This is a genomic window from Mycobacterium sp. 1245111.1 (genome assembly GCF_001673405.1).
GTDB lineage: Bacteria > Actinomycetota > Actinomycetes > Mycobacteriales > Mycobacteriaceae > Mycobacterium.
On the sequence record NZ_LZLV01000112.1, the window covers coordinates 170,385 to 228,055 of the forward strand.

Consider the following 57,671-nt stretch of genomic DNA (forward strand, 5'->3'; position numbering starts at 1 on the left):
ATCGACTCAGTGCAATGGCCCATCGCTGCCCGCCGCGAATTGTGGGCTGCGCTAGGCGGTTCGAGCAAGCCGCGGCATCTTTCGGACGTCGTCCACGATGTCGCCGTCAAGGATGTGACCGAAGTGCTCGACCAGGTCCGCGCCGGAAAATTCCTCGGCCGCGCAGTGGTTCGTGTCAAGGGCGGCTTCTAATTAACGAAACCCGCTGCGGCGCGGGCGATATACCCAAACACCAGATATCCGGACTCAATATTTTCGGTTACCAACTGTAGGACCGAGACGACGTTTCTCGGTAGAGAAAGGAACGCATCATGGGCCAGCTTTCCCACCGGGTTGACGTCCCGTTCCCACTGTTCGACGCCGACAACCACCTGTACGAGCCCGAAGAAGCACTCACCAAATTCCTGCCGAAGGAATACAAGGACGTCGTCCAGTACGTCCAGGTCAATGGTCGGACCAAAATCGCCTTGCGCGGCCAGATCAGCAACTACATCCCCAACCCGACCTTCTCCGTCGTCGCCAAACCTGGTGCGTGGGAAGAGTATTTCAAATTCGGCAACCCCGACGGCAAGAGCCGCCGTGAGCTGTTCGGCGAACCGATGAAATCAATCCCGGCGTTTTTCGAGCCCGCCCCGCGGCTCGAGCTGATGAATGAGCTAGGCATAGAGCGATCATTGATGTTTCCGACGCTTGCCAGCCTCATCGAAGAACGACTACGCGACGATCCGCTGACAATCCATGTTCTGATCCATGCTCTGAACGAGTGGCTCGACGAAGTGTGGGGATTCAATTACCAGAACCGGATTTTCACCACGCCTGTCATCACACTCCCTATCGTCGAGAAGGCCATCGAAGAACTCGACTGGGCGGTAAGCCGCGGTGCGCGTGCAATTTTGATCCGCCCGGCTCCAGTGCCGGGATTCCGCGGGCCGCGGTCGTTTGCGGTTCCTGAATTCGACCCCTTCTGGCAGCGCTGCGTCGAGCACGACATCCTTGTCACGATGCACTCGAGCGACAGCGGATACGCCCGCTACACGTCCGAGTGGGACGGTGCCGATCAAGAAATGCTGCCGTTCCAAACAAACGCGATGGTGATCCTCAACGAATGGCGGCCTATTCAAGACGCGGTGGCTTCGTGGGTGATTCACGGCGCGCTGTTCCGGTTCCCCGCACTCAAGGTGGCCGTGATCGAGGCGGGATCCAAGTGGCTGTACCCGCTGCTGGACAGCATGGCCGAGGTATACCGCAAAGCACCTGAGGCCTTCCTGGGTGACCCGATCCAGGAGATCACCAACCGCATCCACATCAGTCCTTTCTTCGAAGACAGCATCGATGATTTGATCGATGTCGTCGGAGTCGACCGCATCCTGTACGGCTCGGACTACCCGCATCCGGAAGGGCTGGCAGAGCCGACCCACTACGTCACAGCTCTCGACCACCTACCTCAGGACGATCAGGCAAAGATCATGGGCGGCAATCTATCTCGACTCGTCACTGTTTGATCGCGAGCCGAGTGGACGGCTCCCAGTCAACACCCACGCATCAGCGCGCCACCTACGGCTGTGGTCGCCTTTCAGCCGGTTCTTTCGAAAGGAAACGCGATGATTGATTTCAAGGATCAAGTGGCGGTGGTGACTGGGGCCGGCCGTGGACTAGGTCGGCTATACGCTCTGGACCTGGCGAAGCGCGGAGCTTCGGTCGTAGTAAATGACCTCGGTGGCTCCATGCACGGTGAGGGAGCTGACAGCACGGTTGCCGATGAGGTGGTTGCCGAGATCACCGCCGGCGGTGGTATTGCAGTCGCGTCCCACGAGTCGGTGGACAGTCCCGAGGGCGGCGAGGCGATCGTGCAGACCGCCGTCGAGCGCTTCGGACGCCTCGACGCCGTCATCAGCAACGCGGGCATTTTCAACAGCATCCACTTCGACGAGATGACCCCGGCCACCTGGCGCCAGATGTTGGCCGTTCATCTCGACGGCGGCTTCTATTTGAGTCAACCGGCATTCAAGGTGATGAAGAAGCAGAAATACGGCAGGTTTGTGTTCATTTCCTCCTCTGGAGGCATGTTCGGGCAACACCTCGAGGCGCACTACGCGGCCGCAAAAGCAGGACTGGTCGGACTGAGCAACGTCATCGCTCTTGAGGGCGCCGACCACGGCATTCTCTCCAATACAGTTCTGCCCTTTGGTTTTTCGCGCATGGTTACCGAGACGGTGGATCCAGAGACATTGAAGAATCTGGGCTTGCTGGAGCTCATCGGCCCGGAAAAGGTCGTGCCTATCGTCACCTATTTGGCCAGCCGCGCTTGCGAATCCAGCCATCAGAACTACTCGGCATGTGCCGGCCGATATGCGCGCGTATTCGTTGGTCTAGGCGATGGTTGGCTACCCGACGCTAAGCAGGTGATTTCCGCGGATGACGTAGCCGACAACTTCGACCGCGTGGCGGCCACCGAGCCGTACGCCGTGCCCGGCAACATCTACGAAGAGCTGCTAGCGGTGGTAGGCCGTCTAGGCGGTGCTGGCGCGGGTTTCGATGCACCCGCAACATAGTTCGGTACAGGGCTGGCTCGCCGAGTTCGAGTCGGCGCTCCAGGATTGCGATGCATCCCGTCTCGCTGCACTATTCGTTGAGGACTCGTATCTGCGCGACAGTGGCGCGTTGACTTTCGACTATCGCCAATTTCACGGACGAGACGCGTTGATCGACCGTTTGCGCAAGTCCGCTGACACCGTCCATCCGACGAACGTGCGTTTAGGCGTTGACTGGCCCTCACCTGAAGTCCGCGACGATCCGCCAGTGGTGACTATCTTCTTTACCTTCGAAGTGCGGGCAGGCGAAGCAGTCGGGTTGCTGTACGGCGTCCCCGACCCTTCGTCCCGGTTTGGTTTCCTCGGGCGGTCGCTATACACGCGGCTCGAAAAGGTAAGGGGCACACCGCACACTGAAGTGCATCCCCGCGGCCGCGGCTTCGTCGCAGCCAGAGCGGGCGAGAATTGGCTAGAGGCACGAGAGCGACAGCGGGCGTTCAAAGACACGGACCCGCAGGTGCTTATTGTGGGTGCGGGTCAAGCCGGGACCATGACGGGTGCCTACCTCAAAAAACTAGGCGTGTCGTATCTGATCGTGGACTCCAACGCTAATGCCGGAGATAACTGGCGCAAACGTTACCGTTCGCTGACCCTTCACAACCCGATCGAAATGAATGGGTTCCCCCTGCTGCAGTACCCCGAACACTACCCGCAGTACCTATCTCGGGATCTCGTCGCAGACTGGCTGAAAATCTACAGCAGCTACTTCGACCTGGACATCTGGTTTTCGACCCGGTTTACAGGAGCCGACTACGACGACCGTGCCGGAAAGTGGGTGGCTACGGTCATCACCTCCGCCGATCACCACCGCGAGTTGCGCCCACAGCACATCGTTCTTGCCTCCGGCGGTATCGGTGGCAAGCCGAATATTCCGGATCTACCGGGCCTCGCCACTTTCACGGGACAAACTATGCATTCGTCGGCCTTCACCGACGCTTCGGCGTGGGTCGGCAAGAAAGCCATCGTCGTGGGCATGGGTTCGAGCGGACACGACATCGCACTCGACCTGACATCAAATGGCTGCAAGGTCACCATGATTCAACGCGGACCCATCATGGTCCAAAATGTCGACACGGCAAACCAAGCCTATGCCAGCTACTTCGACGGAACACCGGCTGAACAAGTCGACCTCCACTACGGGGTCGGACTAATCCAGCCGCTTCGCCTAGCTGCGTCGAAGGATTACCACGCTCGAGCGAAGGTGATGGACGCCGATCTGTTAGCCGGCCTCCGCGCGGCAGGTGTGCGCTTGCACGACGGGTATCAGGGAGCAGGGTGGCTTGATCTCTACTTGCGCACCGGAGGTGGTTACTACTTGAACGTCGGTGCCTCAGAGGCGATCATCGACGGCAGGATCTCCGTCGTGCAAGCCGATCGAATCGCCTCCTTCGTGCCGCGCGGGCTTCGTCTAGATGACGAAAGCGTCCTGGGGGCCGATCTCGTGGTGCTAGCGACCGGGTATCAGAACCGGCAGGCCGAGGTCGAGGACTGGTTCGGCGTCGACGTCGCCCGCCGAACCGGGCCGATCGCTCGCCTCGACAGCGAGGGAGAGTGGGCCAACATGTGGGGGCAAACGGCACAGCCGGGGCTGTGGTTCAACGGGGGTGGTCTCAATCAAGTTCGGCCCGGCTCAAAGGTTTTGACCAACCTGATCAAGGCTGACCTTGACGGTCTCATCCCATCCGCTCTGCGGCGAACCTAGGAGCGCTGCTCGGAAGAAGGTCAAGTCGCAGCGATGGTCGAAGCCGGCCAGCTCACGGACAGGGCGGGATGTGCGGGAATTGTTCTTTAGCAACGTTTTCGCCGTTTCGGCTGGGGGTGTTTTAGTGCGGCACGCTGGTGCTAGTGGCCCCGATGCTGTGGAGGGAGCTGACGACGTATTTCGCGAGCAGGTTGTCGCGGCCGGGTGTGGGGTCGCGCAGTGTCGTGAGTAAGGCGTAGAGGCCGAGCAGGAAGAAGACGGCGGAATGAAACGAGTCCACGTCGGGGCGGGTTTCTCCGCGGTTGCGGGCGCGCAGAATTTCTGCCGCGAGGAGCACGATGGTGGGGTGGTCGGTCCATTCATCGCCCTCGGGGCGGGCTGATGAGAAGTACAGGCCCAGTACGTCGCGGAATAGCAGTGGCCCCCAACGGTCTTCGAGGTCGATGACGAGGCGGACGATTTCGTTCAGGACCGCCGGCAGGTCGCGTTCGTTTGTGAGGAAGTGGGCTAGTTCGTCGGCGACGCGGCTTTCCTCACGGCGGATCAGCTCGAGCAGGACGTGTTCGCGGGTGGGGAAATGGAAGTTGAATGTCGAGCGCGCTACCCCGGCGGCGGTGACTACGGCCTGAAGATCGGCGGCGGCTGTGCCTACGCGGGCGAATTCCTCGATGGCTGCGTCGAGTATCCGTTCCCGTGTTTGCTGACGCTGCGCAATGCGCTGGTTTGGTGCACCCCTCATCGCAGACATTCTGGCTCATAGGTGGATTTTACTGAAGACTTTTTCCCAATTGGCAGTTGCGAAACGATCCACCGCGTCGGTCTTCTGCCTCATCAGTAGCCGGAAAGCCCATCTGCTTAAGTCATTTTGGGCCTGGCGAGATGACATAACCACTTTGTCTAACGGTCGTTTCGTTGACAAGCTTCAGCGAAACAGTTACACATGGTGCGTCGCGTTGCGGCGTGAGTGTCATCCGATCCGTGAAGGGCTAGGGCCATGACCGACCAGCAGACGAGACCGGAATCGGCCACCAGCAACCGGACGCGCCGACTCTCCGCGGTCTCGCTGCTGTGGTGGGTGGCCGGCATCGCGGTGCTCGTGTTTGTCGGTGTGCATGCCAAGTTGGGTGCCGATGAGGCCCGTATCGCCAACCCGCAGCCCTCAGAGCAGGCACGTCGCGCGGTCGAGAATCTGCCGAATTGGGCGCCGATGTGCAACACGTGGACGTTGGTGATGATGCTGATCGGCGGCGCCGCGGTCGCCTACGGGTGGCGCAAACACCCGCGACACCCCTATTTGTTGTTGGTGTTGGCGGGGACGGCGCTGCCGTGGCTGGATCCGCAAGCCGACTGGGTGTCGTATTCGGTGTTCAGCCCGGATTTGTGGCACTTCCCGGTGGATTGGCCGTGGGTGTCGGTATCCCCGCTGATCGAACCGTTCGTCTGCATCGCCTACGCGTCGGTGCTCATCGTGCCCGCGTTTGTGGCGATGCCGCTGCTACGTAAGCTGCAGGCCGGTCGGCCGGTCGACAGCTTCATGTGGCGTCATCCGTTGATCACGTTGAGCGCGATCACTCTCGTGATCGGCTTCGCCTTGGACGCGGCGGTCGAGATCTTCTGCGTCAGCAAGCGTGTCTACGCCTACTCCCAGGTGCCCGAGTTCGGATCCATTTTCACCGGCCACTACAACCAGTTCCCGTTGCTGTGGGAAAGCGGTCTGGCCACCTCGATGATGATCGCGGCCTCAGTGATGGTTTACCGCGACGACACCGGGCGCACCCAAGCCGAGAAGCTCGCTCAGCGGCTGCGACTACTTCCCAGCCGCCCGGCGCTGGCGTCATTCCTGGTGATGTTCGCAGCGCTGAGCCTGTCCTATTTCGCGGTGTATGGCGGTGGATTCTTGACCATCCGGGCCGGCAAGCTGGCGACGGTGGTGGCCTGCCCCTGGCCGTTCCCGCAGACGAAAGTCTATGACCCGCAAGGCTTCTATGAGAAGTCCGGCCACCCCGGGCCGTTCTTTGACGGCAAATGGAACACCTGGCTGTCGGGGCAACCCGACGGCCGCCCAACCCTCAGCGGCCCCGTTCCGGCCGGGCGCTGCGGCCCCGGCCACGACTGACGATCGCATCCCGCATACGGCGCTGAATCGCGTTGTGCCCGAAGGAGAATGCGCGCACGCTGACGAAAGTGTCAGCGGGCGGGAGGTTGGAAGTTGATCCTTAGACTAGTCAAGCCTCGAAGGATGAAGGTTGGCTCGTAGGTGTATCGACGGTTGTCGCGCGGACCGTGGACGTCGGCGTCGATGCTGATGTCGCCGAGCCGGTCAAGGAGCCGCTCGATCGAGACCCGTCCTTCGACTCTGGCCAGGGGCGCACCTGGGCATGAATGAACCCCGCGGCTGAAGGCGAGGTGTTCCCGGACGTTTGTGCGGTCCAGGTCGAATTCGTGTGGGTTGTCGAATCTGCGCGGATCGCGATTTACCGCGCCCGGACTGAGCATGACGGTCGAGCCTGCCGGTGCGTCGACGTCACCGACAGTGGTGGACTTGCTCACCATCCGGAAGACGGTTTTGACGGGGCTTTCCATCCGCAAGCATTCTTCGATGAACGCGGGAATTCGGCTGCGGTCCTTACGTAAACGACTCTGCAGGTCGGGGTCATCGCCGAGGAACCGCATGGCAGCGCTCAGCAATTTCGCCGTCGTTTCCTGCCCGGCGGCGAACAAAAACGTCGCGGTGCGCACCACGTCGACGACTTCAGGAACCGAACCGTCTGGGTACGTTGCGGTCGCGATTGACGTCAGGACATCGTCGCGTGGCGAGCGGCGCCGGTCGACGATGTACTCGCTGAATTTTTCGTCGGCCCACTCCAGCGGGTTGCTGACGATGGTCTCGTGGTCGAGCGCGCCGATACGTGAACCGGGTCGTTCAGCACCGAAGGCTTCACGGAACTCTTCATGATCTGTCTCCGGCACCCCGAGCAAATCGGCGACCACCAGCAACGAGAACGGTTTGGCGTAAGCACTGAGAAATTCGCAGCTGCCGTTGGCGATGAATTCATCAATGTGGCGATCGGCGAGCCGCCACATGAAATCTTCGTTCTCCTTGAGCCGCTTCGGTGTTAGCAGGCGGCCAAGGATGGATCGCGCATCGGTGTGCTGCGGCGGATCCATCGTCACCATGTGCTCGAACATCGGGATTTCGGTGCGGTGCGCGTGTATCTGCGCGGTGATGTCATCACCTTCGGGTGTGAAGGGAAGCGGCGTGAACGGGCCCATGACCGAGTTGCATGCTGAAAACGACGCGGTGTCGCGGTACACGGCGTTGGCTTCTTCCCATCCAGTGACCGCGATGACGCCGTGGTGGGGTTCGCGCAGGACTGGGCACTTGTTGCGTAGGTGATCGAAATACGGGTGTGGGTCGGAGACCAGCGCAGGGTCGGTGAAGTAATCGACGTCGTCGAAGTTCGTCATGGGCATACCTTCTGAGTCGGTGTGGCGCGGTGGGGTAGGCGTCGAGCTTGTTCTGCAACGTGGTTCGCGCTCTCGTGCAGTGGGCTCGCGAGTTGATCGCCAGCGCGTCCCAGCGCACGCTGCTTAGGGGTGCGCTGGGTTCATCGAGCTGTGTCAGCAGCCCAGTATTGAGCAGACGCTGACTTATGTCAACGAGTATGTGCCGCACCGGTGCTGCTGTCTTGGCGTGAAGCGTGCGCTGCGACGCACGGGTTCGCTGTCTAGGCGCAGGTGTTCAACGGGGCCGAACAACGCAGCCGTCGTTGCGAAATGGGACCGGCCGTGGAGAATTCATTCGGTGGGTGCGCGCGATATCGTCGTGCTATTCATTGAGTTGCCGCCGACCCTCCGTTGTGGGTTGTGCGTCGAGACCGAAGGGCAGGGCGATGGCCGTCGCTGGTGATGCTATCCCGCGCGCGACTAAGCGGCTGCAAACGAGGGAGCGGCTGCTGGGCGCTGCGATCGCTGAGTTCAAACGTTCAGGGATGGCGGGCGCGGACGTTGGCGCGGTGGTGGCCGCCGCGGGTGTTGCACACGGAACATTCTTCTTCCATTTTCCCACCAAAGAACATGTGCTCTTGGAGCTCGAACGCCGGGAAGAGGAACGGATCGCCAAGCAGTTCCGCACGTTTCTCAAGGCCGATCACGATCTCGGCGAAGTGCTCGACGAGGCCGTCAAACTGATACTCGGACTTGAGCGACGACTCGGCGCGCTTCTGTTCAAAGATTTTCTCGCGCTTCACTTTTCCCAGACGCGTCCACCGCTCGAAGGCGGCGACGACCACCCGGTGATCGTGCTGGTGGCCGACCAGATCGCCCTCGCACGCGACAGAGGGGACGTCGATTCCGATGTCAACCCGATGAACAGCGCCGTCTTCTTTCTGCTCGGGCTCTACGCGCTCCTTGTGACCACACTCGAATGGCCCACTCGTCGCGCGCTGGTGGACGATTTCGTCGCGAAATCACTACGAAGCATGACCACGTCAGAGTCGGTCGATCGGGGCCGCAGGCGGTGAACCTTCGAAGGCCGGGCTAACACCCCCCGGTGCGGCTACCGTCAATCCGAACGCTGACAGCCCTCAGCGGTGTGTCGTCATAACGGGGCCTTCCCTGCACTGACCAACGCTCACCCTGGACCAAAGTCAATGCTCGTCGGCCTCCCCGGCCACCTCGACCGCCGTTGAGAACGGGCTCGTTTCGGTACGGCAAATCCGGCTATCGGTGCCGCCCTGCCAGGGCACACGGGGTTAGGCGCGGTACCCTGCCCTAAGGCAAAGTGATTGACTAAAGTCAGCATTTAGATTACAAAGAAACGGTGCTGTCACCGCATGAGGGCTCTGCGCGAACTCTGGCCCCGCATCGGCCACCGCAGCAGCTCTCGAGGTGGACGGCTAACCAGAGCGAGTCCTCCGCACTAGCCGGCGCCGACGCGACTCGTCCGCGCGGCGGGAGTATGCCGCGCGGTTCGAGCGAGTTCCCGGCAACTCCGCTATGGCGGGCAGCCCGCCGCAGACTGGTGTCTGCCGGACGCAAAGGTCCTCGCCTATCGCGCAATCGACAAGAAGGGGAAATCAGGCATGCTGGCTTGGATTTGGGAAATCGGTCGCTACATCGCGGCGTGGGGCGGAGTCGTGCTCATCATCTGGTTCTGGTACTGGCTCTTCGCCAACATCGGCACCTTCTGATTGGTAGATCCGAGCCAGCGCGGGTGGGAGCCGCCGCAGATGGTTGAGCCAACCGATGGGCAGGCTCTAGCTTTCGAGCGCAGCTGCTCGTTGACCGCTATTGCACTGAGTGATCGCCGGCGCGACGGAGTACGGCTAATCACCGGCAGCGATCGTGGGTTCAGCTTGAGTTCCGCGCTGGACTTCGTCTACGTGCCCTACCCCCAATCCCGTGGTGACTGGACGCGAACCACCGTGACTTGCGGTGTTGCCCTGCAATGTTCGCCGACCAAAGAGCGCGCGCTGGGCTACCGTCTGGACACTCTGTCGGCCCGCGAGCTCTCCGCGCTGAGTGTCATCGAGGGCCGTGCGGCATTGGGCTGGGTCGGCGCGACTTGGCCGGGCCTCATGGCCGAGTTGCAACGCGTCCTAACGGGGTGGGCGCCGTTGCCCGCTGAGCTCAGTGGCGATGAAATTCTTGAACGCGCGATTGCACTGTCGCGGACCAGAGAACCGTTGCAACATCATCCACTCATCGGAACTTTGCCCAGACGTCACACCACACCACAGCATGTCGCCGACAGGCTGCGCCGTTCGCTGGGCAGAATGCCGTGGACGACGAACCAAAAGCGCAAACCTGGCGCCCACACAGTGCCAGCCGGCGGTGATGGCGGCGTGCGTAACCCGAACCTCCCCCCACCGAGTCGCCCGCATGAAAATGACTTGGACGTCACTCCAGAGCACCGCCCAGGTATTCCCTACCCAGAGTGGAATGCCTGGAACGCGGCTTTTCTACCGAATCATGTTGCCGTGATCGAACATTCACGCTCAGCAAAATCTGATACCCGGCTCGTCCCGTCGACCGATCTGCGCAAGTGGTTTCAGCAACACACACATCGCGTCATGACGAACCGCCTTGAAGACGGATCAGATCTCGACGTCGAGCAGTACGTCAACCACTACATCGACATGGTCACCGGTGAGGCAGTAGAACCGAAACTGTTCCGGGAGTTACTGCCCAACAACCGCGATGTCACCACTGCATTGCTACTCGACGGCAGTTCCTCACTTGGCGTTCACGGCGGCAGGATCTTCAAACTGGAACTGGCATGCGCGGATTCGCTGTCGCGCGCGATGACCGCGGCTCATGAGCGCCACGGCATCTTCGTCTTCACCGGAAACACCCGTCACCGGGTGGAGGTCACGTGCCTGAAGGATTTCGCGGATCGACATTGCGTCGCGCCGGGACGTTCGGGCCTGACCACCGGGGGTTACACCCGACTGGGTGCGCCACTGCGTCATCTGACGAGCCGCCTGCTGGCCCAACCCTCGGAACGACGTCTGCTGATCGTCATCGGGGACGGCCTCATCTCCGACGAAGGATATGAGGGCCGCTACGCCTGGGCGGACACTGCGCACGCCGTTGAAGAGGCGAAGGAGGCCGGGGTATCGATGTATTACATCGGCATTGGTCCGACGCGCGTTGATCCTCTGCCAGAAGTTTTCGGTCCCCGCCGTTCTCAACGGATCCGCCGCGTCGAGGAGTTGCCGCGGGTCTTGGCCCATGTTCACCGCGAACTCGTCTGCGTTTGACCGAGGAACAGAGATGACAATGAGCACCGAGACGTATTTCGCCAGCGGCAACGAGGTACAGCTTTTCGAGCAGGCCTTTCGGCAGCACCTACCGGTCATGCTGACCGGGCCGACCGGTTGCGGTAAAACCCGGCTGGTCGAACACATGGGATCACTTCTGGGCCTACCGGTCGTCACTATCAGCTGCCATGACGATCTGACCAGTTCGGACCTAGTCGGCCGGTTCATGGTCACCGGAGGTGATGTGGTGTGGACAGACGGACCCCTGACCCGGGCGGTGAAGCGAGGCGCCATCTGTTATCTCGATGAAGTCGTGGAAGCGCGTCATGATTCGCTTGCGATCTTGCATTCACTGACCGATCACCGTCGAGCCCTCTACCTCGATCGCGCCGGCGAAAGCGTCATCGCCCCGAAGACTTTCATGCTGGTGTGTTCCTACAACCCCGCGTATCGAAGCTCGCTCAAAGAGCTCAAACCATCGTTTCGTCAGCGATTCGTGACACTGCCCATGCGCTATCTACCGGCCGACCGCGAAGCGGAGGTCATCATCGCAGAGACTGGTGTCAGCAATGTCAGCGCGAGACGACTTGTCCACTGCGCCAACGCAATCAGAACGGCCGACTCGGCCTTTCACTTCGAACCACCCTCTACTCGGGTACTGGTGACGGCCGCACAGCTGATTGTGGCAGGTGCAACCGAACTCGAGGCCGCGGAGGCCTGCGTGCTGGCGCCGCTATCGACCGACGGCGCCATCTCCGATGGTTTGCGCGAAGTGGCCATCGCCAGCCTCGGCGCCACGAGCACCACACCCGCCCTGCAGAGAAAGGAATGATCCCCGTGGTCGATCAACGAGAACGCCAGCGCAAGAAGGCGCTCATCATCTTCCAACTCGTCATTTACGGCTACCTGGCCCTGATGTTTGGGATCCAGCTTTACATGTCATTCGCCCGCGGGTGGTGGGACCTGTGAATCTTCCGCTGAGCGAACGACTTTCAAGGTCGAAAGCGACGGCGGCAACCCCGTCTGATTCACGCCAATCACAGAGCCTCGAGGAGCACGACGACGAATCGCGGCGAGCGCAACGGCGCGCCGACAAGTGGATGATCATCGGCGCCGGTCTGATGGGGTGTTGGGCGCCCGGCATTTTCGGCTTTCCCATTTTCATGCGCGGCATCTGGCTACAGCGCCAAGCGGCCCGCGCGGGACTGTCGATGCGGCCCATGATCGTCACCCTGATCGGCTATCTGGTGATGATCGACGGGATGCTCAACACGCTGGGCTGGGGTTTGGACTGGATCGCCAACCACACGCTGATCAACCGGGTGCTGACCGCAGGCTGGGGTTACCTTTTCGACGGCGGATATTACTGGCATTACAACGAGTTGTGGTTGGGTGGTGCCGCCGGGCCGGGTGAGAAGTCGATGGTGTTCGGCTTCATCTTGACCGTGTTTGCGATGCGCGTGTCGGCCGCCATCGGCTTCCTGCAAATGAAACGGTGGGGCCATCAATGGATGATCATCACCTGCTGGATGGGCGTGGTCATTTGGGTCACCTACGTGTTCAACATGACCCTCTACGCCGATGTGCGCTACGCCGGCACCATCTTTCCCGTGGTGGGGTGGTGGGCGTTCGACATCTTCTACATCACGCCGTTCTTGGCGATTCCATACCTGCACACCGTCAACCGTGAAATTTTCTCGGACTAACCAGGTCTCAAGGAGTACCGCAGATGACTAGTTCAACGTCCACCGAGTCCGACGATGCCACCGAGGATCTGCCACCAGGAACGACACCGTATTACGCGCGGATGCACAAGTGGATCAAGCGTGGCGTACTGGTGTGCCTGATTGCCCTGGTCATCGAGGGCGCGTTCACGCTGCCGTTCATGGCCGTCTACTACGGGTATCCGACATTGAGCCTCACCGAGATCTGCAGTGAACTGCTCAAGGTCCGATACTCCGATGACACGCTCGAATGCAAGGTTCCCTACCCGGTGCTTGGACCCCCCGAGGGAGCCGCAGCCAAGCACACGGCACAAGACGTGTGGGGTATCCAACCAGTGCCGAAATACAAGCGCATCGGGTTCCGCGAACTCGTTCGCATCCATCAGGAACGCGAAGCGCGCAAAGCTGCTCACCCACAAAGTGTTCCGGCGCCATGAGCGGCGAGCATCGCAGCGTTGGGCGCCGGTATACCGGACGAAAGAACCCACCCGGCGCGCGGTCCGGGCCGGTGAACACATCCACCTGAGCGCCGTATAGATGACCCTGCGAATCGTGCAGTGGACGACGGGCAACGTCGGCACGAAGTCGGTCCACGCCATCGCCCGCAATCCCCAACTCGAACTGGTCGGCTGCTATGCGTGGTCGAAGGACAAAGTCGGCCAAGACGTCGGGACGTTGTGCGGGATTGAACCGTTGGGAGTTCACGCGACCAACGACATCGAGGCGCTGCTGAAACTCAAGCCCGACTGTGTGGTCTACAACCCGATGTTCGCCGACGTCGACGATCTGGTCCGCATCCTGTCCGCGGGCATCAACGTCGTGACGACGTCGGAATTCATCACCGGCGACGGACTCGACCGCGACCGTGACCGCATCATCGACGCCTGCGAAGACGGTAGTGCGACCATTTTCGGCAGCGGCATCAATCCTGGCTTCATCCAACTCCTCGCAGTCGTGTGCGCCGGACTATCCGACAAGGTCGACCGAATTTCGATTCTCGAGGTCTTCGACACCACCATCTACAACTCGCCGGCAACCGAAATGCCCATGGGCTTCGGCTATCCGATCAATGATCCCAAGTTGCAGGCGGTCACTGCGCACGGCTCGAGGATCTTTCGGGAAGCGGTTCTGCTCGTTGCCGACGCCCTCGGCGTCATCCTGGATGATATTCGCTGTGAAGCCGAGTACGCCGAGACCACCGCCGACCTCGAGTTACCGGGCAATTGGACGATAGCGGCGGGATGCGTCGCGGGTATCGACGTCCGCTGGAAAGGAATTCTCGACGAGCAAGACGTCATCGAGATCCGAGGGATCTGGACCAAGGGACAGACGCTGAAACCGTTATGGGAGCTGCCCGACTTCGGCTACACCGTTACGGTGCAAGGGCGCCCCACCATTAAATCCACGCTGACCTTTGAGCCGCCGAAGGATTTTCAGGCTCAAACGCTCGACGACCTCATCATGCTTGGGCTCACGATCACAGCGATGCCGGCGATCACTGCGATACCGGCAGTCGTCCGCGCCGCGCCGGGAATCGCGACCTACAACAACCTTCCACTGCTGCAACCACGTGGAGTGCTGCTGACAGAACCATTGGACGACTAGCGCCGACAGCATCCTCTTCCGGATGAGTGACTCTTCAGCTCACCTGATCTCCGCTCGATTTAGCCACACAGAAACGGAGCACCGATGACCCAGCACGACCTGCCTCATCTGCATCATGTGGTGTTTGCGGTGGCGGCGGACCGCCAAGCCGCGATGATGCACATGTTCGCCGAACTTGGCTTCGAGCTTCAGACAGCAGAACTCGCCGACCTCGGCGTCACTGTAGCGCTGGACTGGAAGAGGGGTATCGAACTCATCAGCGCCATCCCTGGCTCAACGGCCACTGTCGCCAGCTCGGTTAACAAATTCCTCGATCAGCACGGAGATGGCGTTTACACGGTTGTCGTCAAGGTCGCCGACGCCGCCGCAGCCGAAACCATCACCGACAGCTATGGGTCGATCCCACGCTTCCGGCAGGGCTTTGCCGGCGAAGGCACCTATCTCGACGAGATCGATCTCAGTGTGTTGGGCATCCGCCTGACCCTGCTGGCCACAAACGTACCTTGACCGGCCCAACACACCTTGTGAGCGGCAGCCAGCTCGTGTCAACCGCGACGCCTTCATGTGCTGACAGTCACCGTGGGTGTCACCCCGAAAAATGTTTCGCCCATTCGCATTCCGTCAGTGCAGCTGATAGTCCCCACAGGTGTGCGGCCGTGATCGGGTCGCGCGCTTTCTTGAGCGGCCGTGTGACTCGAGGTTTACCCCACTGCTTGAACGTAGGAGCGAGGTAGGTTCCCGGCTCCAGATCGGCTGTCGCGGCGATGATGCTGGCCCGCGCGGCGTCTTTAGCGCTTTGTGGGAAGTCTTTCAACCACGGCTGATGTGAGGTCCACCGGAGAAAGCCGGTGCTGTATCGGACGATGTTGGTGTCGGCACCGCCCGGGTCGACGACCACCGCGGCGACACCCCGTCGGGCGAGTTCGCTGGTGAACAACATCACCGCGAGCTTGGATTGGGCGTATGCGGACCACTTCGAGTACTGGCGCGTTCGCCAGTTGAGGTCCTCGAGGTGCACGCGGCCCCACATGTGGCTCATGCTGGTCACCGATACGACTCGGCGAGTGATTCGGTCGCTGAGCAGACACGTCAACGCGAAATGCCCCAAATAGTTGATGCCCATGTGCATTTCGAAACCATCAGCGGTCCGGCCCAACGGTAGGCCCAGAACGCCGGCGTTGTTGATCAGCACGTCAACAGCGTCTACTGACTCGGCGAAGGTGCGCACGCTGCTCAGATCAGCGAGATCGAGATGCGCCACTTGCACGGTGCCACCGATAGCAGCGGCGACCTGCTCAGACTTGCCGACGTCGCGGGCGGCGATCACGATGTGGTGGCCTGCGGCCGCCAGCGCTGCGGCGGTCTCTTTGCCTAGGCCACTATTGCCGCCGGTGATGACGATTCGCACGGGCGGTGGGTCCTTCCTTTAAGGGCTGCGGAAATCCCAGCAGAGCGCGACTTAGTCACCAGCGGGTTGGCTCGTCGTGGTGTCGAATTCGATGGGCAGGTGGGTGGGCCCGCTCAGCCCAAGCAGCGGACGCCACGGCGCCGGACCTGCCAGTCGCGGGTTCGGCATCCGACGCGCAATTATCTTGAGCGCTTCGCAGAGCTCGCGTCGAGCAAGGTTCGCGCCTAGGCAGTAATGAGCGCCGCCTCCGAATGTCAGAATTGGCGGCGGATCGGTTCGAGTGATGTCGAACCTGGACGGTTCGTCGTAGATGTCCGGATCCCGGTTTGCGGCGTAGGTATTTACGAGAATGAATGTCCCTGCGGGAAAAGTGAATTCGCCGATAGTGACATCATCGACGACGCTGCGCACCGTGCTGCACATCGAAGGGGAGTGCCGCATCGTCTCTTCGACGGCGCTCATCGCTAACTCGGGGCGATCGTTGAGCAGGGCTAGTTGGTCGGGGTGATCGCACAACACCTGGATCGACGCGGCGAGTTGGGTGCGGGTGGTGTCGGTCCCTGCGATGAGGATGCTGAAGGCCAGCATCTGTAATTCGCCGGTGCTAAGTCTGTCACCGTCGTCGTTGGCTCGAATGAGCTCGGAGAGCAGATCGTCGGTCAGCTCGGCGCGGCGTGCGACGATCATGTCGTCGATATAGCTGTCGAATTCGTCCCAGGCCTTTAGGACTGCGGGTTGCTCGTCGACGAGGTTGGTGTCGAAGCTGACAATCTTGAAGATGTCTTCGGCCCAGATCGAGATTTGCTTCCAGTCTGTGCTTGGGGCTCCCAGCAGCGCACAGATGACCGGAATGGGGTAGGGGCGAGCTATCTGTTCGACGAATTCGCAAGAGCCATAGGGTAGTACGTCGTCCACAAGCTGATTCATCACAGCGTGAATCGTTTCGTCCATGCGCGCGGTTGCGCGCGGCGTGAACGCTCGCGAGACCAGTCCACGCAACCGGCGATGTTGGTTTCCCTCCATGCAGAGGATGCTCTGCGTCACCCTGTCCCACAGCTCTCCGGACGTCACGCCCTGGGCAGAGAGGTGGATGCCGGGCGGGATCCCGAATCGTGGGTCGCCTAACACCGATCGGGCCAATTCGTAGGACAAGATTTCCGGGCCGATAGGGCCCAAGGCGATCGGGGCCACGTCGCGGGCCGCCAAAAATTGCGGATAGATCAGTTGGGGAGGAGCTGTCAGGTCGTAGTCGATGGCCGGCAGATTGGCCTCGAAGACGCTGGGCTTGACGGTTCTAACGCTCATGAACGTTCCTCGAGATTCGTACCCCGGCTGGTTGGCCCAGGTACGAGCGGAGGGACGCAGACGATCGACCGCTGGCGCACCTCGGGCGCCTTGCCTCGACTCGTGACGTCATCGCCTGCATTTGTAACGCAGATACTGACCTACGTCAATGACTGAAGTCACGAGATGGAATGGTCAGTCGCTGAAAATCTCTCGATTTACCGTGTGTAGGTACGGGATCGCCAGAAACGGCGTGATGTAGAAGATGTCGTAGAGCCACCAGCCCACCACCGGCAGGATCACTCCGGAAAAGCGCACGTCGGCGTACATCGTCATGTTGAAGACGTAGAGACACCAGATGAGGACGCCCATCCAGCAGGTAATCACCATCCACTGGTGTCCCCACCGCTTCATCTGCAGGAATCCGATCGCTGCGGCGATCCGCATGCTGAAGACGGTCAAGATCATCCCGACTTCCATGGCCTTCTCACCTGGGCCCGCCGCGCCGCCGACCCAAAGCTCGTTGTAGTGCCAGAAGTAGCCGGCATCGAACATTGCGCCCCAGCCGTTCAACAGGATTCGCGCGAGAAGCGTGTGGCTGGCCACCAGATCGAGAGCCCATCCCACAGTGTTGATGGCAGCATCGATGATGACGAGATAACCGAGAAGTGTGACCAGCAGCGGCCGAACGCTCAGACCTTTGCGCTGTGCAACGCGCAACAGCCACACGCCACGCAGAAAGAGTGGAAGGCCAAAAATTCCCAGGGCTGCGGTGCCGATGAGGACGCTGCCCGCGATGAGCCATTTGTCGGCCTGACGCTGCGCTGCCCTCGACTGTTCCATGTGCTCGTCAAGGCCGCTGTCGTACAACCCGGCTGCCGGCACACTATGGGCGCGACGGTCCCGGCTCAGCGATGGCATGTTCATAAACGCTGACTCTAGTTAACGCAGTCTGGCAGTCAATAGACCATGCCGCGGTGTTGCCGCGCGGCGCTGTCACGGCGCCATCTTTGAATTCCGCGGTCACCGGGGTTGTGGCCACAGGGCTGTGCAGGCGTTCTACTGCGGGGAGATCCATGAGAGATGTTGCGTCCAACAACAACGCGGGCGACAGCGTCGCTCGCAACGATAGGCCCGCCGGCGCACCTGCAAATTGCGCATTCTCGATTGACTTAAGTCAATCGAGGCCGTTAGATGAGGACCACCGGACGGGAAGGATTGTGATGGCGCTCGAGCAGTTCAACTTGGACGGGCAAGTGGCGATCGTGACGGGGGCGGGGAAAGGCGTCGGTCAAGGCATCGCCCGGGTCCTCGCGGAGGCGGGCGCGACTGTCGTCGGCACTGCGCGCACCGAGTCGGACATTGTGGCGACGATCGACGGAATCGAGAAGGCCGGCGGCAAGGGACTCGCCGTGGTCGCTGACGCGATCAGCCGCCCGGACGGCAGACGCGTCGTCGACACCACAATGGAGCGCTTCGGGCGCATCGACATTTTGGTCAACAACGTCGGCGGCTCGTCCTACGCCCGGTTCCTGGACATCACCGACGAGGACTTCAAGCACACCTTCGACTGGTGCGTGACGTCGGCATTCATCATGAGCCAGCTCGCCGCACCGCACATGATCGAAGCCGGCCATGGCAACATCGTCAATATCTCCTCGGGCTCAGCGCGTTTCGGGATCCGCGCGCTGACCGCATACTGTGTGGCAAAGGGCGGACTCGAGGCTCTAACACGCGCCATGGCGCAGGAGCTTGCGCCCAAGATCCGCGTCAACGCGATCGCCCTAGGATCCTTCGCGACCGACGGTCTGCAAGGCAGTCTGGACATGATGCCCGGGTCACGGGAAAAGATGGAAGAGGCGACGCCGCTGCATCGGCTCGGTGACGTCGAGGACCTTGGGCGCCTCTGCGTGTATCTCTCCACGCCTGGCTGCTACGCCACCAACGCGATCTTCCACGTCGACGGCGGTATTGATTCCAACAATTCGCCCCTGCCGATTCCCGACTACTAATCAAGAACGGTGACAAGAATGCGCCGAGTCGTCCAATTCTCCACCGGCAACGTCGGAGTACACGCACTCAGGGTGCTGATCGAACGCCCCGATCTCGATTTGGTTGGTGTTCATGCAGCCAGCCCGAGCAAGATTGGACGCGATGCCGCCGACTTGTGTGGATTGAGCGAGCCCACCGGCATCATCGCGACCGACGATGTCGACGCGCTGATCGCGCTGAAGCCCGACTGCGTGGTCTACACCGCGCAGGGCGAAACGCGGCCGATGGAAGTAATCGAACAAATGTCGAGGTTCCTCTCTGCGGGAATCAACATCGCCGCGACGTCGATGGTATGGCTGGTGACGCCCCACCAGGCCGACGACTGGCTGCGCCTGCCCCTGCAACAAGCCTGTGAGACAGGCAATGCTTCTCTGTACGTCAACGGCATCGACCCTGGGTACTCGGGAGACACAGAAGTGCACTCCGCTCTGAGCCTGACCGCGCGCGCCCGATCGATCTTGGTGCAGGAGATTTTCGATTACGCGAATTACGACGACTTTGAATTCACCGGCAAGCAAATGGGTTTCGGTGCCGGTGCCGAGGACGACACTCCGCTGTTGTTCCTGCCCGGCGTGCTCATCACGATGTGGGGCGGGGCGGTACGCAACCTTGCCGATCAGTTGGGCGTGGACCTCGAAGACGTTCGTCAGCGAATCGAACCGTGGTACACCAAAGAACGGATCGAATGCAAGATGGCGACAATCGAACCGGGCCAGATGGCCGCGATCAAGTTCGCTGTCGAAGGCGTTCGCGACGGCCGCGCGGTGATCACCATGGAACATGTCACCCGGCTAACAGATGCATCGGCGCCGGACTGGGAATTTCCTCCCGACGGTCATCCCGGCGTTCACCGCGTCGTGATTGACGGAGATCCGCGTGTCGAACTCAACACCCACGTTTCACACCCTCGCCTCGACGTCACCGAGGCAGGCTGTTACTCCACGGCCGCGCGGGTGATTAACGCGATCGAATGGATCTGTGGTGCACCCGCAGGACTGATTGCCGTAGAGGACATCCCGCCAGTTGAGCTCATCCGTGGCCTGATGTGGTGAGCCCGTCCGCAGCCGGGCGGGTTGCCGGCAAGCGAGTCCTGATCACCGGCGCCGCACGAGGTTTCGGACGAAGCCACGCGGTGCGGCTGGCCGAGGAAGGCGCCGATCTCATCCTAGTCGACCTGTGTCGGTCACTTCCCGAGATCGAATACCCGCTGGCCACCGAGGAGGATCTGGCAGAGACGGTCCGACTTGTCACCGACCTGGGCCGCCGGTGTGTGAGCCGCGTGGTCGATGTACGCGACGAGGACGCGCTGAGGTCGGCCGTCGATGACGGTGTTGCCGAGTTGGGCGGACTTGACGCCGCCGTTGCCAATGCCGGCGTTCTGACCGGCGGACAATGGCACGAGACGACTGGCGAGCACTGGCGCACTGTCGTCGACGTCAATCTCATCGGGACCTGGAATACCTGCGCAGCGGCGATACCGCACATCCTCGAACAGGGCGGAGGCAGCCTGGTAACCATAAGCTCAGCGGGCGCAGCCGCTGGCTTTCCACTACAGGTGCCCTACACGGCCACCAAGCATGGAGTCATCGGCCTGACCTTGTCGCTGGCCAACGAGCTTGCCGCACAGAGTATTAGAGTCAATACCGTACTGCCGACGGGTGCCCCCACCGGAATGATTCCAGTCTCCCTCGGTAACGCACTCGGCGGCGACCGAGCTGATTTGGTACCACTGTTCATCAACGCCATGCCCACACCTTGCATCGACCCGGTCGATGTCAGTCACGCCGTGCTCTACCTCGTCTCCGACGAGTCTCGGTTCGTCACCGGACTTCAGTTCAAAGTCGATGCGGGCGTGACGATCAACTGATGATCGACGAGCGGCAAGACGGCTTCGTCACATGGCTGACGCTCGACCGACCCGAGCGTTTGAACGCCTTCACCGTCGACGGCTACCGAGAACTGCGCATCGCGCTGCAACGTCTCGCCGTCGACGACCACACTCGAGTGGCGGTGATCACCGGACGCGGACGTGCGTTCTCAGCCGGCGCTGACCGATCTCTGCTCGAGGGACATTCGTCCGCGCTCGACCAGCAAAGGGCCGCCGAGGAATTCAGTCTCTTTCTAGACGCACTAGGCGGCTTCCCGAAGCCACTCTTTGCCGCCGTGAACGGTCTTGCTGTCGGCATCGGCGCCACCATGCTGTTGTACTGCGACATGGTGTTCATGGCGGAAGGCGCACGCCTGCGGTTGCCATTCACCGCACTTGGCATTGTGCCGGAAGCTGGAAGCAGCGTGCTCCTGCCCGCACGGGTCCGCTGGGCCGACGCGATGTGGGCAATGCTCTCAAGCGAGTGGATCGAGGCCACGGCGGCGTACCAAATGGGGCTCGCCTCACGGCTCGTGCCGGACCACGCCCTTCTTGAGCGGACGGCGACTGCGGCCGCGACCGTCGCCGGCCACGACCCGTTGTCGGTCGCCGCTACAAAACGTCTCCTGACGAGTAGTCGTCAGGAGATGGCGCGCGCGGCCATCGCGCGCGAACTCGCAGAGATGGCGGGTTTAGCAAGCAGAACCGACAAGCGAAGCTGACGAATCGGCCTCATGCCTGACTCAGTGTTCGTGGATTATCACTCCGCGAATATTGCGGCCGGCGAGCATATCGTCGTAGGCCTCGTTGATGTCCCCGAGCTTGTACTCAGTTGTGACGGCCTCGTCGAGCAACAGTTTCCCGCTTCGATAGAGGCTGATCAGTCGAGGTATGTCTGCTCGCGGGTTGGCTTCGCCGTACAGGCTGCCCAGAAGGCGCTTCTGGAACAGGGTGAACAACGTCAGCGGTAGCGTCGGCGTCACGTCGGACATGGAGGCAAGGGCGGTCGCCACAACCGCACCGCCCTTGCGTACGGCATTGAGTGCGTCATTGATCATCGCGCCTTCAAGCTTGCCGGGGGTGAGGATGGCCGAGTCGGCCATTACTCCTCGGGTAATCTCGCCGATCAACTGTGTCGCTTCCTCGATCGAGGTGGCGAAGTGGGTAGCCCCAAATTGAAAAGCTTTGGCGCGCTTACTCGGCTCGATATCGACCACGACAATGTGTTCCGCCCCAGCCAGCCGCGCGCCCTGGACGGCACCGCTGCCAATCCCTCCGCAACCTATTACGAGCACGACGTCACCGGGACTGGTGTTTGCGGTATTGACGGCTGAGCCCCAGCCGGTCGTGATCCCGCAGCCGAGAAGGCATGCGCGCGATAGCGGTACATCGTTGTCAATCTTGACCACAGAGGCTTCCGACAACACGCCCCATTGAGCGAAACTTCCGACGCCAGAGAGCGCTCCGATGCCTTGTCCCCTGGCGCGGCGCCGGAAGGTGCCGTCGGCCTGGACTCCCGCGAGAATCGTGGCGCCGTAATCACAAAGGTTTTGGCGACCTGTGGCGCACCAGCGGCAGCGACCACATGCGGGGAGGAAAGACGTGACCACATGGTCACCCTCAGCGATATCGCGCACACCGGGACCGACCTCCCGAACGATGCCACCTCCCTCGTGCCCACCGATCAACGGAAAACTCACCCCGTACATGTCACCGGTGCGGATGTGGTGGTCGGAATGGCATAGACCGGTGGCTTCAAACTCGACGAGTAGCTCGCCTTCCTGGGGCGGATCGAGTTCGATCTCTTCCACCGACCATTTTTCGTTTAGGTTCCACAACACTGCTCCGCTTGTTTTCATGGCGACTCCTTGACGATGTGTATGGCACGCTCGGGGCAGTTCGCGATTACGTTGTGTGCGCGGTCTTCCCATCCGGGAGGAATATTTTCTACGGTGACGACGGCGGTCCCGTCGTCGTCGATGTCGAACAGTTCGGGATACGCTGCGTAACAACGGCTATGGCCTTGGCACCTTTCTGAGTCGACACGAAGTTTCACCGCTCAGTCCAACCCGCCTGGTCTGGTCCCGATGACTCCTTTTTCTGTGAGCGCGGTAATCGATGCGGCGTTGTGCCCGAGGAGGTTGCCGAGGACGCTCGCGTTGTGTTGGCCCAATGTGGGCGCTGCAGAGCGGTACCACTTCTCGACGCTGCGGTACTTGAACGGAAGGGCCGGCACGTGATGTCGTCCCACGACGGGGTGATCGAGGCCTTCAAAAAAGCCGCGCGCATGTAACTGGGGGTGCATCGAACCAACCCTGGCATCTGCCAAATCTGCTGCAGGAACGCCGCTTTGCACAAGTAACTCTGCGGCTGCCGAGGAATCCTGACTGCCAGTCCATTGCTCGATATGTTTGTCGAGCAGATCATGTGCACGTACGCGTCCGTCGTGAGTGTCCAATGCGGGGTCAGTTGCCCACTCCGGCTCGCCCAACGCACATTTGAGAAGCCGCCACTGCTCATTGCTGGCGACTGAGATCGCCAACCACCGCTCGGTCCCGGCACATCGATACAGGCCCTGGGGGGCGGCGTCCTGGCTGCGGTTCCCGAGCCGCGATACCAAGTTGCCGTAGGCGGTGAACTCGATAACCTGCTCGGCGGCCGCGTTCAGCGCGGATTCAACCATCGATACTTCGATGAAGCACCCCTGGCCTGTCTCGTCGCGCTGCCGGAGCCCAGCGAGCATCGCGAATGCCGAGTGCATTCCTGCAAGCGGGTCACACGGGCCGCGGGGGATTCGCGGCTGGTCGTACTCATGCCCGGTGACCCACGCCATCCCGGTCATTTGCTCCATCGTCTGCGCGAAACCCACGTTGTCGCGCCACGGTCCGTCGAGCCCGAACGCGGGCATACGAACCATCACTAGCCGAGAGTTCCTCTCCTGGAGGGTGTCCCACGTGATCGAGAAGTTGTCGAACACTCGAGGCGAGAAGTTCTCGACGAGAATGTCTGAGCATGCGACGAGCTCGAGAAACAGATCCCGCCCTTGGGCGCAAGACAAATCGAGGGTGAGCCCGCGCTTGTTGGTGTTCGTAGCCAGGTACATGCCCGACCGCTCCCACCACTGAGGCTGATCTGCGAACGCGGCGACGGCCATTCGCGCACCGTCAGGGTGCTTTGTCGACTCCACGTGAATGACGTCCGCGCCCAAGGCCGCCAGAATGTGGGTGGAGGAGGGGCCTGCCCACCACGCTGTGGCGTCGAGAATTCGGATGCCCTCTAGGGGAAGGCTGGGCGCGTCATCAGTGGTGCTCGCAATCATGTTGCGAGAGGTCACATTTCCCATCTCGCCGAGCTGAGGTGCGACGCCGGTGGGGGTGGGTCGTCGCCCGTCAAATTGGTAGGGAGCTAACGGATGGGTAAAGCTGCCATCCGCGTAGCTGCTCCACACACCACGCGCCGCGAACTGGGGGTGGTCCAACACCGTCTGGCCGTTGTTGACTGGTGAGACGGGAATTCGAAGGTCGGTGGCCAACGAGACGATCTCGTCTGTGGAGTGTCTCGTCGTCCATTGCCGCACAATGTGATTCCACTCCTCGCGGCGTTCCCACCGGGTTGCAGCTGATGCCCACGCGGGGTCGTCGTCGAGCAGGTCCAGCCGACCGATCATCGCGAGGAACGATTCGAATTGCTGATGGGTGTTGGTGTTGAAGCCGACCCAGCCGTCCGCGGTCGGTTCGATGGAAGGAATCTCCACCTGTCGTGCCGGTCCGTTCAAGGGGAGACAGCCGGCCAGTTCGTGGTAAAGGTCAGCGAAGCCGCTCGCGCTGAGGTGGCACGTCTCCAGCAGCGAGCAGTCAACGATCTCGCCTGGTCCGCCGGATTGCACTCGGCGCAGTGCGCTTAGCGCCCCGACGGCGGCGTAGCTCGCCATGACCCACTCGAACACGCGACCACCCGCCTGAATGGGCGGCTGGTCTGGACGACCTCGCAAGGCCAGGGTTCCGCTTTCGGCCTGGATCGTGAACTCCGTTGCGGTTCGGTCGCGGTACGGACCGGTCAATCCGTACGCCGACAACGCGACGATTACCAGGTGCGGTGCGCGACGTGAAAGGGCTTCCCGGTCGAGTGCCCCAGGACCGAGAGAGTCGATCAGAATATCGGCACTAACGATCACGTCCTCCACTTCGGTAAGCGAGGTGCCGACCACCGAACGTTTGCCGGCGTTCAAGAATTTGAACAGCGCGCCGGTATCGCTTGAATTCCCAAAAACTCTGTGCCGAAGGGGATCTCCGTCAGGGCCCTCTATCTTCACGACCTCAGCGCCCAGGTCGGCGAACAGCTTGCCGCAATACGGACCGGAGATTTCCGTCGCCCACTCGACGATTCGAATGCCGCGCAACGGTTTCATCGACTGTGGAGTTCCCTGGTCGTAGTCGCCTGTAGTGCACGCCTCACACCGATGAGCACAAATGCCACTAGCTGTCCTCACGGTTGTCCCGATCGAGCAGGATGCTCGGCGTCCGTATGGGCCGCGGTTGGGCTGACGCTAGTGACGAGAAAGCCGCGTTGTCAAGTACGACTCGATAATTTCGTATTGGTCGAGCCAGTCGGTCGTCAGTCGGCCGAATGCGTCTTTCTGGCTCGTTGGGGCCGTCCGGCCTGCTTCGTCGGCTGCGTCCGAGTCGATGTGCTCATACCGTTGGCGAAGATTTTCGAACCTAAGTCAATCTGCGCCTGTATTTCCGACTCGCCTGTACCGAACCACCGTGGTCCGAGGCTTGTTGTGAAGATGACGAAATTAGCCAGCATTTCGGCGACCACGTCGGCGTCGACATCGGTCTTGATCTGGCCCGCGGCTTGGTAGTGGCGAACACCCTCGGCAATGACGGCCCTGCGGCGCGCGTGATTGGGCTGCAGGACGCGCTGCGAGAAGTCTGGATCTGATAGCGCCCGGCTGGAAATGTCCCAGCCGGGAACATCGTTGTTCCCGTTGTCGATTCTCAATCTCGCGAGAAAAAGTTGCTTGACGAAGTCCTCGAAGTGTGTGGGTAGGGCCGCTAGGACCCGCTCTTCGGCCTCACCGACAAGCTGCGCGATTTGTCGGGCTGCCACCTGCTCAAAGATGCCTCGCTTGTCTCCGAAGTAATGGAACAACATCGCCTCGGAGCAGTCAGCGCGGCGGGCGATCTCCTTCGTTGCCGCGGCCGCGTATCCCGCCTCGGAAAAGACCTTCGCGGCCGCTTCAAGGAGGGCTCGTTGTTTGCCGTCCTTGTCGCGAACTCGTCGCCGCGTGCCGGTAGCCATCGCACACACTTTAGCGAGCGCCGGCCCTCCGGGGACGAAGCGCGCGAATGCAGCCGTCAGCACCGACGAACTCCGAACGTTATCGAGTGCTACTTGACAACTCGACACGAGAGGTTTTACTGTGCTGACACGCGAATTCGGTCGTGCGCAATGAATTTGAGGGCCAGCCCGGGGGCATGGTTGGTGCCGCGATTGCGGCGGAGTTGACGTATTGACGGTCATTACTGAGGAACGGCCGGGCCAGGCGTTCGCTTGACGTTGACATGCCGACTCCTGGGAGCGGAAAGGACGGCCGATGGTGAGCAAATCACCGGAGGAACACGCCCGTAATTTCGACCTGCGTCACGAAGATTTCGGCGACCAAGAGTTCCTCTACGAGGTCTACGCGGTGATGCGGGAGAACGGACCGTTCAGCCATCAGGATGTCCCTTTTCTGGGACAGACTCCGGGGGGTGCGTGGGTCGCCACCCGCTATGACGACTGTTATGAGATCTTGCGTGATTGGCGGAGCTTCTCCAGCAAGCCCGTCGGGGGCAACCCGACGTCGTTTGGCGACATCGTGATCAACTTGGATCCACCACGACAGCAGCAGCTTCGCAAAGTTCTCAACCCATATTTTTCCCCGGGCCGGATGAAGGACCTGGAGCCCCAGGTGCGCGCGATTACCGATGGGTTGATCGACAATTTCATCGAATCGGGCCGCGGCGATCTCGCCGACGTCGCATGGCAGCAACCCGGGATCGTGTTCTTCCGCCATTTGCTCGGCATGCCCGTTGAGGACGTGCCGCTCTACATTGAGGCAGCTGACCTCGGCCTCAATGGTGAGAGCGAAGAGATCCGAATCGATGCTATGACGAAACTCTATCTTCGCGTACGCGACGAGATCGACAAACGTCGTAGTGAACCGCCCCGTGACGACCTGATCGATGTTTTGCTGGCCGCCGAGATCGACGGCGAGAAGTTGAGCTTCGACGACGCTGTCGCGAATGCGCTTCTGCTGGTGCAGGCCGGACTCGAAACTACCTCGAGCGCCATGTCATTCGCGTTTTACTACCTCGGCACCCATGACTCTGAGCGCGACCGACTTGTGCACGATCCTGGGCTAATGCCCACGGCGATCGAGGAATTCATCCGATATGCCGGGTCAGTCCATGGACTGCACCGGTCAGTCGCCGAAGATGTCGAACTCAGCGGTCAGAAGTTCTGCCCCGGGGAGACGGTCGTCGTGAACTATGCGGCCGCCAACCGCGACGCGCGCGAGTTCGTCGAGCCGGACAAGTGCATTCTCGACCGGCAGGCAAATCGCCACCTCGGATTCGGGGCCGGCGTCCATCGCTGTCTGGGCTCCAATCTCGCCCGACTCGAGTTTCGGGTGGGCGTCGAACAGACGCTGAATCGCATACCCGACTACTCCATCCCCCGTGGGGCAAAGGTTGATTTCCACGGGAATTCCGTCACTCGGGGGTACCGGGCCCTGCCCATTGTCTTTTCACCAGGCACGCGCGTCGGCCCATGACGCCGATGCCATATCAGTTGCACGACAAGCTATTAGCGGATCGCCCCAGAACCTCTAGGACTATGAACTAAGGGAGGAACCCGTGGACAGCCAAGATCTTCAGTGGATGATCTCCGTCGACGACCACATCATCGAGCCGCCGAACCTCTGGGTGGACCGCGCGTCGGCCGCCGATCGTGATCGAGTGCCACACGTCGAGCGCATCGACGGCGTCGATACCTGGATCTATGACCAGGCGCGTGCGTCGGTGCTGGGCATCTTGGTCGCGGCCCACCAAAAGCCGGCCGAATACTCCCCGCTGCCAGTGAATTACGACGAGATGCCCCGCGCCTACTTCGACCCAGTGGCCCGCATCCCCGACATGGACGAAGATCATGTGATCGCGGGGTTGAACTTTCCGTTCTTCCCCCGGTTCTGCGGTCAGATGTTCGCCCACCTAGGTGACCGTGACCTCGGCCTCAAGTGCGTGCAGGCGTACAACGACTTCGTGATCGACGAGTGGTGCGCGGCGGCGCCCGGTCGCTACATACCTATGGTGATCGTTCCGTTGTGGGATACCCAACTGGCCGTCGAGGAGACGCTACGGTGCGCCGGCAAGGGCGCGAAGGCGATTGCCTTCTCGGAAAACCTGCATCCGCTGGGATTGCCGTCGATCCACTCGGGAGCATGGGACGATTTCTTCGCAGTGGTCAACGAGACGAAGATGCCGCTGTGCACGCACATTGGATCGTCGTCGGTCAGTCCCACCACGGCACCTGACGCGCCTTTCGGAGTTCAGGCGGTGAACATCAACCTCAACCTGGCGAATTCGACGACGGATTGGCTGTTCTCGGGCAAGCTCCAGAAGTATCCTGACCTGAAGATCGTTCTGGCTGAGGGCGGAATCGGCTGGATCCCGTATCTCATCGAGCGTGCGGAGCATGTCGCCGCCGACTACCAATACCTACGCGCCAACAATTGGTCGGTGGACCCTGCCACGATGCGCTTGGCGCCCGTACCCACCGATCCTGCGATATTCCCGAAGTCGCCGCGCGAGCTTTTCCACGACCACATGTACGGGTGTTTCATCGAAGACGACTTCGGGGCGGCGAATCTCGATTCCATCGGTATCGACAACGTGATGATCGAGACGGACTATCCGCACACCGACAGCCTCTGGCCGAACTCGCTGCAGGCCGCGCACAAGGCGCTCGGCGGCCGGTCCGACCTCGACAAGTATAAAGTGTTGCAGGGCAATGCCCGCCGGGTCTTCGACTTCGAGCCCGCCGCGTATCCGGCACTGACGTAGCGCATACGGATTCGCATGATGCGGGAGTACCAGAGCTTCATCGACGGTCAGTGGTCGAGTGACCACGCCCTCGGCACGATCGACGTCGTCAACCCGGCCACCGAGGAGCTGATCGGGCGAGTCGTCGATGGTGGTCCGAAGCAGGCGGCGATGGCGGTCGAGGCCGCCAGGCGAGCCTTCGACGACGGGCCCTGGCCGTGGATGTCAGTGCGGGAACGAGCTGGAATCATCAAACGGTTCGCGGAGGTACTTGAGGAGCGCCGGGCGGAACTACGAGAACTCGTCGTCGCCGAGATCGGCTCCACCGGCTTCATCACCGACCTGGTTCAAGTCGGGGGCGCTATCGAGGCTGCCCACTACTACGGCGAGTTCGTCGAACACGATGTGACGTGGATAGAAACACCTGGCGGGCCGGTAGTTTCGCCAACCGGCGTAGGCGGCGTAACGGTGGTTCGCGAACCGGTTGGGGTAGTAGGAGTCATCACCCCATTCAACTTTCCGTTCTCGATCAATATCCAGAAGTGCCTGGCCGCGTTGGCGGTCGGGTGCACCGTGGTACTGAAACCACACCCCTGGACCCCGATGAACGCCTTGGAGCTAGCCAAGGCTGGGGAAGCAGCTGGGCTTCCGCCCGGCGTATTCAACGTCGTCGTCGGTGGTGCGGGTGTCGGCGAGGAGTTGTGTACCCACCCTGGCGTCGACATGATCGGGTTCACCGGCTCGACAGCGACCGGTCGACGCATCCGCGAGGTGTCCGCGGCAACGATGAAACGCGCACAACTCGAACTAGGCGGCAAGAGCGCGCACATTGTCCTCGACGATGTCACCGAAAGCGATGTTGCGGGAATAGGATTCGGACAAGTGCTAATGCACGCCGGACAGGCATGCACCGTGACGTCGCGACTGCTGTTGCCTGAGCACCTGCTCGACGCGTATGTCGAGGGACTCAAAGCCATGGCTCCGATGATCACGGTCGGGGACCCGCGCGATCCCACTACCGTTGTCGGTCCGCTGATCAGGGATCAGCAACGTCAACGAGTGGAGGCCTTTGTCGAGTCGGGGGTACAGGAAGGCGCTCGGCTTGTGGTCGGCGGCAAACGTCCCGAGCATCTGGAACGCGGCTTCTATTACGAACCGACGGCATTTGTCGGCTGCCGCAACGACATGCGCCTATGCCAGGAAGAGGTTTTCGGACCTGTTCTAGCGGTGATGACCTACCGCTCGGAAGACGAGGCCATCCGTATCGCTAATGACTCAATCTACGGTCTGGCGGGAATGGTGGTAACACGGAATGCTGCAAAGGGTTTCAATGTCGCGAGGCAGGTGAGAACCGGCACCATCATGGTTCAGACCATTGCACCCGGCGCCGATCTCAGCAGCAACCCGGGTGATGGGCAAGGGCCAGGCTGGTCGCTGCCGGCGCGCGGCATGTTCAACGGCGGCGGGCCGTTCGGCGGTTTCAAGCAAAGTGGACTTGGTCGGGAGCAGGGGCGGTGGGGATTCGAGGAATACACCGAGCTGAAATCAATCACCATGATGTAGCGCACCCGGTTTACGTGCGGTGTTCGGGCTGAAAGGGCGCATTGTGGAACTTCTCAGGGACGTACGAGTCCTCGAGGTGTCGCTGTTCTCCACGGATGCACTGGGCGGGCATCTGGCTGACCTGGGCGCAGAGGTGGTCAAGGTCGAGCCGCCCGGCGGCGGTGGTTTCCGCGGTTCGGCGGTGTCCGGTGGCGAACTGCAGGACTCGCACTGGAATCGGGGCAAGAAGAGTGTGGCGCTAAACCTGAAAACGGCTGAGGGGCAAGAGGCCTTTCGCCGCCTGGCTGCGTCGTCGGCGGTCGTGATCGACGGTCTCCGTTACGGAACCGCGCATCGCCTCGGTTTCAGCTACGACGACGTCGTCGCAGTCAACCCGACGGTTGTCTACTGCGTGCTCAACGGGATGGGCAGCTACGGGCCCTACACTCGCCTGGCCACTCACGGGCTGTCCTTCGATTGTTTCGCCGGCTTGAGCCCGCCGATCATCGACGCGGACGGCACGCCGCGCCTTTCGGGAGCAGCCACCGGGACGACGGGTGTGCTGGCGGGGCCGCTGTACGCAGCCATGGGCGTCCTCGCGGCGCTGCATGCCGCCGGACGTGACGGCGAGCCGCAATACATCGAAGTGGCGCAGGTCGATGCGGCGATCAACTGGAATTTTCAGCACCTCGCGGCACTGGCGAACGGTCAACCGTCCTACGGTGAGGGCATCCGCGCATCGCTTCGCTACCAGTACTACCGAACTCGAGATCGAAATTTCGTGGTGTTCAACGCTTTAGAGGACAAGTTCTGGCTGCGATTTTGCGAGTCAGTCGACAGAATGGACCTCTACGAACCCGGGCGCCAACAGCCGGGAACGGACCCGGAAGCAGAGGCCCGGCTGCGTAGGGAATTAACGGAAATTTTCGAAAGCCGCACCCGCACGGAATGGACCGACTTCTTCATTGCCACCAATATCGCTGGGGCGCCGGCATTTTTGGGAGCAGACCTGTTCGACGACGACCATGCAAAGGATCGCCGACTCATCTACGAGCAGGCTCAGCCTGACGGGTCGTCGCAGCGGTTGATTGGAACGTGCATCAAGACCCAGCCTGACGAACGGTTTGCACCGCCGGCGGCGCCGGAGGTTGGGCAGCATACGGAGGAATTACTCGGCACCCTGGCGGGCTATGACGCGGCTGGAATCCAGCGCCTCCGTCTATCGGGCGCGATTTAGTTGTGGCACCGACGGATCGCCGCGAGAGTCGTCTGCGAGCCCACCCATTCCAGCTGCGAGCCGAGCGAACTCGGCGGTGCAGTTTTCCATGGCGTCACCTTTCGGGCCGCGGATTGACGATCGGCGTCGACCGTCCGCGCTCCGACCATACACATGGCGCCGCATGTTTGGTCTAGCTCAGCAGTGACGGCTCTGAAAAGTGGACACGACTGTGAGACACCGAGGCGGGCTGGATCGTCCACACCTGACGCCGCACCGCCAGGTGCCGGCGCGGTCCTCCCTTGCGCACAAGGGTGGTAGCAGTTTCTTATGCGTTTCGCTGCATCTCGACAGCTTTCCCGATGTTTTGTGGGCGACGCTACGATCGAGGTTCATGACTGAAGGAGCACCTCGACCGGCGTCGGCGCGGGCACAGGCAGGCGAGATTGCCCCGCTCGACGTCGTCGGCTCCGGAATCCTTCCCGAGGTCGCCGTCCGAGTGCGCCGACTGTTTTGGCTGCTCGAGCGGCTGGCGCCGTCTCTGGGATCGCGATGGGCAGTCGAGTTGTGGTGCACCCCACCGGTTCTCGAGTCGAGTCTGCGCATGCCGCCGGGTGTGTCCCCGGGTCGGCCGATAGAAGCGTATTGGGAGGGGCATCGGGTCGCCGGTGAGGAATGGGGTGAAGGGCCTCCCGTTTATCTGGTTCACGGTTGGGGCGGCCAGCGTGCTCATCTGGCAGTGTTCGTCAAACCGCTGGTGGAAGCGGGGTATCGGGTCGTTGCGTTTGACTTGCCGAGCCACAACGAATCCGATCCGGGTGCGCTCGCGCCCGGGCGTACCACCGCCACCGAGTGCGCCGACGCGATTGCGGCGATGATCGACACCCACGGACCCGCCCACGCGGTCGTCGCGCATTCACTCGGAGCAAACGCGACTGCATTGGCCGCGGCGCAGGGCACACCCGTAGGACGCCTGGTCTTCTTAGCGCCGATGGGCGATTTTCCCCTCTATCTCGACTTATTCGCCGCACGCCACGGCTTCGGTCGCCGGATCCGCGCAGGCCTGCACCGCCGCCTGGAAAAGCGAATCGCTACGCCGCTGGAAGAGACGAACATGACGCGGATCGGTCGACGAGCCAACTACCCGCCGTTGCTTCTCATCCACGACCCTGACGACCCCGACAGCCCCTATGCCGCCAGCGAACGATTGTCCACGTCCTGGCAAGGTGCACGATTACTGACCACGCGAGGGCTCGGCCGACTAGCTCATTACCGAATCCTGCGTCACCGCCCCGCTATTCGGGCCGGACTCGAGTTCATCGGTGAACAAGCCGACTCGCGCTGACCGCGAGCGGCATCGGCAGACGCGCCCCCCGTAATGGCATGATCTACAACTATGTGTCAGAACGGTGGGCGACCTAATGAAGCTGGCCCCGGGGCGCGCGTAGTGCCGACCACCACCGGCCGTCGAACCCGCGCCGCGTTGTGTCTGAGCTGAATCGGCGCGGCTTTCTCGGGGCGCTCTCGGCCGCAGTTCTCGGCGGCGTGGGCGTGGGGCCCGGTGTGCTCGCCGGACCGCGGCATACTTTGACGGCCACGGCTGCCGCCGCACCGCACCCAGCGGGCGCCAAAACCATCCCCGTTGCGTCATTTCCGCAGCCGGCGCCCATCGAACGTGTGCCCCTGCCTGGTGGCGGCGTGCTTAACAAGCTCCCTGGGGACGGAAATCTGCTGGCACTGACCCTTGACGACGGTGTGAACACCGACGTGGTGCGCCTCTACACGCAGTTCGCCAAAGAAACCGGCGTGCGGCTGACCTATTTCGTCACCGGCATTAACCGCTCGTGGACCGACAACCTGACTTTGCTGGGGCCGCTGGTCGAATCCGGCCAGATCCAGCTGGGCAACCACACCTGGTCGCACCCGTACCTGACCAAGGTGCCGACAAGCCGAGTGGCCCAAGAGATCTCCCGCAACGACGACTTCTTGAAAAACACCTTCGGGGTGGACGCGAGACCATACCTTCGGCCGCCGTACGGAAAACACAACTCGACCGTTGATCGCGTGGCCGCCGATCTCGGCTACACCGCGATCACGATGTGGTTAGGTTCGCTCTCGGATTCCACCGTGGTCAAAGAGGACTTCATCGTCCAGATGGCCCGGCGGTACTTCACCGGGCAGGCGATCGTGATCGGACACCTTAACCACCCGCCGGTCACCCACGTCTACGAGCAACTGCGCGATGTCATCCGCGAACGAAACCTACGCACCGTCACCCTCAACGACGTGTTCCTCCCATTGCACTAGGCAGGTTGCTTTTAAGGCGCACGCCGTGACGCCGCCGTCGGGCGGATCTGCGGAGTCCCATTTGTCAGGTAAGCTGCACAATGAATGTGTTCTGCATTCACGAAAGTAAATGAAAGAAGTACAGGAAATATGACGCAAGGAACCGTGAAGTGGTTCAACGGCGAAAAAGGCTTCGGCTTCATCGCACCCGATGACGGCAGTGCGGACGTCTTCGTCCACTACTCCGAGATTCAGGGCGGTGGATACCGCTCACTGGATGAGAACCAGCGGGTTCAGTTCGAGGTAGGGCAGGGCGCCAAGGGCCCCCAGGCCACCGGAGTGACCGCGGTCTGATCTTTACGTAATCTGTGGGCTGGCAAGGGATTACCCCTGCCAGCCCACAGTTCGTTTGAGGCCGGTGCTGCAGCTCCACTGCCTTGCGACTCATGTCGCGCGCCAACCTCTAGGTGTACTTCGCCGACCACTCGTAGAGTCAACCGACGTCGATGCCGTGTACGGCTAGGAAGTCGGTGCTCCGTTGAAGTTCGACGAACCGTGCGCGGTGCGTCTTGCTCAGGCTCAGCTGCGCGGCACACGGCCCGCGTCGTCATCGCTGCCACCCCACCGGTACTGACCAACGCGACGCCGGCCTCCAGCAGCCGGTGACGGCTCTCGGCGAGCCGTGCCATGGGCGAACGACCGCGATATGGCCTTGACCTGCCGAAAACATAGACAAAAGCACCCGCATCCACTTTTCGGGTGAATGACCCACGACACCCCGTTTACTGTGAGATGACCTGATGGTGGACGACCGGTAACGAAACGGGGCCGGTTTCCGACAAGGCCCACAGCTCACCAACGATGAGGAGAAGAGGAACCGATGACCAGGCACCGCTCAGTAACAAGCCTCGCCATTCTCGGGACGGCCGGTGCCGTGTTTCTAAGTAGCGCAGGGGTCGCGCACGCGAGCGCGCAGGACGACGCCTACCTCGCCGCGTTACGCGGCGTCGGCCTGCACTGGACGCCCGGCACGGAGGCCGGGCTGATCAAAGAGGCAAACGATGTCTGCTACAACCTCACCTGGGGGTGGACCCCGCAGCAGATTGCCAACGATCTCGAAGCGCGCCTCGGCGCGCAAGGCGTCACGGGTAAGGAGGCCGCCACCATGGTCAACGCGGCGCACCGGATCTACTGTCCCGGAAACGTCTGTGACGCTCCCGTGCTGTGTACATAAGGGCACGATTCTCTTCCCTCTAGTGGTTCGACTACCGACTGCTGGACCAAGACACGCAAAGCGCGTCGGCTCTTTGGCCGATTTGCTTGCCACGTAGCGCAATTGACTGAAAACGCCGTGAACTTCGCTGCGCCGTCGACTTCGTCCCCGGTAAGTCGTTGTCGTGTACACCTCACGACGCAGGTGGCCGGTGGCGGTGAACTCGGATTCTGGAGCCGAGCCCAGGTGCGACGGCAGATTTAGTTGAATAAATAGTCTAGTAACTTTACTATTGCGTCATGCCGCGTCGCCTGCGAAGGTCTGCTTGAAGGTGTTCGACCTCAGCTCGGTGCGATTGGCTGCGGGATTCAGCCAGGTAGAACTGGCTTCCGCGTTAGAGAAGACGCAGGGCTACGTCAGCAAGGTTGAACACCAATCCGACATGCTGGTCTCGACTCTGACAGCGTATTTAGCGGCCCTTGGGGCGACTACGCAGATCGTCGTCGATACAGGCGATGTAACGATGATCTTTCAGTTGCCAGCGGGCGGGAAATGCGGTGACGGCTAACGCACCTCCGGGGCTTCTGCGCCGAATCGCCTGTCACGCAGGGGGATTGAGCGAGATCGCGCGGAGTCGGTAACGGCCATCCCTCGCCGAGCACGTCCCAGGGCCGGGGCGATCGGACAGTTCGGATGGTAAGTCCGAGTTGTGCGCGGCCCTGGCCCGCCAGCGTGAACCGCAGAGGATCACACCATCACACTTGATTTATACGTTCTATGACTTTACTATCTTGTCTATGAACCGACGCCTCCGCCTTCCGTTATTTCCTGATCACCCGGCAGCCGCTCTGGCGGTGATCTGCTTCAGCGTGTTCGTCACCAGCGTGGACACCACCATCGTCAACGTCGCGCTGCCGACGTTGTCGCGCGAACTCAATGCTGATACGGCGCAGTTGCAGTGGATTGTCGATGCCTACACGTTGGTGATGTCCGGCCTGCTGCTCTCGGCCGGCAGCCTCGGTGACCGCTACGGCAGACGCGGCTTTTTGATCTCCGGGTTGGCCTTGTTCGCGATCACCTCCGGCGTGGCATCTCAGATGACTTCAGCCGACACGCTCATTGCGGCATGTGGAGCAATGGGGGTCGGCGCCGCGGTGATCTTCCCGACCACGCTCGGTCTGATTACCAACATTTTCACCGATCCGGTGCCGCGCGCCAAGGCAATTGGGTTGTGGGCCGCCATGGTCGGCGTCGGGGTAGCGGTCGGGCCGATCAGCGGCGGGTGGCTACTCGAGCACTTCTGGTGGGGTTCAGTCTTTTTGGTGAACATTCCGATCGCCGCGCTGGCGATCACAGGTGGCTTGTTGTTCGTGCCGACCTCACGCGACCCGGCGGCGCCGCGCGTCGACCTTCCGGGCCTCGTTCTGTCGGCGGCCGGCATCACCTCACTGGTGTACACCGTGATTGAGGCGCCCTCGTGGGGATGGACGAACGTGCGGACCACGATCGGATTCGTGCTAGCTGCAACAGTTCTCGGCTGTTTCGCAGTGTGGGAGCGACGTACCACTCATCCGATGCTCGATGTCACCGTGTTCTTCAACCGACGATTTTCCGGCGGAAGCCTGGCCATCACGTCCGGCTTTCTGACCTTGTTCGGATTCATCTTCGTCATCACCCAGTACTTCCAATTCGTCAAGGAATACAGCGCTTTCCAGACCGGCGTCCGGCTGCTCCCCGTTGCCGCCTCGATCGCGATCGCCAGCATCGTGGGGCCGCGCCTCGTCGAGCGGGTTGGCTCCACGATCATCGTCGCCGGGGGATTGGCGATCTTTGCGACCGGGCTGGCGTGGGCTTCCACGGTCACCGCGTCCACCACCTACACCGACATCGCGCTGCAGATGCTGCTGCTCGGCGGCGGTCTCGGCCTGACCACGGCGCCCGCCACCGAAGCCATCATGGGCTCGCTACCCCCAGACAAAGCTGGTGTCGGCTCTGCGGTCAACGACACCACCCGCGAATTCGGCGGCACGTTGGGCGTGGCCATCGTCGGCAGCGTCTTCGCGTCGCTCTACAGCCACGGAATCACGTCAGCCCAGGCGCTCGCCGGACTGCCCCACGAGCTGCGCGCCGCGATGAGCCACTCAATGGCTGTGGCGCACAGCGCGATTGCGCAAGTCCCGCCTCAACAAGCCGGTCTGGTGCGCGACGCGGTCAACAACGCCTTCCACGACGGTCTGCACATCGGCACGTTGGTATGCGCCGGCACCGCCTTGGCAGCTGCGGCCATCGTCGCGTGGCTGCTGCCCGCCCGCGAGGTCGCCGGCCAGGTCGCCCAACAAAACGCCTTTACACCCGACGCCGCGCTGGCCGAAGCGTGACCCCGTGCCCCAACGACATCGGAGACAAGACAATGAGTAAGGCCTTCAAAGACAAAGTCGTTCTAGTCACGGGTGCGTCGCGTGGAATCGGCAGAGCCACCGCACTCGCGTTCGCCCGCGAAGGCGCCAGGCCTATCCTGGCGGCCCGCTCCAGCGAGGGACTTACCGAAGTGCGCGAGGACATTCGACTCCTCGGCGGAGACGCACTCTGTGTGCCGACCGACGTGACGTCTCCATCCGATGTCGACGCTTTGGTGCAGGCGGCGATGAACCGGTTCGGCCGAATCGACATCCTGGTCAACAACGCCGGCATCGGAAAGGTCAGCGCCGTCGAGTCGCCGGACTTCGAAGAAGATCTGCGACTAACGTTGCAAGCCAGTCTGTTCGGAGCGATCCACCTTACCCGCCAGATAGTACCCATCATGCGTCAGCAGCAGTCGGGGGCGATCGTCAACATGTCATCGGTCATGGGACGCAAAGCATTCGCCCGCTTCGGCGGATACGCGATCGTCATGCACGGCGTCTCGGCGTTTTCCGATGCTCTGCGTCAAGAACTTTCCGGCAGCAATATCCGCGTCTCGGTCATTCACCCCGCCCTGACCGCCACCGATCTCCTGCGCGACGTCGACGAAACCCAGATGCCGCCCCCGTTCCGGCACATGACTCCGTTGACGTCCGAGCAGGTCGCGCGCGCAGTGCTCAAAGCAGTGCGCAGGAAAACACCCCGGGTGATCCTGCCGCGACCGGCGTCGGTACTCCTTCTCGCAGAGGCGCTTTCACCGCGGATCGGTGACTTCCTCGCCTCGGCCCTCACGCGGAAACCCGTTGCATTTCTTGTCGGCATGGGCCGCGGCCGCACCTACCACCAGACGCTGGCCGACCAGGGCCCAACTGCGACTCCCATCATGCTTCCCCGCACGACGATTCGCTGACGAGAGGTTCACGATGGGTCTGCTGTCAGCTCCTGTCGAGGAGCTTCTGTTCACCAAGTTCGCGCCCCGAATTATCAGACACATCAACGCCGTACCGCCGCGGCAAGCGCATGGCCTCGTCGCCGACGTGTACGCACAGATGAAAAAAGATTTCCAGCTCGTGCCGCCTGTCACCCTGCACGCGCCGATCCCGGAGCTGCTGGCGGCGGTGTGGGGCATGCTCCGCGAGTCCATCGTCGCTGGCCCGGTTGACCGGACCCTGCGCGAGGTGGTTTGTGAAGGCGTGTCCGCGATCAACGAATGCTCGTTCTGCGTTGACGCACACAGCATGCTGCTCGCCGGCGCGGCCGCCCGGACAACCGCCGACGCCATCCGCGCGAAGCGGCTCGACCTCATCGTCGACCCCAAGACCCGGGGCGTGGCGGAGTGGGCGTTCGCCAACCGTCAGCCCGGCGCGGAAATCCTGCGCCAGCCGCCCTTCACTCCTGACGAAGCTCCCGAACTCATCGCGTCGGCCGCCTGCTTCCACTACATCGACCGGCTCGTGCAGGTTTTCCTCCCCGACGGCCCCGTCGCACTGCCGTCCAAGCTGCGCTGGCTGCGCGGCACCACGATCGGAATCGCGGGCTCGGTCGCGGGCAAGCGAATAATGCAGATCTACGTGACACCCGGGGGCGCCGTCGGAGCTGTCCCGCAGGCGAAGCCATCTGCAGAGTTCGACTGGACCGCGCCTCGCCCTGCCCTCGCCGCAGCATTCGGCACTGCCGAGATGGTCATCGAGGAACTCGGCCAGAAGGCCCTGACGTATCCCGTCCGACAGCTCGTGCACAATCGAATATCCACCTGGAGCGGCGAGGAACCGGGAATCAGTCGAAGCTGGGCAGAAGAGGCGGTCAAGGACCTCGACGACCACGATCGCGCAGCAGGACGGCTCGCGCTGCTGGTCGCTATGGCGCCGTACCAAATCGACGAAAACATAATCGAGGGGTTTCGCGACGTTCAACCGGCCGACACCGATCTGCTCGCGGCGGTGTCCTGGGCTAGCTTCATCGCGACGCGCAGAATCGCCGGATGGTTATCACCCGGGCGATAACCCAGCGGTATTCATCGCTGATGCGAAATCGCCTGTGGGACAGAGTATTGTGTGTCATCGTCGCGGGGCGTAACGTGAGGAAACGTGCGCCAAACCGAGCTAACCAGCCTCATAGGTCTGCGAGATCGCGACGGAGATCGACTCCATCTCGTCCGGTTGGACCGGCCCAACGGGACGAGTGGCTACGTGCTGAGGGTTGGAACGGGAAAAGTCTTCCTGACTGCCGGCGATCTTGCCCGGCTTAACGGTGTTATCCGGCTCGAGTTGCTTTCGGCGAACTGGAGCCGGTTGCTGAATTGGGCGATCCAGCTCCTGATCTTGTGCGCGTTGGCGTGGCTCCTCACCTATGGAGTCACCGGGCCACTGTTTGCCTACCCCTGGTCGAACTAAAGCCAGCGACCTCGCGGACGTCCTCTACCTGGTGGTTCCTTGGCGCCTGAGGGATCAGGAGGTGCTCGCAGACCAGGCGAGGCGCCAGGATCGCCGTAACCTACAATTACAAATCGGCCGAAAAATGTATCGGTCAGCGTCCAAGTTTGACATGGTCGTGGAAGGCGTTTGATGAAGCTGGCCAGCTCCGATGAGTGACGTCGTCCAGACCCCGTCGGGAATCCCGTTGCAACCGGTTTACGGACCGGCTGACCGCCCGGCAGACCCGCCGCCACCAGGGCAGTATCCGTTCACCCGCGGCAACTTCGCGTCCGGCTACCGAGGCAAAACCTGGACGTTTCGCCAGTACTCGGGATTCGGCACCGCCGAGGAGTCGAACCAGCGGTATCGGTACCTGTTGGATCAGGGCGGTACCGGGCTCTCGGTGGCGCTGGACCTGCCGACCCAGTGTGGCTACGACTCCGATGATCCGGAGTACGGCGAGGAGGTCGGCCGCGTCGGCGTCGCTGTCGACACGCTCGCCGACGCCGAGATCCTCTTCGACGGCATCCCACTGGACAAGATCAGCACGAGCTTCACGATCAATGGCACCGCGGCCATCCTGCTGGCGTTCTACGTCGCCGCAGCGGAGAAGAAGGGTGTGCCCCGCGAGAAGCTCACGGGCACAATCCAAAACGACATCCTCAAGGAATACGCGTCGCGGGGCACCTGGATCTGGCCGCCGGAGCCGTCATTGCGTCTGATCGCCGACACCATCGAGTTCTGCGCAGCCGAGGTGCCGAGGTTCAACGCAATCTCGGTGGCGGGCGCCCATTTTCGCGACGCGGGCGCCAACGCCGTCCAGGAGATGGCCTTCACGCTGGCCGACGGTGTCACCTACTGCGACACGGTCGTCGAACGCGGCCGGATGACCATCGACAAGTTCGCGCCGCAGATCTCGTTCTTCTTCTACACCCACGGCGACTTCTTCGAAGAGATCGCGAAGTATCGGGCGGGCCGCCGTCGCTGGGCGACGATCGTGCGCGAACGCTACGGCGCCACCACAGACAAGGCGTCGATGTTCCGCTTCGGCTGTGTCGCCGGGGGTGCGTCACTGTATGCGCCTCAGGCACAGAACAACTTGGTGCGCGTCGCCTACGAAGCGCTGGCCGCGGTGCTCGGTGGCGTCCAATCGATGTTCACCGCGGCGTGGGACGAGCCGTTCGCCCTTCCCAGCGAGGAATCCGCGACGCTGGCGCTGCGCACCCAACAGATCCTCGCGTACGAAACCGGAGTGGCCAAGGTGGCCGATCCGCTCGGCGGCTCTTACTTCGTGGAGGCGCTCACCGATGCCACCGAGGCCAAGATCATCGAAATCATGGACGACCTCGAAAAGCACGGCGGCATGGTGCGTTCCATCGAGGACGGCTACCTGCAGGGGCTGATCGCCGACGAAGCCTTCAAGATCCACCAAGAGGTCGAGTCGGGCGAGCGCCCCGTGGTCGGCGTCAACAAGTTCGTCACCGACGAGCCGGCGCCCGACATCGACACCTACGAACTGAACGCGGCGGGCCGTGATCTGCAGCTGAAGCGTCTGGCGAAGATCAAAGCCGAGCGCGACTCGGTCGCAGTCAAGGAAACGCTGGCCGCGCTCGCGCGGGCGGCCGAGGGCACCGAAAATCTGATGCCTCGACTCGTCGACTGTGCCAACGCCTATTGCTCCGTAGGCGAATTGGTGACCACGCTCAAAGCGGTATGGGGCGAATTCCAGCAGCCGGTGGTGTTCTGATGGGGGCCCGCGTCCTGGTGGCCAAACCCGGTCTGGACGGACACGACCGCGGTGCCAAGATCGTGGCGCGCACACTGCGTGATGCCGGATTCGAGGTCATCTACACCGGAATTCGGCAGCGCATCGAGGACATCGTGTCGATCGCGCTGCAGGAGGACGTCAAGCTCGTCGGGCTTTCGATCCTGTCGGGTGCCCATGTGGCACTGACCACCCGCACCGTCGATGCGCTGCGGGCCGCGGACGCCGGCGATATCGCGGTGGTCGTCGGCGGCACGATCCCCCAGGCCGACGTGCAGAAGTTGTTGGATGCCGGTGCGGCAGCGGTCTTTCCGACGGGTACGTCACTGGAGGACCTTGTGCGTGACGTCCGCGCCCTGACGGAAGCCGGGGCGCAGGACTGATGTCCGGCCCGCTCGACGGTATCCGGATCCTCGAGATCGGCCACATGCTGGCCGGGCCGTACGCCACGATGATGCTGGCTGATCTGGGGGCCGAGGTCATCAAGATCGAACCGTTGGACGGCGACATTTCGCGGCAAGTCGGGGATTCGTATTTCGCCAGCCTCAACCGAGGCAAGCGCAGCATCTGCCTTGATCTCACATCCGAGAAGGGCCAGCGCGAGCTCGGCGAACTGATTTCGACATCGCATGCGCTGCTGGCGAACTTGAAACCATCCGCGATCCACCGATATGGCCTCACCTATGAAGCGCTGCGGGTGTGGAACGAGCGAATTGTCTGCTTGGCGCTCACCGGTTTTGGCCTGGACGCGGGCGACGACCCGGCATTCGACTACGTCATCCAGGCGACCACCGGCGTCGCCGCGCTGACCGGCGATCCGCTGGGACCACCGACCCTGCCGGGGTATTCCGCGGCCGACAATTCCGCCGGACTCACTGCGGCCCTCGGTCTTCTGGCCCAGATCGTCTCCGGCCGCGGGGGACAGGTCGAGGTATCGCTCCGCGACGTGATGCTCTCCCAGCTGAATTATCGTGCGTCGGCCTACCTCAACGACGGTGTCGAGCCGCAGCGGTTTCCGATGGGCGCGCACTCGTATTACGTTCCAGCACAGCTCTTTTCGACGGAGGATGGATTCCTGGCGCTGTTCGTCACCCACGACAAATTCTGGAAACTATTCGCCGACGAGGCCAACATCGCGGGGTTCGAGACGATGAGCGAGCGGGCCGCGCGGCGCGACGAGGTTCTTGCTTTGGTGGCCGACGCGCTGGCCACGGACACCGCCGCGAACTGGGAATCGCGGCTGCGTCCGGTGGGCGTGCCGGTCGCCGCCGTCCGGACGCTGCCCGAAGCGCTGGCCGCAAACCCGGAGGTGATCGTCACCGCGGGCGCATTCCGGTTGATTCGCAACCCAATTCAGATCCACGGGTATGAACCCGATTACGGCGCACCACCGCGTCTCGATGAGCACGGCGGATGAATGTCGCTGAGCTGATTGCGGCCGCGTCGGGCGGCTCGACCCGAGCGACCGGTCGATTGCTCAGCCTGATCGAGGGTGCTCGTCGCGACGAGGTGCTGGCAGCCCTGGTCCCGGCCGCCGCCCGGGTTGTCGGCATCACCGGTCCTCCGGGGGCAGGAAAGTCGACGACGATCGCCGCGCTGGTTGGTGCCTATCGCGAACGAGGATTGCGGGTCGCGGTGCTCGCGGTGGACCCGTCATCGCCCTACAGCGGCGGCGCCATTCTCGGGGATCGCATTCGGATGGTCGCCCACATCAACGACCCGGATGTGTTCATCCGCTCTCTCGCAACCCGCGGTCACCTCGGCGGTCTCGCCGCCGCGGTCCCCGCGGCGATCCGACTACTCGCCGCACTGTCCTATGACCTGATCGTGGTTGAAACGGTCGGTGTCGGTCAGTCCGAGATCGAGATCGCCGCCGTCGCCGACCCGACGGTCGTCATCCTCAATCCCGGTGCGGGCGACGCCGTACAAGCCGCGAAGGCCGGCCTGCTCGAAGTGGCCGACATCGTCGTCGTCAACAAGGCCGACCGCGACGGCGCGAAGGAAACCGCCCGCGACCTGCGGGCCGAGACGTCGGCCCCAGTCCTCACACTCGTCGCCGCGCGCTCCGAAGGCCTCACCGAATTGATCGACGCGATCGACGCCCACCACCGCGCCGACACGCCCGCCCGGCGGGCATCGCGCGCTCGCGCCCAGATCCTGTCGTTGGCGCAGACTCGCCTGCACCGCCACCCAGAACTCGAGAAGTTGGCCGCCGCCGTCGCCGAGGGTCGATGCGATCCGTATACCGCCGCCGGTCGGCTGCTGATCGAGTCAACCAGCGCCGACGGCAACGACTAGTTCACCGGCTGCGATTCATCACGCGGTCCGCCGCGGCCCAATGCTCGTCGGACACCCAGAGCGACGCGAAAGCGGCGACAGCGTCGTCGGCGGGCGCACCCTTGATGACGCGCTTGATCTCGCCAGCAGGCCTGTTCGCCAGTGCCCGCGCGAAGGATCGCCACTCGGTGTCGAATGTCGCCCGCGGCAGCACGCGATCCACCAGCCCGACCCGTTCGGCTTGCTCGGCGGTGAGGATCGTTCCGGTGCCCGCGAGCATCAGCGCCCGCCCGCGGCCGACGAGGGCCGCGAGCCGCTCCGCCCCACCCCACGCAGGCATGATTTCGAGCGACACCTGATTGAAGCCGATCTTGATGTCGTCGGCGGCCACCCGAATGTCGGCGGCGACCGCGACCTCCGCCCCGCCCCCGAGTGCGTGGCCGTTCAGTGCGGCGACGACCGGGCCAGGAAAGTTCGCGAGCTCGTCGCAGAGCGACCGCATGCGCCACGCCATTGCGGACGCCTGCTCTTCGGTGCGCAGCGAACTGAGCTCCTTGAGGTCGCCGCCGGAAACGAACGCCTTCTCCCCTTCGCCCCGGATGACCAGGCACAGCGCGCCCGCGGCGCCGGCTATCGCCTCCTCGAGCTGGTCCATGGTCTGCGGTGCAATGGCATTACGCGCATGGGGCCGGTTGATCGTGATGACGGCCAGCCCTTCATCGAGTTCAAGGTCGACCATTCACGTTCTCCATCTCAGGCATGGGCTCACGGTGAGACATCTATATCAGATGTCAAATGTGATATGTCAAAGCCAGCTACCGTTCCTCTATGCCCAGAACCTTCGATATTGCCGGCACCGTGCGCGAGCGCGCGGTGCGCGAATTGCGCGACCGCATCCTGACCGGAGCATTACCCGCGGGCACGCGCGTCGACCTGGACGCCATTACCACCGAGTTCGCCACCAGTCGCACACCAGTGCGTGAGGCGCTCCTCGAACTGTCCTTCGAGGGACTCGTGCGCATCGCGCCGCGCAGCGGAATCACCGTCATCGGCATCACCTCCGACGACGTGATCGACAGCTTCACGATTCTGGGTGTCCTGACCGGACAGGCGGCCGCCTGGGCGGCAGAGCGCGTGAATCCCCAGGAACTCACGTCGCTACGCGAGCTGGCTGCCGAGGTCGCCGCGCGGTCGGGTGACGACAGCATCGGCGAAGCCAACTGGCGCTTCCATCAGGAGATCCACCGGGTGGCACATTCCCGACGGCTAATCGCCCAACTCACGCAAGCCACCCGCATGGTGCCTACCAATTTCCTGACCCTTTTCCCCGAACACGAAAAGCACTCCCTCGACGAGCACGACGAGCTGATCGAGGCGATCGCCGATCACGACGCCGAGCGCGCCCGTGCGGTCGCGGAGCGCCACGTGCTGGAAGCCGGCCGGTCGCTGGCATCCTGGCTGGACCAACGCTGACCCGGTCCGGCGGTTAGCTTCCTGCCGAGCGGCGCACCAACCGCGCGCCGGCATCACGCATGCGCGGAGACACCCGGATGGAGAACAGTCCGTTGAACACGTCTTCCCGCAGCCGAGTCAGCGTCGACGTCGTAATCACCCACCGCTCATCGACTTTGGCATACGTCTCGTGATAGTGGCCATAACCGTTGAGGTTGAGCCCCGGTGCCAGCCGCACGACGTCGTTGAGCGCCCAGACTCCGTGTGCGTTAGTCGGTGAGTCGAGCGCAATCTCCGGGGCATGTACCTGGTGCACGGTCACCTGCGACGGCCTGCCGAGCGTCTTGCGGATGAAGGCGACGAAATCGTCAGCTCCGGTGATGATCTGACCGCCACACGTCGAGGTGTCGCTGACAAAGTCGTCGCTGAACAGTTCCCGCCATGACGCCCATTGTTTGGCGTCGAGCAGCCGGCAGTAGCGCGCCTTGAGCTGCTTGATGGCCTCGATCTCGAGCAGTGTCGCCGCCGCATCCATAGCCAACATCATCCACCGGCGCTTCGCGGAAACACCGGACGGGGCTTGGGTGGATCTTTGACGATCGCGGGAAGGATGAACGCTTCGATGTAGCGCCGTGCGACGTCGACGTTTTCGGTGCCGGGAATGATCCCCAGCAGCAGGCTCAGCGCGGTGGTGATCAGATACTGCGTCACGTCGTGGGCGTCGATGTCATTCCGGAAGTCTTTCCCGTCATCCTCGCGGAGCACGGCTTCGATCGCCGGTTCGGCCAGCTGCGCGACGGTCGCGCTGCGGGCCAGCATCTGGGCGATGGTGCCCTCGTCGGAGGCGTCCGAAATCGTCTTGAGCAGTGGGTCCTGGGCCAATTCGGTCGCGACGATCACCAGTGCGTCCACGATCATGTCGACCGGGCTGGCGGCCTCGTCGTGGCGCTGCAGGATGGTCGCCATGTGCCGTTGGGTCGTCCGCTGGATGAGCGCCTCGTCGAGTCGTTCGCGGTTGGGGAATTGGCGATACATCGCGGCCCGCGAGTAGCCGGCGTCCCGGGCGACGAGTTCCATCGTGGAGGCGCGGTAGCCGCGGACGGTGAAAGACCGCTCCGCGGCCTCCAGCAGGATTTCGCGCGTCTGCTCGGCGGTGTTGCCCCCGCCCACCGGTCGGCCGCGGCCCCGGGGGCGCTGCGATTTGGGCAATCTTCGTGTCCTGACTTCCACGGGCCTGGCAGCTCAAGCATGACACCGGCTTCAACCACCTCGCCATTGCCGAGCCTCTTCCGCTCGCCGGGATTAGTGGTGCGATCGGCGTGGCTGGGGCTAGGCGTCCACGACGCCGGAAGCATGCTGAAAGTAGCCGCTGCCGGGCACGTGGAGCGCGGGTCACTACACAGCCAAAACTATTGTTGTAGTCGTGTCGGACGCGGTGCTCGGTGTCTCCATGACGCCAACCTCGGTGCGCACCGTCCTGGTAGCCGGTGCGAAAGCCGACGGCGTCGCCGTCAACCACGGCAATTTCGACATCGCCCACGGCGCGGACCTCCCGACTGGCACCACGACCGAGCAGATCATCGCCACTATCCTGATCACCCGGGAAACGGCGGCCAGCGCCGGCTACGAGGTGAAATCGGCGGGGGTGACCTGGCTCGACGTGGCCGCGGCGACGGCACTGCGCGAGGGCCTGGCGACGCGCAGGGTAGACAACGTCCTGCTGGTGTCGCCGTTCCATTCCGCGATCGCGTTGGCCCGTGCGGCCGGTGAGTCGGCCGGATATAACAGCACGGCGCTGCTGTGCATCGAGCCCGACGTCGCCACGCTGGCGGTGGTCGGCATCGCCGACGGCATGGTCGTCGAGGTGCGTCGGCGGTTCTTGCCGAGCGACGACGACGAAGCGGTGGGCGCGCTCGCCGACATCGTCAAGGATGCGGGCGAGATGGAGGGCGGCCCGCAAGGCGTGTTCGTGGTCGGCTCCGGCGTCGACGTCCCGCTGATCATGCCCGCGCTCTGCGAGGCGACACCCCTGCCGGTCACCGCGCCCGAGCAACCCGAGACCGCGCTGGCCCGGGGTGCGGCGCTGGCGTCGGCGAACACCGAGTTGCTGACTGCGTCGGCAATCGAGTTGGCGCGCAGCGAAGGTCGAGCCGCCGGCTACACCCAGATCGCGTTGTTGTGCATCGAGCCGGATTCGGCGACCTCAGCGATCTTGAACACGTGTGACGAGGGGATCGCCGAGGTGCGTCGGCGGTTTTTGCCGAGCGATGATGCCGCGGCGCTGGACGCCCTCGTGGAGATCGTCAACGGGATGGACGGGACGGAGGACGGACCGCAGGGCATTTTCTTGCTTGGCTCCGGTGTGAATGTCCCGCTGATCATGCCGGATCTCGTTGCGGCGACTGCACTTCCGATCAGCACGCCCGAACAACCGTCGGTGGGCCCGGCCCGGGGTGCGGCGCTGGCATCGGCGAGCGCATCCTCGTTGGCGTCGTCCGCGGTCGCGTTGGCTCGCGCGGCGGGTGAGTCGGCCGGGTATGACAGCACGGCGCTGCTGTCGATCGAGCCGGACGTCGCGACGCTTGCCGTGGTCGGTACGGCGGACGGGATGGTCGTGGATCTGCGCCGGCGGTTTTTGCCGCATGACGACGACGAAGCGGTGGCCGCACTCGTGGAGATCGTCAAGGGTGCCGGCGACATGGAGGGTGGCCCGCAGGGTGTGTTCGTGGTCGGCTCCGGTGTCGATATCCCGATGATCATGCCTGCCCTCGCCGAAGTCACAACCCTTCCGGTCACTGCGCCCGAACAACCGGCAGCCGCACCGGCCACCGACGTGACTCCCGCCCGTGCGTCGCTGTTTGCCTCCTCCACCGCTTTCCTCAACGGCGAGGCTCAAAACGCCACCGCCCCAGGACATTCGACGCAGGCCGCAGACAATCGGCCGGTGGTCCTGGAAGCTCGCGGCCTCTACAAATCGTTCGGTTCCGGCCCCACCGCGATCCCGATCATCCACGACATCAATCTGCAGATTCGCTCTGGTGAATTCGTCGCCATGGTCGGCCCGTCCGGCTCGGGCAAGTCGACATTGCTGAGCATTCTCGGCTTGCTCGAACCGCCGACTAGCGGCGAGGTTCTGGTGAACGGGATGAGTGTCGCCCAGCTCTCGGCTCGGGAACTGGCACGCGTGCGCGGCCGGCGGATCGGCTACGTGTTCCAGTCCTTCAACCTGCTGTCAGGACTGTCGGTGGCCGAGAACGTGATGCTGCCCAGCCTGCTGGCCGGTCAGTCCGGCCGCGTCCAACACGACCGGGCCATCGCGCTGCTCGAGCAGTTCGGACTCGGTGGCATGGCCAAGCGGGTGCCCGCGGAATTGTCGGGCGGTGAGCAGCAGCGCGTCGCAATCGCCCGCGCGTTGTTCATGGCGCCGCAAGTCGTGCTGGCCGACGAGCCGACGGGCAACCTCGACACCAAGAACGGCCGCCGCGTGATCGAGGCGCTCTACAACCTCAACGCGGCGGGACAGACGATCGTGCTGGTCACCCACGATCGGTCGATCGCCGACGAGGCACCCCGGCTGGTCTCCCTTCTCGACGGCGGCATCGAAAGCGACAAGCGGCAGGTTCGGCGCGGCGGGGCGGCATGGCGCGCACCGCACTAGCCGCGGCCGTCAGCGTCGTGCGGCTCATCAACCTCCGGGCGATTCGGCGGCACACCCTGCGCGCGCTGCTGGCAGCCCTGTCCCTCGGCGGCGGGGTGGCCATCGTCGTCGCGGTGATGATCGAAACCAGCAGTGTCCGAACAGCTATCGACGACGTCGGCTACCGAATCGCCGGCCCCGCGCCGTTGCGCATCGTCGGCTCTGCGACCCAGGGCGGCATCGGCCCGTCGGTGATCTCCAAGGCGAGACAGGTGCCGGGCGTCGCGGTGCTCGCCCCGGTGGTCCGCGCCGCGACACAGGTGCGCGACCGTGACCGCGACACCGTCGTGCTGGCGTTGGGAATCGACTGTTCGGCCCGCTGGATCATCGACCCGAAAGTGTGTGGCGCAGGCCAACAAGAGCCGCAGGTGATGGCGACCTCGACCACCTTCGGCCGCGCCTTGGGCAAGGCCGCGACGCTGGCGACCGACACCGGCCAGCTGCCGATACCCGGGCTCGCGCAAATCCCGCAGCTGGACGACGTCAACAACGGCCGCGTGATCGTGCTGCCGCTCAGCGCCGCCAAAACCCAGTTCGCCCGCGACGACCGAGTGGACTCCGTCTATGTCACGCTGGCCGAACACGCGAACCGGGCCGACGTGCAAAAGCGCATCGCCGCCACGGTCGACTCGCTCGGCCCGGGCTACCGGGTGTTGACCCGCGACGATCCGGCGGCAGGATTCAACGTCAACGTGATCCTGTTTCCGCTGCTGGCGATCTTCGCTCTGATCGCGATCGGGGTCGGGGTGATTCTGATCGCGCAGTTGACCCGATTGTCGATCCAAGAGCGCCGCCGCGAAGTCGCGATCGCCGCCGCGCTGGGGGCCTCGCCGCTGATGACGTTCGGCGGGTTTGTCGCCGAGGCTGCGCTGCTTGGCGCTTCCGGATCAGTCATCGGGGTTCTGCTCGGAATCGTCATCGCCCATCCTGTCGTCGCCAGCGCCAGCGACCTGACCCAACAGTTCGTCGGGGTCAACGTCCCCGTTGTGATCGACGGAATTGTCGTCGTGGCGGCGCTGGGAATCGGCGTCCTGCTCGCCGTGCTCGCGGCCCTGCTGCCGAGTCTATCGGCGTCGAAAACCCCCATCGCGACCGAACTTTCGGGCCGCGCCGCCGCTGAGGAAAATCAGTCGACGGGCGTCTGGCGCAAAGTGGTGGCGCTGCTGGCGATCGGCGTCGCCGGCGTCATCACCGTGTGGTGCGCCACCTCGTCGGGTGGCCTCGCGCCATGGCAGGCCGGACTCGCCAACGTCAGCGTCGTGGTTGCCATCGTGGGCTTACTTCTGGCCGCGGCCTACGTGGGCCCAGAATTCCTGGACCTGATCCGGCTCCGGCCGGAACGGACTCGCCACGCCGCGCTGTCGATCGCGTTCACCGGTCTGCGCGCGGATCAGTCGCGGATGATCGCAATCGCGGGTGCCGTCGCGGTGCCGGTGGCGGTCGCGACGCTGCTGTCCGGTTTTCTCATCGCCATCAACGACGGAGTCGACAACGTCGCGAAGAATCAGGCGACCGGCCGCCTGGTGCTCACCACCACCCGGTACACCGACTGGGGCTCGACCGATGCGAAGTTCTCGCGCGACACCATGTCGAAACTCGCCGCGCTACCCGGCGTCGGCGCCGTCGAGCGGATGGCTGAAATCGAAATCACCCTGGCAGGCGGCGAATTGGCCTACGTACGAGCAGAAGATCGCCCGACCTTCTCCTATCACGCGCTGGCCGGCCAATCGCCGAGACGCAGCGTCGAGGCGAATCAGCTTGTCATCGGCGGCATTCTGGCCCGCGGGACCGGGGTCCGGGTCGGCGACACGATGCTGCTCGGCAGCGGACCCAACGCGCGCAAGATCCCCGTCGGCACGATCGTGGCCACCCCGGAAGTAGGGGGGCTCCGAATTCAGATGTCCTATCCACTCGCCGAGCAGATCTTCGGTCCGCAGCCCCCCGGGCTGGTGTTCATCAAGCCGGCAGCCGGTGTCAGCCTGCAACGCATCGCCGACGAGATTCACGCCGCCCACTTCAATCAGCCACTGACGATGGTCGACGCCGACGGATACCGATCCTCGGTGGTCGCGGGCGAATCACGGTTCCTCGCACCGCTGAACACGCTGAAATACGGCCTGCTCGCGATCGCCTTCATCTCGGTGTCCTCGACACTGTTGCTGCTCGGAATTCGGCGTCGCCGCGAGGTGGCGTTGATCCAGGCGCTCGGCGCCACCCCGGCCACCGTCTTCGCGGTGACCACGTTGGAAGCCGTCATTGCGAGCGCGACGGGTGCGGTCCTGGGGGGCATGGTGTCCATCGCGATCATCGGAGTCGTGGCGCGGGCCGCGATCGTCGACGTGGGAGCTGTTGTCCCGCTGATCTTTCCGGCGTCAGAAGCGACCGGTTATGCGGCCCTCGCCGTCCTGTCGGCGGTGCTGGCGGCGGTCGGTCCCGCGTGGCAGACAACCCAGGCCGGGCTGGCATCCCAGTTGCGTGACGAGTAGCTGCCCGTCAGAAGCGGTAGGTGGTGCAGCCGACCTGCAGCCCGGAGCCGACGCTCACGATCAACCCGACGTCGCCCGAGCCGACCAGGCCGTGCTCCCAGGCATGCTGCAATCCGTGCGGCACCGACGACGAGAACGGGTCGGTGTCGGATGGGGGAGCGACGAAAAGCGAACTGGCGATACTTAATCGGGCGGCCAGGTCTTCTCGGTCGGCCTCTGACAGGTGGGGAGGAAACACCGCGGCGATATCTGACGGCGCGAGAGCCTCGAGCTTGAGGAGCTCGCCCACCGCGTCGGCGATGATGTCGACATAGTGGGCGGCCAAGTCCGGGTCGCGGTCGATCTCCAGCCAGGTGCGACCGTCGGTGTGCCGGGTGTAGGTGGTGAGCGCGTCGGCGTAGTCGGGGTAATGGCGGAATACGAAACGGCCAAATCCCTTGTTGCCGTGGGTCGGCGAGAGGACTACCGCGGACCCGGTCTCGCTGAGGCCGTAGCTGGGATGCGCGTCGCCGCCAGCGTTGTTCTCGGTCTCCGAGGCGACGACCATCGCGTGCCCGGTCTTTCCCGCGCCGATCATCTGGACGGCCACCTGGCAGGCGTTGAGGAATCCCACGGCGCCGTTGAACACGTCGAACGCGAGAGTCTTTGGGCCGTCCGGGGATCGGATGTCGTCGTTGATCCCGAGCTTGCCGGCAACCAGTGCCGCGATGGCCGGTTCGCTGATGAATTCGTCCCGGTATACGCCCGCGTGAATGATCAGGCCAAGCTGGTCACGCTCGATGGAGGTCTGTCCGAGGCACCGGGCGCCGGCCTCGGTAGCCAGCTCCACTGAGCCGCGCGACCCGAGCGGACCGGCCGGGACGGTGCCGACCCCGGCGATACCCACCGCGGGTGGCGGTGGCGGCTCAACGGTCGGTGGGTCGTGCAGCGCCTCGTGACCGTGATCCTCGGAACCGCGGCGCAGCCGATCGGGCAGGTCGTCGAAGGTGTACAGCGCGGCCCCGACGGTCTGCCCGGAGGCGCTGATGCCGAAGACCGCGTTGTCGCCCGAGCGGATCCGGTTGCTCAGGATGTGATCCTTGAGCGCGACGAAATGCGTTGTGCTGGCGGTGTTTCCGCGCTCAGCCAGGTTGTAGATGGTGTTGCCCGGGTTGGCGGACCCTTCGCCGAACATCCGATTCACCGCACCGACGGCGTCGTTGATCGATGACTCCGACGTCTGGTGCATCACGATGTGGTCGCAGTGCTCCGGGCGCCAGCCGTGCCGTCGCATCACCCCGGCCACGTACGGCACCGCCGCCTTGACCGCGATCGCGGTCGCGGCAATCGAATCGACAGTCATGATCGCGCCGCCCTCGGATCCACCGGTGGCCTTCGCGATGCACATCGGCGCGTAGCGGCTGAGGGTGGCGATGTCGATGTCGTGAAAACCCGCCCGATTGTTGGGTCCACGTTCCAGAATCACCGCAGCCCCGGCGTCCCCGACGGTCAGACACGCTAGCCGCGGGTCCATCGGGCCTTCGATTTGTCGTTGCGCGGTTTCGCTGATGTGGGTGATGTATTCGCCGCTGACCACCATGGCGCGGCCGACCAGCCCTGTCTGCAAGAACGCGTCTGCGATCGCGATGCCGGTGAACATTCCGGCGCAGGCGTTGGTGATGTCGAAAGCCAGCGCGTTGTCCAGGCCGCACTGCCCGCGCAGTCGCGCCGCGGTACTGGGTTCGAAGACGAACTTCTGGTCGGGCCCGTCGTAGCGGGAAATGCTGCACGAGATCAACAGGTCGATCTCGGCCGGGCGGTAACTCGACCGGGACAGGCAGTCGGCGATGGCTTGGCGGGCGAGGTCGATGGAGAACTCACCCTCGGCCACCATCCGTCGGTGCTTGATCCCCGTCAACTTCTCCAGCGGGATGCCGATGTCGTTGACGCAGCCGGCGAGCAGATCCGCGGTCGACACCTCCTTGAAAGGCAAGTAGGCGCCGATGCTTTCGATCACGGTGTTGCGGGTCGGGCGCTCCGGCGCGGGCAATGGCTGCGGCTCCTCCAGAGGCCTGTCGTCGGGCGCCTCGATGACGGGCGTGTGGGGGCGGCCGCTCTGGCTCGGCTCCCCGTACTCCGCGGCCAGTTCGGCGATCGTGCCGAACAAGAACACCGACTCCGGCTTGAGCGGCAGGCCGGCCGCCTCCGCCCGGACGGCGACCTCGAGGCTGTGCGTCGACGAGCCGCCGAGCGCGAAGAAGTCGTCGTGCACGCCGACCCGTTCTACGCCGAGGACCTTGCGCCAGATGTCAGCCAGGATCTGCTCGGTCCGAGTACGGGGAGCGACGAACTCGTGCTCGCCTCCCGCTGCGCGGGAGGCGGTGTCGGCGAGCGCGCGCCGGTCGACCTTGCCGCCGGAGGTACGGGGCAACTCGTTCGTCACGACGAAGTGGGCCGGCAGCATGGCGGCCGGAAGCCACTCGAGCAGGAATCGCCGTAGCTGCGCGGTGGTGGGCGCCGGCTCAATTGTCGACGCGATGTGGGCGGTCAGCTGCGTGTGGCCGCGTTCGTCGGTGCCGGCGACGACCACGGCCTCCGTCACGTCGGAATGCCGGCTCAGCGCCGCCTCCACTTCGCCGGGTTCGATTCGCACGCCGCGGATTTCGACCTGGCTGTCCTGGCGTCCGAGGTACTCGATGTTGCCGTCGGGTCGATAACGCCCCAGATCGCCTGTGCGGTAAAGCATTCCGCCGGGCCTGCCCGCGTACGGGTCGGCGATGAACCTGGTGGCGGACAGGTCGGGCTGACCGTGGTAGCCGCGGCCGACGTTGGCGCCGCCGATGTACAGCTCGCCGGGAACGCCCACCGGCACCGGTTGAAGGTAGGCGTCGAGGAGATGAATCTGGACGTTGGCGATCGCTCGCCCGATCGGGATCGACGGGCCGGGCGCACCGCGCTTGCAGTGCGCATATGTTGCCGTGACGGCGGATTCGGCGGGGCCATACTCATTCCACAGTTCGGCGTCCGTGGTGTTCAGGAAACGCTGAGCGAGCTCGTAGGGCAGCGCCTCGCCGCCACACGTCACCCGCCGCAGCGTGACGCAGTCCCGCAGGCCGGGCTCGGCGAGCCAGGATTGCAGCATCGACGGCACGACGTGCACGACGTGGGTGATGCTCTGCTCGGCGATGGTCCGCACCAGGTAGGCGGCGTCGCGGTGCCCGTCGGGTTTTGCGATCACCAGCCGCGCGCCGGCGATCAGCGGCAGAAAGATCTCTGCCAGCGACGCGTCGAAGGTCACCGGGGTGTGGTGCAGGACTCGGTCGCGCGCGTCGAGCCGGTAGTTGGCCTGCATCCAGAGCAGCAAATTGCGCAGCCCGCCGTGAGTGTTGAGCACCCGCTTCGGCACGCCGGTGGAGCCCGAGGTGTGCACGACGTAGGCCAATCCATCCGGCCGCGCGACTATCGTCGCAGCCTTCGTTGCCGCGGGAGCAACCGGCAGGTCCAGGCAGAGACGTTGGCCCGCAAAGCCGTTGAGCAGCGGCAGGTTCGGCTCGTGCGTGACCACGACCTGCGCGCCGGAGGCTTGGATCATCGCGGCGAGGCGATTAGCCGGCTGCCCCGGGTCGAGCGGCATGAACGCGGCGCCGGATTTCGCGACGCCGAGTAGGGCCGCCACCAAGTCTTCGCTGCGGTCCAGCAGGACGACGACCAGGTCGTCCTGCCTCACGCCGAAGTCATGCAGCCGGGCCGCCACATCGTCGGCCCGCCGGTCGAGTTCGGCGTAGGTCACGTCGCGATCCTCGAAGGTCACGGCGATCGCCGACGGATTCTGGCGGGCCGCCGCGGTCACCATGTCCGCCAACGTGTCTGGGGCGTCGAAGTGGATCGCGGTGTCGTTCCACGCCACCTGCCGCGCACGCTCGGCCTCGGTGCGGATCGGCAGTTTCGACAGGCCGACGCCTGGGTCGGAGACGATCCCGCGGAGCAGGGTCGCGAAGTGCTCGGCCATCCGCTCGATCGTCGCGTCGTCGAACAGGTCAGTGTTGTACTGCAGGGCGCACAGCAGTTCGCCGTCTTGTTCGCCCATCAGCAGCATCAGGTCGAGCGGCGCGCCGCCCTGGCCGATGTGGGTGGTCGTGAAGTCCAGCGCGCCGGGACCTGGGGCCACGCCCTCTTGCAAGCGCCGGGTCTGTTCCCACGCGAACGACACCTGGAACAGCGGCGTGTGGCTCAGGTCGCGGGCGGGGTCGAGCTTCTCGACCAGCAACGCGAACGGAAAGTCTTGGTGCTCGAGTGCTTCCAGCACTGTCGTCTTGACGCGGCCCAGCAGCGCCGTGAAGGTCGGATCGCCGCTCAGGTCAGGCCGCAGCACCACGGGGTTGGCGAGGTAGCCGACCAGGCTGGCCAGTCCCGGGTGATCGCGGCACCCGAATGGGGAGCCGATCAGCAGATCATCCTGCCCGCTGTAGCGGTGCAACAACGTGGCGTACGCCGCGAACAGGGTCATGTACGGCGTCGCGCCGGCGGCGCGGCCCACATCTTTGAGCTGAGCGGTCAGCGCACGGTCGATCGAAAAGCGATGCACGGCACCGCGGTAGGTCTGCACCGCGCCGCGGGGCCGGTCGACCGGCAGCCGGAGCATCGGCGTCTCCCCGGCCAGCTGCTGGCTCCAATACCGCCAGAGGCGGTCACCCTCGGCGCCCTCGATGGCGCGGGTTTGGTCGAGTGAGTAGTCGACGTAGCGCATCGGCGGGAGTGGCGGAGGCGGTGCGCCGTGCTCCGCGGCATACAGCTGTCGGAGCTCGTCGAGGATCAGGTCGATCGACCACATGTCCACGGCGATGTGGTGCAGCGTCAGCACGAGTAGGTGCTCGTCGGGGCCCTGGTTGATCAGGTTGAAGCGCACCACCGGCCCGGTGCGTAAATCGAAGGGGCGGTCGGCTTCTCGCCGCAGCCACCGCTGAGTTTCGTCGCTGTCCAACTCGAGGCGGTTGACGCGCACCGGGAGCCGGGGGTGGACGAGCTGAACCGGCTGGCCGTCGCGCGTGGTGTAGGTGGTCCGCAAGATGTCGTGCCGGTCGACCAGCGCCTGGGCCGCGGCCTGCAGCGCGTCTGCGTTGAGGGGGCCGCCGATCCGCCCGGCGTAGGTGATCGTGTAGGCGGGGCTGCCCGGCGCTAGCTGGTAGAGGAACCACAGCGACCGCTGGCCATACGAGAGTGGATGCGCCGACGCCGACGCTTCCGCCTTCTCCATCAGCAGGCGGGCCAGCAGGACGCGTTTCTCTTCGGCGGACAGGCCGGCGAGGTTATCCGTCATCGTCACCTTCCCTTGCCGCCAGGACGTCGCGAAGCAGCGCGTCGACGTCGTCGTCCGAGATGTCGGGTAGCCGGCCCAGGACGTCCATCCACTGCGGGTCGGCGCCGTTGGGCCCGTTGACCGCGGGAGCGTTACCGGTCTCGGCAGGCGCGGGTTGCCCAGTGGTGCTTGATAACTGGTCGACCAGAAATCCGGCCAGCCCCGTCACGCTCGGACCGTCCAACAGGCGGACCACCGGCACGACGATGCCCAGGTCGCGCTCGATCTGCGCGCGCAACTCCACCGCGATCAGCGAGTCGACCCCGAGTTGCTGCAGCGGCGATTCGACGTCCAGCTGCGACGGCGCCAGGCCGAGTTTGCCGGCGGCCTGTTCGGTGAGATACGACGTGAGCTGGCGTCGGCGCGTGTTCTCGTCGGCGTGTAAGAGCGCGTCTCGAAGGTCGTCGTGACGTTCGGGGGCCGGTGCGTCGGCCGGGCCCGCAGCCAGGGAAGGATTCATCCGGAGGACGGCGACTTGGGTGACCGATGACCGGAACAGCCTCG

The 57,671-nt window shown here is 63.4% G+C and carries 51 protein-coding genes (2 of these 51 cut by a window edge); 37 read left to right on the plus strand and 14 right to left on the minus strand.

Annotated features, from left to right (window positions below; translation table 11 throughout):
• The 4 genes from A5658_RS17400 to A5658_RS17415 all read left to right on the plus strand — a co-directional run.
• A protein-coding gene (locus tag A5658_RS17400; protein ID WP_067337742.1) for an oxidoreductase crosses the window boundary here: on the plus strand, nt 1-192 show its 3' portion. 822 nt of this gene lie to the left of the window's left edge; only the last 192 of its 1,014 coding nucleotides appear in the window; its start codon lies beyond the left edge, outside the window; the stop codon is at nt 190-192.
• A 119-nt stretch (nt 193-311) separates the two neighbouring features.
• Nucleotides 312-1,502 (plus strand): amidohydrolase family protein, encoded by a 1,191-nt coding sequence (locus tag A5658_RS17405; protein WP_067337744.1) that lies wholly within the window; start codon nt 312-314, stop codon nt 1,500-1,502.
• Nucleotides 1,503-1,601: 99 nt separating this feature from the next.
• On the plus strand, nt 1,602-2,552 hold the full coding sequence (locus A5658_RS17410; RefSeq protein ID WP_067338476.1) for an SDR family NAD(P)-dependent oxidoreductase: 951 nt from the start codon (nt 1,602-1,604) through the stop codon (nt 2,550-2,552).
• A gap of 109 nt (nt 2,553-2,661) precedes the next feature.
• Complete coding sequence (locus tag A5658_RS17415; protein ID WP_197503146.1) at nt 2,662-4,293, plus strand: NAD(P)/FAD-dependent oxidoreductase; 1,632 nt, start codon at nt 2,662-2,664, stop codon at nt 4,291-4,293.
• A gap of 121 nt (nt 4,294-4,414) precedes the next feature.
• Here the strand turns inward: A5658_RS17415 and A5658_RS17420 are convergent, their stop codons facing one another.
• Nucleotides 4,415-5,032 (minus strand): TetR/AcrR family transcriptional regulator, encoded by a 618-nt coding sequence (locus A5658_RS17420; protein WP_067337747.1) that lies wholly within the window; start codon nt 5,030-5,032, stop codon nt 4,415-4,417.
• Between the two features lie 255 nt (nt 5,033-5,287).
• Between A5658_RS17420 and A5658_RS17425 the strand changes: the two genes are divergently transcribed.
• Complete coding sequence (locus A5658_RS17425) at nt 5,288-6,409, plus strand: spirocyclase AveC family protein (RefSeq protein ID WP_067337750.1); 1,122 nt, start codon at nt 5,288-5,290, stop codon at nt 6,407-6,409.
• A 71-nt stretch (nt 6,410-6,480) separates the two neighbouring features.
• On the opposite strand, the gene A5658_RS17430 is transcribed toward A5658_RS17425, so the two are convergent.
• A complete protein-coding gene (locus tag A5658_RS17430; RefSeq protein WP_067337753.1) occupies nt 6,481-7,761 on the minus strand; it encodes a cytochrome P450 in 1,281 nt (426 codons plus the stop codon).
• A 425-nt stretch (nt 7,762-8,186) separates the two neighbouring features.
• Between A5658_RS17430 and A5658_RS17435 the strand changes: the two genes are divergently transcribed.
• The 8 genes from A5658_RS17435 to A5658_RS17465 all read left to right on the plus strand — a co-directional run bounded on the left by A5658_RS17435 (nt 8,187) and on the right by A5658_RS17465 (nt 14,893).
• Nucleotides 8,187-8,816: a TetR family transcriptional regulator gene (locus A5658_RS17435; RefSeq protein WP_067337756.1), complete on the plus strand. Its 630-nt coding sequence runs from the start codon at nt 8,187-8,189 to the stop codon at nt 8,814-8,816.
• Nucleotides 8,817-9,524: 708 nt separating this feature from the next.
• Nucleotides 9,525-11,057 (plus strand): nitric oxide reductase activation protein NorD, encoded by a 1,533-nt coding sequence (locus A5658_RS17440; protein WP_067337760.1) that lies wholly within the window; start codon nt 9,525-9,527, stop codon nt 11,055-11,057.
• Between the two features lie 19 nt (nt 11,058-11,076).
• Nucleotides 11,077-11,889, plus strand: a complete 813-nt coding sequence (locus tag A5658_RS17445) for a CbbQ/NirQ/NorQ/GpvN family protein (protein ID WP_067337763.1) — start codon at nt 11,077-11,079, stop codon at nt 11,887-11,889.
• Nucleotides 11,890-11,894: 5 nt separating this feature from the next.
• Entirely contained in the window at nt 11,895-12,026 is a 132-nt protein-coding gene (locus A5658_RS29125; RefSeq protein ID WP_255360824.1) for a hypothetical protein, read from the plus strand.
• Complete coding sequence (locus A5658_RS17450) at nt 12,023-12,763, plus strand: hypothetical protein (RefSeq protein WP_067337766.1); 741 nt, start codon at nt 12,023-12,025, stop codon at nt 12,761-12,763. The genes A5658_RS29125 and A5658_RS17450 overlap by 4 nt, the downstream gene beginning before the upstream one ends.
• Nucleotides 12,764-12,786: 23 nt before the next feature.
• On the plus strand, nt 12,787-13,218 hold the full coding sequence (locus tag A5658_RS17455; RefSeq protein WP_067337770.1) for a hypothetical protein: 432 nt from the start codon (nt 12,787-12,789) through the stop codon (nt 13,216-13,218).
• Nucleotides 13,219-13,318: 100 nt separating this feature from the next.
• Nucleotides 13,319-14,386 (plus strand): dihydrodipicolinate reductase, encoded by a 1,068-nt coding sequence (locus tag A5658_RS17460; RefSeq protein ID WP_067337774.1) that lies wholly within the window; start codon nt 13,319-13,321, stop codon nt 14,384-14,386.
• 84 nt (nt 14,387-14,470) lie between these two features.
• On the plus strand, nt 14,471-14,893 hold the full coding sequence (locus tag A5658_RS17465; protein ID WP_067337778.1) for a hypothetical protein: 423 nt from the start codon (nt 14,471-14,473) through the stop codon (nt 14,891-14,893).
• Nucleotides 14,894-14,972: 79 nt separating this feature from the next.
• On the opposite strand, the gene A5658_RS17470 is transcribed toward A5658_RS17465, so the two are convergent.
• From A5658_RS17470 to A5658_RS17480, 3 genes are all read right to left on the minus strand, one after another.
• A complete protein-coding gene (locus tag A5658_RS17470; RefSeq protein WP_067337781.1) occupies nt 14,973-15,794 on the minus strand; it encodes an SDR family NAD(P)-dependent oxidoreductase in 822 nt (273 codons plus the stop codon).
• A 51-nt stretch (nt 15,795-15,845) separates the two neighbouring features.
• Nucleotides 15,846-17,099 carry a cytochrome P450 gene (locus A5658_RS17475; RefSeq protein ID WP_067337784.1) on the minus strand — a complete coding sequence of 418 codons (1,254 nt, stop codon included), beginning with the start codon at nt 17,097-17,099 and terminating at the stop codon, nt 15,846-15,848.
• 174 nt (nt 17,100-17,273) lie between these two features.
• Nucleotides 17,274-18,005, minus strand: coding sequence for a hypothetical protein (locus A5658_RS17480; RefSeq protein WP_067337787.1), 732 nt, complete (start codon nt 18,003-18,005; stop codon nt 17,274-17,276).
• Between the two features lie 296 nt (nt 18,006-18,301).
• On the opposite strand from A5658_RS17480, the gene A5658_RS17485 reads away from it, so the two are divergent.
• The 4 genes from A5658_RS17485 to A5658_RS17500 are packed head-to-tail and all read left to right on the plus strand — an operon-like array spanning nt 18,302 to nt 21,719.
• Nucleotides 18,302-19,090 carry an SDR family NAD(P)-dependent oxidoreductase gene (locus tag A5658_RS17485; RefSeq protein WP_067337790.1) on the plus strand — a complete coding sequence of 263 codons (789 nt, stop codon included), beginning with the start codon at nt 18,302-18,304 and terminating at the stop codon, nt 19,088-19,090.
• 18 nt (nt 19,091-19,108) lie between these two features.
• On the plus strand, nt 19,109-20,182 hold the full coding sequence (locus A5658_RS17490; RefSeq protein WP_067337793.1) for a dihydrodipicolinate reductase: 1,074 nt from the start codon (nt 19,109-19,111) through the stop codon (nt 20,180-20,182).
• Nucleotides 20,179-20,997, plus strand: a complete 819-nt coding sequence (locus A5658_RS17495) for a mycofactocin-coupled SDR family oxidoreductase (protein ID WP_369830538.1) — start codon at nt 20,179-20,181, stop codon at nt 20,995-20,997. Before A5658_RS17490 ends, A5658_RS17495 begins: the two co-directional genes overlap by 4 nt.
• On the plus strand, nt 20,997-21,719 hold the full coding sequence (locus A5658_RS17500; RefSeq protein WP_067337799.1) for an enoyl-CoA hydratase/isomerase family protein: 723 nt from the start codon (nt 20,997-20,999) through the stop codon (nt 21,717-21,719). Before A5658_RS17495 ends, A5658_RS17500 begins: the two co-directional genes overlap by 1 nt.
• Nucleotides 21,720-21,740: 21 nt before the next feature.
• Here the strand turns inward: A5658_RS17500 and A5658_RS17505 are convergent, their stop codons facing one another.
• The 4 genes from A5658_RS17505 to A5658_RS17515 form a co-directional block, all read right to left on the minus strand.
• Nucleotides 21,741-22,856, minus strand: a complete 1,116-nt coding sequence (locus A5658_RS17505) for an NDMA-dependent alcohol dehydrogenase (RefSeq protein ID WP_067337802.1) — start codon at nt 22,854-22,856, stop codon at nt 21,741-21,743.
• A complete protein-coding gene (locus A5658_RS27620) occupies nt 22,853-23,053 on the minus strand; it encodes a ferredoxin (protein ID WP_082993245.1) in 201 nt (66 codons plus the stop codon). The genes A5658_RS17505 and A5658_RS27620 overlap by 4 nt, the downstream gene beginning before the upstream one ends.
• Nucleotides 23,054-23,056: 3 nt before the next feature.
• Nucleotides 23,057-25,405, minus strand: coding sequence for a CaiB/BaiF CoA-transferase family protein (locus A5658_RS17510; protein ID WP_067337806.1), 2,349 nt, complete (start codon nt 25,403-25,405; stop codon nt 23,057-23,059).
• Between the two features lie 206 nt (nt 25,406-25,611).
• On the minus strand, nt 25,612-26,301 hold the full coding sequence (locus tag A5658_RS17515; protein WP_067337810.1) for a TetR/AcrR family transcriptional regulator: 690 nt from the start codon (nt 26,299-26,301) through the stop codon (nt 25,612-25,614).
• 295 nt (nt 26,302-26,596) lie between these two features.
• Between A5658_RS17515 and A5658_RS17520 the strand changes: the two genes are divergently transcribed.
• The 17 genes from A5658_RS17520 to meaB all read left to right on the plus strand — a co-directional run bounded on the left by A5658_RS17520 (nt 26,597) and on the right by meaB (nt 44,218).
• A complete protein-coding gene (locus A5658_RS17520; protein ID WP_197503147.1) occupies nt 26,597-27,817 on the plus strand; it encodes a cytochrome P450 in 1,221 nt (406 codons plus the stop codon).
• A gap of 82 nt (nt 27,818-27,899) precedes the next feature.
• On the plus strand, nt 27,900-29,105 hold the full coding sequence (locus A5658_RS17525; protein WP_082993246.1) for an amidohydrolase family protein: 1,206 nt from the start codon (nt 27,900-27,902) through the stop codon (nt 29,103-29,105).
• An 18-nt stretch (nt 29,106-29,123) separates the two neighbouring features.
• On the plus strand, nt 29,124-30,647 hold the full coding sequence (locus tag A5658_RS17530) for an aldehyde dehydrogenase family protein (RefSeq protein ID WP_067338489.1): 1,524 nt from the start codon (nt 29,124-29,126) through the stop codon (nt 30,645-30,647).
• Between the two features lie 43 nt (nt 30,648-30,690).
• Nucleotides 30,691-31,863, plus strand: coding sequence for a CaiB/BaiF CoA-transferase family protein (locus tag A5658_RS17535; RefSeq protein WP_067338492.1), 1,173 nt, complete (start codon nt 30,691-30,693; stop codon nt 31,861-31,863).
• 373 nt (nt 31,864-32,236) lie between these two features.
• The gene (locus A5658_RS17540) at nt 32,237-33,187 is read left to right on the plus strand and encodes an alpha/beta fold hydrolase (protein WP_067337813.1); all 951 of its coding nucleotides are present in this window, start codon (nt 32,237-32,239) and stop codon (nt 33,185-33,187) included.
• A gap of 149 nt (nt 33,188-33,336) precedes the next feature.
• Nucleotides 33,337-34,149 (plus strand): polysaccharide deacetylase family protein, encoded by an 813-nt coding sequence (locus A5658_RS17545; RefSeq protein WP_067338495.1) that lies wholly within the window; start codon nt 33,337-33,339, stop codon nt 34,147-34,149.
• Between the two features lie 129 nt (nt 34,150-34,278).
• Nucleotides 34,279-34,482 carry a cold-shock protein gene (locus A5658_RS17550; RefSeq protein ID WP_067337816.1) on the plus strand — a complete coding sequence of 68 codons (204 nt, stop codon included), beginning with the start codon at nt 34,279-34,281 and terminating at the stop codon, nt 34,480-34,482.
• Nucleotides 34,483-35,008: 526 nt separating this feature from the next.
• A complete protein-coding gene (locus A5658_RS17555) occupies nt 35,009-35,362 on the plus strand; it encodes a DUF732 domain-containing protein (protein WP_067337820.1) in 354 nt (117 codons plus the stop codon).
• 304 nt (nt 35,363-35,666) lie between these two features.
• On the plus strand, nt 35,667-35,909 hold the full coding sequence (locus A5658_RS17560) for a helix-turn-helix transcriptional regulator (RefSeq protein ID WP_156751519.1): 243 nt from the start codon (nt 35,667-35,669) through the stop codon (nt 35,907-35,909).
• 229 nt (nt 35,910-36,138) lie between these two features.
• On the plus strand, nt 36,139-37,719 hold the full coding sequence (locus A5658_RS17565) for an MFS transporter (protein WP_067337827.1): 1,581 nt from the start codon (nt 36,139-36,141) through the stop codon (nt 37,717-37,719).
• 32 nt (nt 37,720-37,751) lie between these two features.
• Complete coding sequence (locus A5658_RS17570) at nt 37,752-38,651, plus strand: SDR family oxidoreductase (RefSeq protein ID WP_197503148.1); 900 nt, start codon at nt 37,752-37,754, stop codon at nt 38,649-38,651.
• A gap of 13 nt (nt 38,652-38,664) precedes the next feature.
• Nucleotides 38,665-39,744: a carboxymuconolactone decarboxylase family protein gene (locus tag A5658_RS17575; RefSeq protein WP_067337834.1), complete on the plus strand. Its 1,080-nt coding sequence runs from the start codon at nt 38,665-38,667 to the stop codon at nt 39,742-39,744.
• Between the two features lie 84 nt (nt 39,745-39,828).
• Nucleotides 39,829-40,134: a hypothetical protein gene (locus tag A5658_RS17580; RefSeq protein ID WP_067337837.1), complete on the plus strand. Its 306-nt coding sequence runs from the start codon at nt 39,829-39,831 to the stop codon at nt 40,132-40,134.
• A 190-nt stretch (nt 40,135-40,324) separates the two neighbouring features.
• The gene (locus A5658_RS17585; RefSeq protein ID WP_067337841.1) at nt 40,325-41,902 is read left to right on the plus strand and encodes a methylmalonyl-CoA mutase family protein; all 1,578 of its coding nucleotides are present in this window, start codon (nt 40,325-40,327) and stop codon (nt 41,900-41,902) included.
• Nucleotides 41,902-42,303, plus strand: a complete 402-nt coding sequence (locus tag A5658_RS17590) for a cobalamin B12-binding domain-containing protein (protein ID WP_067337844.1) — start codon at nt 41,902-41,904, stop codon at nt 42,301-42,303. Before A5658_RS17585 ends, A5658_RS17590 begins: the two co-directional genes overlap by 1 nt.
• On the plus strand, nt 42,303-43,337 hold the full coding sequence (locus A5658_RS17595) for a CaiB/BaiF CoA-transferase family protein (RefSeq protein ID WP_082993248.1): 1,035 nt from the start codon (nt 42,303-42,305) through the stop codon (nt 43,335-43,337). The genes A5658_RS17590 and A5658_RS17595 overlap by 1 nt, the downstream gene beginning before the upstream one ends.
• Nucleotides 43,334-44,218, plus strand: a complete 885-nt coding sequence (gene meaB / locus A5658_RS17600) for a methylmalonyl Co-A mutase-associated GTPase MeaB (RefSeq protein ID WP_067337849.1) — start codon at nt 43,334-43,336, stop codon at nt 44,216-44,218. Before A5658_RS17595 ends, meaB begins: the two co-directional genes overlap by 4 nt.
• Nucleotide 44,219: 1 nt before the next feature.
• Here the strand turns inward: meaB and A5658_RS17605 are convergent, their stop codons facing one another.
• On the minus strand, nt 44,220-44,936 hold the full coding sequence (locus A5658_RS17605) for an enoyl-CoA hydratase/isomerase family protein (RefSeq protein ID WP_067337852.1): 717 nt from the start codon (nt 44,934-44,936) through the stop codon (nt 44,220-44,222).
• An 89-nt stretch (nt 44,937-45,025) separates the two neighbouring features.
• On the opposite strand from A5658_RS17605, the gene A5658_RS17610 reads away from it, so the two are divergent.
• Entirely contained in the window at nt 45,026-45,670 is a 645-nt protein-coding gene (locus A5658_RS17610; protein ID WP_067337855.1) for a GntR family transcriptional regulator, read from the plus strand.
• 13 nt (nt 45,671-45,683) lie between these two features.
• Here the strand turns inward: A5658_RS17610 and A5658_RS17615 are convergent, their stop codons facing one another.
• Together A5658_RS17615 and A5658_RS17620 are read right to left on the minus strand one after the other, a co-directional pair.
• A complete protein-coding gene (locus tag A5658_RS17615) occupies nt 45,684-46,184 on the minus strand; it encodes a nuclear transport factor 2 family protein (protein ID WP_067338499.1) in 501 nt (166 codons plus the stop codon).
• Between the two features lie 8 nt (nt 46,185-46,192).
• The gene (locus A5658_RS17620; RefSeq protein WP_067338502.1) at nt 46,193-46,858 is read right to left on the minus strand and encodes a TetR/AcrR family transcriptional regulator; all 666 of its coding nucleotides are present in this window, start codon (nt 46,856-46,858) and stop codon (nt 46,193-46,195) included.
• Nucleotides 46,859-47,072: 214 nt separating this feature from the next.
• Here A5658_RS17620 and A5658_RS28885 point away from each other — a divergent pair, with 214 nt between their 5' ends.
• Together A5658_RS28885 and A5658_RS17630 are read left to right on the plus strand one after the other, a co-directional pair.
• Nucleotides 47,073-49,307 carry an ABC transporter ATP-binding protein gene (locus A5658_RS28885; RefSeq protein ID WP_231997354.1) on the plus strand — a complete coding sequence of 745 codons (2,235 nt, stop codon included), beginning with the start codon at nt 47,073-47,075 and terminating at the stop codon, nt 49,305-49,307.
• On the plus strand, nt 49,289-51,832 hold the full coding sequence (locus A5658_RS17630; protein ID WP_067337859.1) for an ABC transporter permease: 2,544 nt from the start codon (nt 49,289-49,291) through the stop codon (nt 51,830-51,832). Before A5658_RS28885 ends, A5658_RS17630 begins: the two co-directional genes overlap by 19 nt.
• Before the next feature lie 7 nt (nt 51,833-51,839).
• Here the strand turns inward: A5658_RS17630 and A5658_RS17635 are convergent, their stop codons facing one another.
• Both A5658_RS17635 and A5658_RS17640 read right to left on the minus strand, forming a co-directional pair.
• Nucleotides 51,840-57,128, minus strand: a complete 5,289-nt coding sequence (locus tag A5658_RS17635) for a non-ribosomal peptide synthetase (RefSeq protein WP_067338508.1) — start codon at nt 57,126-57,128, stop codon at nt 51,840-51,842.
• On the minus strand, nt 57,118-57,671 hold the 3' end of the coding sequence (locus A5658_RS17640) for a type I polyketide synthase (RefSeq protein WP_067337862.1). Its footprint extends 7,831 nt past the window's final position; the window shows 554 of its 8,385 coding nt (coding positions 7,832-8,385); the start codon falls outside the window, past its right edge; its stop codon occupies nt 57,118-57,120. Before A5658_RS17640 ends, A5658_RS17635 begins: the two co-directional genes overlap by 11 nt.

What these genes read in the sequence shown, in the direction of transcription:
- A5658_RS17405 (WP_067337744.1), top strand. Translation starts at nt 312, where the DNA reads ATGGGCCAGCTTTCCCACCGGGTTGACGTCCCGTTCCCACTGTTCGAC.
- A5658_RS17410 (WP_067338476.1), top strand. Translation starts at nt 1,602, where the DNA reads ATGATTGATTTCAAGGATCAAGTGGCGGTGGTGACTGGGGCCGGCCGT.
- A5658_RS17420 (WP_067337747.1), bottom strand. Translation starts at nt 5,032, where the DNA reads ATGAGGGGTGCACCAAACCAGCGCATTGCGCAGCGTCAGCAAACACGG.
- A5658_RS17425 (WP_067337750.1), top strand. Translation starts at nt 5,288, where the DNA reads ATGACCGACCAGCAGACGAGACCGGAATCGGCCACCAGCAACCGGACG.
- A5658_RS17430 (WP_067337753.1), bottom strand. Translation starts at nt 7,761, where the DNA reads ATGACGAACTTCGACGACGTCGATTACTTCACCGACCCTGCGCTGGTC.
- A5658_RS17435 (WP_067337756.1), top strand. Translation starts at nt 8,187, where the DNA reads ATGGCCGTCGCTGGTGATGCTATCCCGCGCGCGACTAAGCGGCTGCAA.
- A5658_RS17440 (WP_067337760.1), top strand. Translation starts at nt 9,525, where the DNA reads ATGGTTGAGCCAACCGATGGGCAGGCTCTAGCTTTCGAGCGCAGCTGC.
- A5658_RS17445 (WP_067337763.1), top strand. Translation starts at nt 11,077, where the DNA reads ATGAGCACCGAGACGTATTTCGCCAGCGGCAACGAGGTACAGCTTTTC.
- A5658_RS17455 (WP_067337770.1), top strand. Translation starts at nt 12,787, where the DNA reads ATGACTAGTTCAACGTCCACCGAGTCCGACGATGCCACCGAGGATCTG.
- A5658_RS17460 (WP_067337774.1), top strand. Translation starts at nt 13,319, where the DNA reads ATGACCCTGCGAATCGTGCAGTGGACGACGGGCAACGTCGGCACGAAG.
- A5658_RS17465 (WP_067337778.1), top strand. Translation starts at nt 14,471, where the DNA reads ATGACCCAGCACGACCTGCCTCATCTGCATCATGTGGTGTTTGCGGTG.
- A5658_RS17475 (WP_067337784.1), bottom strand. Translation starts at nt 17,099, where the DNA reads ATGAGCGTTAGAACCGTCAAGCCCAGCGTCTTCGAGGCCAATCTGCCG.
- A5658_RS17480 (WP_067337787.1), bottom strand. Translation starts at nt 18,005, where the DNA reads ATGAACATGCCATCGCTGAGCCGGGACCGTCGCGCCCATAGTGTGCCG.
- A5658_RS17485 (WP_067337790.1), top strand. Translation starts at nt 18,302, where the DNA reads ATGGCGCTCGAGCAGTTCAACTTGGACGGGCAAGTGGCGATCGTGACG.
- A5658_RS17490 (WP_067337793.1), top strand. Translation starts at nt 19,109, where the DNA reads ATGCGCCGAGTCGTCCAATTCTCCACCGGCAACGTCGGAGTACACGCA.
- A5658_RS17500 (WP_067337799.1), top strand. Translation starts at nt 20,997, where the DNA reads ATGATCGACGAGCGGCAAGACGGCTTCGTCACATGGCTGACGCTCGAC.
- A5658_RS17505 (WP_067337802.1), bottom strand. Translation starts at nt 22,856, where the DNA reads ATGAAAACAAGCGGAGCAGTGTTGTGGAACCTAAACGAAAAATGGTCG.
- A5658_RS17510 (WP_067337806.1), bottom strand. Translation starts at nt 25,405, where the DNA reads ATGAAACCGTTGCGCGGCATTCGAATCGTCGAGTGGGCGACGGAAATC.
- A5658_RS17515 (WP_067337810.1), bottom strand. Translation starts at nt 26,301, where the DNA reads ATGGCTACCGGCACGCGGCGACGAGTTCGCGACAAGGACGGCAAACAA.
- A5658_RS17520 (WP_197503147.1), top strand. Translation starts at nt 26,597, where the DNA reads ATGGTGAGCAAATCACCGGAGGAACACGCCCGTAATTTCGACCTGCGT.
- A5658_RS17530 (WP_067338489.1), top strand. Translation starts at nt 29,124, where the DNA reads ATGCGGGAGTACCAGAGCTTCATCGACGGTCAGTGGTCGAGTGACCAC.
- A5658_RS17540 (WP_067337813.1), top strand. Translation starts at nt 32,237, where the DNA reads ATGACTGAAGGAGCACCTCGACCGGCGTCGGCGCGGGCACAGGCAGGC.
- A5658_RS17550 (WP_067337816.1), top strand. Translation starts at nt 34,279, where the DNA reads ATGACGCAAGGAACCGTGAAGTGGTTCAACGGCGAAAAAGGCTTCGGC.
- A5658_RS17555 (WP_067337820.1), top strand. Translation starts at nt 35,009, where the DNA reads ATGACCAGGCACCGCTCAGTAACAAGCCTCGCCATTCTCGGGACGGCC.
- A5658_RS17565 (WP_067337827.1), top strand. Translation starts at nt 36,139, where the DNA reads ATGAACCGACGCCTCCGCCTTCCGTTATTTCCTGATCACCCGGCAGCC.
- A5658_RS17570 (WP_197503148.1), top strand. Translation starts at nt 37,752, where the DNA reads ATGAGTAAGGCCTTCAAAGACAAAGTCGTTCTAGTCACGGGTGCGTCG.
- A5658_RS17575 (WP_067337834.1), top strand. Translation starts at nt 38,665, where the DNA reads ATGGGTCTGCTGTCAGCTCCTGTCGAGGAGCTTCTGTTCACCAAGTTC.
- A5658_RS17585 (WP_067337841.1), top strand. Translation starts at nt 40,325, where the DNA reads ATGAGTGACGTCGTCCAGACCCCGTCGGGAATCCCGTTGCAACCGGTT.
- A5658_RS17590 (WP_067337844.1), top strand. Translation starts at nt 41,902, where the DNA reads ATGGGGGCCCGCGTCCTGGTGGCCAAACCCGGTCTGGACGGACACGAC.
- A5658_RS17595 (WP_082993248.1), top strand. Translation starts at nt 42,303, where the DNA reads ATGTCCGGCCCGCTCGACGGTATCCGGATCCTCGAGATCGGCCACATG.
- meaB (WP_067337849.1), top strand. Translation starts at nt 43,334, where the DNA reads ATGAATGTCGCTGAGCTGATTGCGGCCGCGTCGGGCGGCTCGACCCGA.
- A5658_RS17605 (WP_067337852.1), bottom strand. Translation starts at nt 44,936, where the DNA reads ATGGTCGACCTTGAACTCGATGAAGGGCTGGCCGTCATCACGATCAAC.
- A5658_RS17610 (WP_067337855.1), top strand. Translation starts at nt 45,026, where the DNA reads ATGCCCAGAACCTTCGATATTGCCGGCACCGTGCGCGAGCGCGCGGTG.
- A5658_RS17615 (WP_067338499.1), bottom strand. Translation starts at nt 46,184, where the DNA reads ATGGATGCGGCGGCGACACTGCTCGAGATCGAGGCCATCAAGCAGCTC.
- A5658_RS17630 (WP_067337859.1), top strand. Translation starts at nt 49,289, where the DNA reads ATGGCGCGCACCGCACTAGCCGCGGCCGTCAGCGTCGTGCGGCTCATC.
- A5658_RS17635 (WP_067338508.1), bottom strand. Translation starts at nt 57,128, where the DNA reads ATGACGGATAACCTCGCCGGCCTGTCCGCCGAAGAGAAACGCGTCCTG.